The sequence below is a fragment of the SAR324 cluster bacterium genome, from assembly GCA_015232315.1.
GTDB lineage: Bacteria > SAR324 > SAR324 > SAR324 > NAC60-12 > JADFZZ01.
Map to the genome: position 1 here is coordinate 115344 of JADFZZ010000007.1, position 47599 is coordinate 162942.

The following is a 47599-nucleotide window of genomic DNA, read 5'->3' on the forward strand; positions in this document are numbered from 1 at the left end:
TTAGCTTTGACCTCTTTAACCTCCGTTTTCACCTGAATGGTTTTTACACCATTAGGTGCTTCCATGCTTTCCTTCCGCAAATAGGCGGAGTAGATCCCCATCATAGCCCCATCCTCCAGTTCTCGTAAAATACTCAAGTAATAAGTAGCCATTGCAGAGACTTCTTTAGGCAGATCGGGATTCCTGGACAATCTTGTCAAGTCGGAGGTAAGCTCTAACGCTGCGTTTATTTTGGCCATTGATGCGGAATCTCTGCCTTTACTTAAAGTTTCCATTGCGGCAGAGATGGTCGGCCAGAAAACATCTTCTTCCAATAGTGTTTTAGGGTCATACGGCTTGTTTCTCTGAGCCTCAACAAAGTCTGACACACGCTCCGCACCTTTCTTGGTCAACTTGAGCTTAATCTTCGTTACAACTTTATTGTCCATCGTCTTTTCTTCCCACCAAAGAGTATTGGTGTCCTCAACCAAATCAAGGTCACTGCGCACGTTCTTACCCACAATACGGGCCTTCTTTACTTCGGCAACAATACCCTTGATGTCAGACGACTCGATTTTCTGCATCACATCGCTTGGGGTGGCTTGTTTCATCACCACATACGAGCCTAGCATTGCAATCAGTTTGTGTTTACGGGCAATCAGGTTATTTATGAGTTCAGTATCCGTCCCGAAACCGGCTTCTTTGCATAATGCTTTCAGTTTGGTGTCTGTCAATTTGGTGAGTTGATTGACATACTGCTTGGCGTTTTTTTTGGTGAATTCGTTGAACACCGGCCCAAACACACTCGCAGACTGGTGGTTCATTGAGAGGTTCAGTAAGGTATCAAACGCCGAAGGATCAGGCCCATACGCTTTGGGGCCACCCTGCGCTCTGAACCGGAACGAACCGCCTGAATCAATCACAATAAATTTGCCATCTTTGTTCTGAAGCAGGTTATCCATCGACAACCCGACTACATCCCAGTTTTCCACCAGTCCTGCAACAATGTGGTGCTTGGCCAGCTCATTGTTCTGGTTCCATGTCTTCTTTCCACGGAGGTCAATGGAGGTCAGCCCCTCCTCATAATCCGTCAGCAATAACATCCGTCTTCCTGTCCCTGCGTTATGGATCAGTCCTGGCGGTGGCATGACTGAGATAATCCTGGATTTCGGAGCTTCCAATCCAAATGCGGACGCAATGTTCTGGGCCAGTATTTCCGATTTTGCCTGCATGGTGTTGGCGTAAAATTTTCCGTAATAGACTTTCCCAGTGTATTTGTTGATGAATTTCCCGCCTGGATTGCTGCCTCCCTGGGAGCCTGGCACAAATTCCAGAGAATCTGCCAGGTGGTAACGTTCAATATAATCGTTGAGCAATTTGTGATCTATTTCCATGTTCAGAAAGTCCTTGAGTCTTTCCTTGGGAACAAGTTTCACCCTGGCTGCTTCCCAGTGGGCATCGGCGGGGTCGCCTCCTGTACGAACCGCCTTGTAATACCTGGTTTTGGTTGTTCCACGTTCATAATCACCCACAAATCCCGTGATTTTGACATTGAGACCAGACTCTTCATACGCCTCTTTCATAGCGTTTTGCTGCATCGTCAGATTAGGCTCCAGTTGCCCCTTGGGGAAGGTATGCTCAATGCCGCCATAATGATCTTTTGGCTCAAAAATCCATATCCGTCCATCCGGTTCCTCAATAATAACCCCTGTGGAGGTTTTCTTTTCGGGATGTGGCACAAATTTCGGTTCGTCAATCTTGTCCAGGATATTGCGAAAGTCTTGAGGCTCTTCATGCCCAAACGGGATACCATTGAGACTGATGGAGGAATGCTCCTGAAGCTTGCTGAACGACACAAACACAGTGGGGTCATTCAGACGTTCCTGCATGGAGTTCTTGTATTGCAAATCTTTCTCGATTTTTTCTTCGGCCTGCGTTTTTAAGCGTTCCTTGATTACCTCGTCCGGTCTGTCGGTGACAGTGCTTCCTCCCGACTTTGGCATTTTGGGAGGTTTGTTCGCAGCCATATCTCTGACGGCCTTATTCCTGTCCTGGATGATCTCTTTTGTCATACCAATAGAGTGATGACAGTTCGGGTGAAAAATCTCGTTACTGGGCAATGCGTTGAACATGGGCAACCCGAATTGTTTGGCTGCGTCTTCTGTTAGTGCCACCCTTTTGCCCTCCCAGAACTGGCATTCATCCTTGGCCCCTGTGAAGGTAATCTGTCCTACATCAAACCCACGCTCCAAAAACCGTTGTGTTTTTGCTTCCCGATTGATCCTGGCATGATACGTATTGACCGCCATCTTGGTATAAGTTTTAAGATCCCACCGCTTGCCGTTTCGGTCTACAAACTCAAACCCATCCTGGCTTTTAAGCTTCTTGTATAACTCCTGGATGATTTTTTGCTGAGGTTGGCCCAGTGCTGTTCCTTCCCGAATCGCCTTGGCGAATTCTTCACGCAGAAATTTGACGGCACTCTCTTTCATCTGCATGGTTCGCCCTGCTATGTCAGTAAACACTTCCTCCGATATGAGCTTGAGCTGGCGCACCATCACTTGCGTCATGGGGATAGGTTTCCCTTCTCCCAATTCCTGCAAATTCATGTCAGCCCACTCCACACCCATGTTGAAGCTTTCTGGAACGAAGGAATGTACCCAACGTGTCAATTCTGGATAGGTCTTGGTAAGGGCTTGCTCCAGGTACTTGAATTTCCCGAAGGCAATGCCTTTTTGGTACGAGGTGAGTTTTTCCTGGGTGAGAGCGATACTCAACCGCTCATAGGCTTTCTGGAGGATTGCTTGCAGGCTTTCGGTATGCGCTTGAATCGAGGCCATGCCCTGCGACCAAGACTCTTTTTTCCATTTTTTCCAAACTGGAGACTCGTTGATCTGTTGTTCAGCCATTATCCAGTCCTTTCATTATTCCGTTGCAGGTTCATTTGCTCAATACGCACATTCGATCTTGTATCCAATGATACGCTCCCCATTACTGACAGGGGTCACGGAGTTGACTTGATAAGTTTTTGTGTTATGGATGACCTGATATTTTTTTTCAATATCCAGCTCGCTGATCAACTTCTCGGTAATGAACAGAACCACACCTTGCGAATGCAGAAACACGCATTTCACATTGGATTGGACGACTGCAAATGTTTCATCCCCCTCATAAAACGACTTCACACGCTCTTGTATTTCCAGTTTTGAATTCAACTGGAATCCGTTTTTAATATCGGAAATCATACTCGGCTCAAGCGGTTTGACGTGGTAAATACTGCCAGTGAAAACACTTCACTGCTCCTCTCCAGAATTTTGACGGCAAAGGGGCTGGTATTGTCCATTTCATCTATCAGACTTTCCACGTCCACCGTGGTAGACAGATCGCCTATGGTCTGAGTTCTGGTGTGTTTTTGCGATCCGTAAAACTGACTATACTCCAATATATGCAATGCCTGGATAAACACAGCTTCTTTCACCGCTTCGGGATAGGCGCCATTCCTCGGATATTCCAGGGGTTGGTTGTAAACGTCTTTGTAAGATTGGAGGGATTGCCGTTTAAGGTAGCTATTGATGGTCGCTGAGGCTCGTATCAGCATATAAGACTTCTGATAGGTAGTGGATGGATCGTCCTCAATCAACTCCTCATACGCAGTGACACCTGGCATGTTGAAATACTGACTGACGTACTCACTCACCTCATCGACAGTGGCTAAAGAATTCACTCCTAAAATCAACGGGGATGGCATACGCTCTCATAAGCAAATGTTACACGATGACTGCCTCAAATTCTCCAGAGAATTGAACCAGTTTATAATCTTCAGGATGCAGTTTAATTCGGGTTGTACCCAATGGCAGATCCAGTTTGTCAAATACAACCGTCCCTTCTCCGGCCACCATGTTGATATACGTTCCAAATATGTCCATTCCAGACCTGTTCCGAACTATGACATAAAACTCGCCCTCAAATGCTGGGACGATGGGGTCTGTATCAACTGGCCCTGTGCGGATTTTTAACGAAAACGTGACTGGGGTCTCTCCAATCCACCATGTGCCATCCGGCTTTATGTGTTCCGCAGGCACAGTGATGTGCAAATAGGGTCTGGAATCTACAGGAATTGTTTTCAGAATATAGTTATTGCCCTGCCCGTCCACCGCAATGCTGTCGTATGGTTCTTTGGGGACACTCCTGATCGTGGCACCGTCTACAATACTGAAATAATCTTTACCGTTTTCCTGGTACTCTGTGATGGTGATTCCCATTACACGCTCCATTCGGCATACATCAACGCCCAATCCGTTTTATTTTTTGAACCCATGACCTCTAATTTACAGTAAAACTTAAAATGGGCTGGCAAGGTTATTTTACATAACCCGCAATCCATCATATGACTGTCTGCTTTCATAATAACGGTTACAGGACTCAGCCCGTCAATCGTGACACGGTATTCGATGTCTCCTGATCGTGACGCCACGGTTAATTCAACCAGATCCCCTGTCACGTTGTTCAATTCAATAAGTGTCACCCAGACATCTTTGTCTACGTCTGACAGACTGACGACTTTTGGTATTTTTGCCGGATAAATTTTTGCCATAAGCTGCTCTGGATTCCCATAATTCAACCAATCCGTGTTATTCGCTCCTGTCTTGAACCAAATTCCTGTACTGCACAGGATAATGGACGGAAACGGGAGGTCTAATTCCTCTGTTTCGGGATCTATAACATCTTCCAGAAAATGCAACAGGTTGTTTTCTGATCGCCCTAACGCGATTCCTCTCTCAAATTGACTGGCACGGGTAGTTAAACTCATGAGGCAAACCGTTGCATCGTTTCATTGATCCATGCGGAAGGATCACTACCGCCATACGGACTTATTCCATACTGTTGCAGTCCATAGCCGTATATACCTCCAGCCCAGGATTCTTCTGTGCGTGAGTGTTCCACTTTATAATCGCTTTTGTGGATCCGTTTAATGATCCAGACTCCGGTATCTCTGACACCCACCAGGAAATAATTCAGATTGCCGAAAATGATTCCGAACCGGACAACCCAATTATTATTTTTGACTTCGATCACATCCACTGGACTCACCTTCGTCCACTCCGTGTTTCCGCTCCCTGTTTTGACATAAATGCCTGTGGCATTCATCAACACGGACGGAATAAGAGCTGAATAACCCAAGCCATCTCTGGGATCGCCTGGGGCTTCAGTATAGTGCATCTTCGGGTTAATATACTCATTGTTCAGCGCAAATGAATCTGCTACAAGGATTGTTTCCATAAAAGTCCCATCGTAAAGCCCTCCCGAAAGAGGGCTGATAAGGATTTACAGCAATTTAACCGCCGTAACGGAAACATCAGTGCCCGTTTCAGCCGCAGTAATGCTCAGATTGACCGCCTGGGCGTCACCTGTTCCTGACAAAGCACACGATACCGCAGACAATAGCTTTGTCCCAGCGCTGAAAACAGTCGCATACAACGTGTCATCAATGACGGTAGCAATGGTCGTACCCGCACGGTTATGGGACACCAGAATTTTGGTGGCATAAAATTTACCGGAGGTTGAGTTATGCGCTGCAAGGGTGAACTCCATGGCCCTGTAGTCCTTTGTCAAAAAGGAGAACACGGTGGTTGGAGTGTCCGCAGCAATTCCGGTCACATTGTCCCGTTCCAAGCGGTCTTTGATACCTGCATCCAATGCGCTCAAATTCTGGTTCACGCTATTGGATGTTGAAACGAACTCCGTAGAACCAATATGGGCATTGGTACCGATAGCTCTATCCAATGCTTCCAGGTTTGCCCCTACATCATTGGCTGCGACTAACGCACCAACGGTTCTGGTGGTTGGAACAACATCGTCACCCAGGTAGGTATCCAGTTTGCCCAACTTCGCAGAAACGGAGGAGTTGACAACCATTACACCAGTTGTTCGTCCCTTGGGGGTGCCCAGTTCGGTGTTTGTCCCGATTGCAGCATCCAGTTTCTCGATATTGGAGTTCACATCCTGGTCACTGATCGGGTTATTGGTACGGGTTACAGGAACTACTGCATCCCCAATCTCATCACCCAACTTAATCAATGCCGATTTGACGGTTTCTGTGTCGGAAAGAATATCATCCGCACCAGCAGTCCCGCCAATGGTGCCAAGACTTGTAGCACCTTGAGCGGTTCCCAAAGATGTGTTCACAGCATCAATGTTGCCGTCCAATTTTTCAATGGCTGATTCTACGTCGTCTGTATCAGCAACATCTCCTGAAGCAGCAGCGTAGACAGAAGACAGACCAATCTCATCAGCAACCCTTGGATTGAATGGAACAGCTTTTACAGTTCCAGCAGCCACATTCGTGACGACCACTTGATAAGTATCTTCACCCTGATCTGGACTTGCAGGAAGATAATTATTGATTACAAAAACATCTCCAGATCCCAATGCATCTACAGCAAGTTCATACTCACTGGAACTGTTGATTTGCCACAGTTTCAGACCTGCTGCATTGCCAATACCAGACAACACATATTCCCCAATTTGAGGAGCCGTGACGGTTGTATTGTCATCATCGGAAAATTCAATCGTGCTTACCGCTGTTCCTTCAACTGAATCAGAAGCGGCGGGTTCCGCACTCAAAGCAGAGGACAGAGTGATGAAAGACGTTCCTGAGTTAATGGATTCGATGATTTTGGCTGCTTCCACTCCAACCACCACACTCATACCCACTTTCAAATCACTTACATCAGCAACTTTGAAAGTGGTGTCGGTGTTCGCCGCATCATCAACAACTGTTGTACTTGGAGAAGCAACAATATCATCTCCAGTTCCGATAACTACAATTTCAGCTCGCCAACGTGTTCCTGAAGAAAGGTTTGCTACCGCACTGTCAACATAGTCCTCTGTCGCTTCTCTACGCCATGCGGTATCACCAGCAGCATATTTTATCCAAATTTCCCCATTTGTGCCTTGCCGATGGTACACGGAACCGATTGGAGCTGCGAGACCTGCGCCCTGACTTGGATCAACCGATCCAACAAGGGATTGCGTGTATAACAGACCATTTTCAATTTCCAGTCCATATCTTATTCTGAATGGTGCGCCCATAATATCCCCTTATCCATAAGGTGTTGTTAAAAAAACGCCAATCCTTGCGTTAAAACAATTCTGCCAACCTTATTTCATTGCATGGTTAATATTCTAGCAAACTTTACGACCAAAGGCCAACTGGAATAATTTCTGAAATACACATTCGTCATGCTCCCTTCCAACTCAGCATATACCTCATATTCCATGATCTCACCAAGGATTCCATACTCGCTAATGAGGATAGAATCCATGTTTTTGAAGCTTCTTACCGAAGTGAACCTGTTATAAACGGTCTCGCCGGTTTCATCGGTCACAGTCTGTTGCAGGACAGCATTCCACTCGACCAGCAAAAAACGGGATTCAATTGAATCTACGAGGGCAATTAGTCCAGGCAACACATAAGAATTATAGGTCAGTAACCCCTGAACTACTATATCCTCTGTTGGTATCTCACCTGGAGTAAAAACCTCAGAACGGTACGCTTTACCGCCAACACCAAACGACCTGACCATTCCCACCAATCTTAAAAAGTGTGCCTCTGTCGGTACAGTGGGACGCAAAGATTGGCAGAAGCAATCCCACCGAACCTAAGAGGCAGCTATTGTATATAATTTTCATCGGGAACCCATGCGCCAATGCCTTTGGCCACAAACAGGCCACCACCGACTGACATGATTTCGAGGTGGAAAAATAAAGCTGTGGCGTCTGTGGAGTAGGTACCACCAGGCTGCGTTTCATTGATTTTGTCCGTTCCCACTGTTTTTATCGTAATGAATTTGGAACTTGTTTTGACAATTGTGATCTTTTTACCCGTCACCAAATTTGCGCTGGGTAGAGTAAACGCAATATGGTTCTCAGCCCCCGTGGTTGTCAATATTTTGTGGTCAAAATCTTCGGGCAATATGGTATAATCTGTGACGAGATTATCCACAATCAATGGCTTACGCACGTCCTGGAGTAATATTCCTGAAACACTTGCGGGAATGCGACCTGACCCGTCAAGAACCACGATTCCATTTGGGTTATTTGCCACGGCATTTGTTCCTGTCCCACCCTGGTCTTGAGAGAGCGGAACCAAGAGACCGAGTAAAGAGGTAATGTCTGAGTTTATGCCACTCTTTGCTCTGGAATAATCTGTGGGGAGGTTTTGTAATTGGCTGCCATCGCCATCAGGTTCCAGGAAAACGGAACCGGCATCTGTGGTTTTTAACACTCCCACCAGGTTTTCACCGGATAATATCGGCAATTTACCTGCTCCATCGGTTTTTACCAGTTGGGAGATGCCGTTGAATTGCTCTAGCAATGCACCTATGGTATCCAGACTGATCGGAATGGTGATGGTGATATGGGTTAGTTTCTGACGTTCTGAGGCAGTGATACCAATGCCACCAGCAGGCGGTTGAATCATGTCGGAATGCGCTGTAACCAAGCCTGTGCCATGTCCGGCTCCCGCACTCTCATCAATATTGGCTTTATCGCCTTCTATGGACGTGATTGCGCCATCTTGAAACCGCAATTCAGTAACGAGCGTCTTGCCAGTTTGGGTTTGGTCGGAAATATATATTCCTGCACGTCTAGTCCCCATGAGTGCTGTCTCAGTAAATGATTAACTGTAAAGTTCTGGAAGGCTCAATAGACCTGGCATAAAACATGGTTTCGCCTTTGCTGACGAGGGGCTTTTTGTCAAAACCACGATACTCGAACGCACCCACCACCACATAAGGATCTGAACCTGCATTCGCTTTCAATTCCCAGGACGTGTTATCCTGTAATCCTGCTTCAAACCCCAGTGCGTAGTCAACTCCCTCCGGCAAAACAATCGGATAAAATTGGTCATTGCTCACTGCATAGGTTTTCGTTTGTCTGAATACATACATTTTTATCCTTTGATAAATGCCTTATACTGAATGCCAACAAGTACAGCAAAACTTCACCAAAAAACACACCAACAATGACGATTAAAATGTTCACTGTTCACTGTTTGATTGGGAAGATGGCAGGATTTGTTCAGACTCGTCCTTTTTCTTCTTTTTATTCTGCTGTTCCCGCTCCTTTTCGGCAATTTCCTTTTCTCTGCGAGCAACTTCCAACTCTCTCGCCTTCAGTCTGTCATCCCATAAAATATGCTTTCCTGGGATAAAATCCCTCTCATTGATAACACTGAACTCATCAGGGTTTCTGGGATTGACAATTTTCAATACACTCATGGATGCCATTGTAACTCCTGCATGAAAAAGGGGCATTTAGCCCCATTTTGTTAAACGTCTCGGCGCAGCAAACATGCCAGATTTGGCTCAACACACTTTGTCCCAAACAGGACATCGAGGGTCACAACCACTTTGGCACTTGAGTCATTATAACTCAAACGTGAGCGGATAGAGAGGTTGGTTTGTGGGTCGGTAATGACACTCATGCGAGCGCCAGCACCGTCACCGATTTCGGGAAGGGGTGCCATTGCCAAAGCAAAAGCGTTGCGGTGGAACATCATATTTGCATAAAAGCTGTCCGCATTAGTGGATGCACCTGGGTCAAATGTCACCACAGCATTGTCCAGATGATTTTGCACCAGATTGGGGAAGATACCGATTGTTCCAGCACCACCCGTCAAGGTCACATTGGATGTCACAACATAGCGTTGTGAATTCCCTGCGATCACGAAGGAATCACCGGCTTTCAGCGTTTCACCACCCACAGCGAATCCGTCCACGGCAATGGAAGAAGCACCTTTGGTTGCAGCACCAACTAACGCACCCGTGTTGGTTCCTGAGATCACAGTACCAGAGGTGTGTTGCTTGATGTTCTGGTTGCGGAATAACTGAACGCCAAAGCGTTGCGCCAGGGTACCACGTAACAACGCATCCAGGTTCTGCCCGTTTCCGCTCACGCTGGCGTTCGACATCCAGCTTTGCGGTAAATATGCAGCCTCAAGAAACGAATCAATCGCAAAATGAACCATGTTTGTTTGTGCGTCAATCAACGCACCCGCATTGTCCACCAGGACTTTACGGCAATTCACAACATCTTGTTCGTCAGGAGATGCTTGCCCGTCAATTTGCCATGGTACGTCAATATAACGGCCCATCAATGCGGAATCGATATAGTTTGCCAGCGCATACGCAGCAGGGGCGATATGCTCCTGAATCACTTGATCAGTTGTGTAGGAAAGCTCAAGGTCAGTCAACCCGAATTTCACTTCTTTCCACTGGTCAAGGGTCACGTCAATCATGTCTGTTTCAAGATCCTGAATCGTTCCTGATCCACCCTCGTTTACATCGAAGCTTCCTGGTTTGCGGATCTGGATTGTTTTCCCTTTTTGCCCTGTAGCCTTGTCATAACCTCGGTACACACGGTTGGCCATGCCAAGCGATTTGTACAAAATCATCAATGCTTCTTGTGCGTAAAACGTGGGGTTGTATGCGTCAATCTGGTTCATATTGCCTCTATTGAAAGGAATTAATTAAATTGAATGTAATTTATCAAGTCCTCTCTCCGAGAGGAAGGAATCTCACTGAGAATCCGAATCAAGAGCCTAAGATGACTCTTGTGCCTGCTTTCTGGGCCTGCTCTTTGGCCGCCCAGTATTTTACTGGATTCTTAGCGTCTTCTTTAGTCAGGACAATCCCGTCCGTTGTACGCATGAAACCATTGGCCCCCTTTGCTCCGCCACCTGTGGAGGGGAGGAACAGATGCTTGGCATTCTGTGCGAGTTCAGTCATCCACTCTTCAGGCGAAAGCAAATCATTGCCATTGCGCCCGTACCGTTTGTTACCCGACTCATCAACCGCATAGAGTTGTCCTTCATCGGATACTTTCCAGGAGCGTTTTGCCCTGGCCATGATGTCATCAATAGCGTCCTTTTGCGGGACTGCCGTGTCATTAATGGCTTTTTGCAGTCGGGTCTCCAGCCTGGTTTCCGAAAGCTGGGACATGAACGCTTCACGTTCCTTTTCCGCCTTTTCCGCTCGTTCCAGCAATAGTCGTGTCTGATTCTCGTGGTCTTTTTTCATGATGGATGTGCGCTGATTGAACAACTCCTCAAATTTTCCCTGGTCAATCAATTGCTTTTCCGCAAACTCTTTTTCTCTGGACATCAATTCCTTGGCTTTCGCAGGGTCTTCAATCCCGTCATAACTTTTCAGCCGTTCTTCCAGTTCTTTCTGAGTTTTCAACAACTTTGTGTTGTTTTCCCTAAATTCATTGAGCTTTGTCTTTTCTACAAACCCAGGGGGTACGCCTTCGAGTTGCAGTGTGTATTTTTGGGCACCATCCACCTGTATTGGCGCATAGAGTTCCCGAAGTGCCTCAGGCACATTTTCTAAAGTTTCTACGATTGCTGGTACCGCCATAAGTCTCCTATGGGCCGTTAGTTATTAGTCCAAACCACATCCGCAGGCGTAGTCTGGTCGTTGAATTGTGATGATCCCTGTTTTGCCGTCTTCAAAAGGGCAGCCTCGGAATCCAGGTCAAAATCTTCAGGATATATCTCACCCTGATTCAAATTATACGTCAGGGTATCAAACGAAATAGCCCCGTTTTGCCATGCTTGCACCAATGCTGATATTTCCTGAGCAGTCAGTCTGTCGTTCAAAAAGTCTTTAGGAATCATCACCGATACTTCTGTGGCATCGCCTAATTCCCAAGCCACCACATCCTTCAATACGTTGGCCAGCCCTACCTCTGCTGTTTTCACGATATTGGCTAAAACACTGGTTTGTGAGCTGATCCGCAAGCGAGCGGTCTCGGCTGTTTCGACCTGGTTGCGTTGCTGTTCAATCAGTTTTGCCCCCAGGGAACTCATTGCGTCTTTTTTCTCTGCCATAGCCATGTGGAACAAATCACCGCCACTGGAAGAGTATTCCATGATCCCGAACTTTGCATCCGCATGTCTGGAAGACCATAACACTTCTGGCCCAACTTCGGTGGGCTTCTCGTCCATGTCAATTCCTACCGCCCAGGGTGTCCCTGCTGCGAGGATATGGAGTTTTTGTTCAAAATCCGCACTATTGCGGTAATGCGCCAGGTTGAGATAAGCCAAATCCAGCATCGGAGGCTTCCCAGGAACGCACCCGATGTCACTCACACCAAAAAACGTGAACGGAATATGATCCAGGGGATGTGCCATGCGGTTGGGCATGATCTCTTCACTAACCCACTCACTCTTACCGTTATTCACGACTTTAGTCCAGATTCTCTGCTTATAAATCCCGCCATCCAGGAATAATTCTCTGTACCTGGTCTGTATAGCAACCTCATACGGATCAGTGGCCGAATGTTCCCACGATCTTTCCTGGAGTACCACCAATTGCACAACTCCGTAATCCGCTCTCCAGTTGACAATATCCTCGGCAAGAAAACTTGCCAGATAGAGATTCTCACCATCCACGGAACGTTCCACAAGGACACCACACCGTCCTGTGATCAAGACCTCATGCAGTATTTGGCTGATATACCCTTCAAGGCTCACCCCTGTCAAGGTGACATCCTGTTTCCAGTCTTCCAGTTTGGCAGGCAGGGTAATTACGGGTGTTTTTCTGGTCACAAGCCCGACTTTCCCATGCACCGTATGGGCGAAGGTTCCATAAAACACTGCCCGATCTTTGTATCTGGTATAACGTTCTTCATCCTGGTTCGTCAATTTAGGCAAATAGTCTTCCCCCTTGGACTTGACAGCCCCTTCACCATCATAGCAGTCTCGGCAAATGCGGTATTCTTTTATCCGTCTTTGGTATTCTGGGTGAATGGAATCTATAGGCATAATTTTTTATTTCTCATGCTTGAATATTGGCTGATTGCGAAATCTGCACTTAATTTACTAAATAAATGCAGATAAAGCAAAAAAAATCTACAACCCTGATAAACGACCGACTGATAATGACCTCCCAGTTGAGGAAGCAACCATCTGATATGCACCTGAAACACAGTCGATCTGGTCATCATTTGCATCTCCTGCTCCGGTGAACACCTGACACTCATTCAAGAAATCATTGATCCACGTTCCACGCACCAGCTTCACCTTTCCCGCTTCCGCTCTAGTGATCCAGGGGAGCGACCTGGTGAGCTTGTCTTGATCCGGCCTGAATCCCTTGATGCTAATTCCTGCCAGCGTCCGGTCATCCAGCAAATCATCAATGAAGCCTTTCATCTGTCCCGCTTCTTCGATTCCCACATGGATCCGCTCATTGAGGGCGGTTTGCGTGATCGTCTTTCGGACTTTGGGCCATTCATCTCTCATCCGGATCATGTCTTTGATATAAATAGTGCTGTCTCGCCCTACCGCAAGAGCGCACGAAGCCGTAAAATCCGCAGTTTTTCTGGCTGAAACCGCCAAGTCCCAGAACCGTACCCATTGCAACCCGTCCGGCAGTTCGTTGGAGCTGATGATATTAAACCAGCCACGCTGTATTCGTGCCCCTCCTGCTGGGGCAGGTTTCTGTTGAAACAACGCAGTCCAATCGTAGATACCAAGCGTTGAACGGACGTGTGCCAGGTCGAATTCGTTCTTAAAATCCGGCCACAATGGTTCACCCTCGATTCTTGGGTCATCGGGGTGTTTTTCAGCTTCGCAAATTGCTGGGAAACTGAGAATTGTCCATTTTTCACTGTTAGCATCCTGCGTTTGTTGCTTGATCACTCTTCCGGCAAGGTCGTCTTCATGCCAACGTGTCATATTGATCAGGATGGAGGCTCCTTTTTGCTGTCTGGTGTAAAAGGTGGAGGTGTACCAGTCCCAAATACTCTCCCGAACCGTCTTGGATTCTGCCTCTTCTCGGTTTTTGATGGGGTCGTCAATAATTCCATGGGTGAATCCATGCCCAGTGATACCACCGCCCACACCGGCTGCCTTGAACACTCCCTCATCCTCAGTGAGCCATTCTTCCACTGCGGATCGTTCCTGGGAGAGCCTTGTCTTGAAAATTGCCTGATAAGTTTCGCTTTGCAAGATTCCACGAACCTTGCGACTCATCGCATTGGCCAATCCCTGTGAGTATGAGGCCATTATCACCTGGCTCTTTGGAAGTCTGCCTAAAATCCAGGCTGGGAGCCTCCTGGAGACTAGCTCACTGTTATGTGTTGGAAGCATACTCTCCCCACATAAAAACATCTGACTGGGTGAATCGACTTGGATACACACGGTGTCTGCCATCCCCGCAGGTTCAAAATCAAGAAAACGGTGTTCTCTTTGTGGATGAATACAGAGACTCTTTTTTCTTGGCAAACGGGCTGCATCCGGCATATAAAACAGTACCCGATATTTCAGGCTGATAAATCGCCCGTATAGCGTAGCGTCCCCTGTAATCAAGGATGCTTTGTATCCTAACGAATTTACAAGTTGCCTGACACACTGGGCCAAATTATGATTCACCGAAGTGAATTCGACTTGTCCTGTAGGTGACACATATCCATCGGTATCAATCAATCCCTGTAGAAGACTGAGCCTCTGTTCTTTACTCCCTCGCAGGTATTCAGCAGGGATGTGCTTGTTGCCTAATAAGCCCATTGCTCTTAATTGCTTTTGTAAGCCCAGAACCCCAAAGTTTTTCCGATCTTTATGACTCCTGATTGGATACCCTGATCTTTGTATCTCAGAACGTATGAATTCCTGATCTTCGTGTACTCCTGACGTAATAAACCCTGATGTGGTACGTCCATCTCCCAGCCAGACCCCTAAAACATACGGGGGAATGTTTAGTCTTTTTGGAGGAAGTTCTAAAGCTCCTTGCCGTTGCACAAGGGGCTTCCTGTAATCCTTCATGTTTAATGTTCGCTGATACAACTCTTGAGTATTATAAACCCGATACTTCTTATGCTTCCTGCAAAGACGAACCACCCAATCATGTTCTGAATCTGCAACAATAGAGTCTCCATCATCTGTTGTAACACGGTAAACAGTCCGACTGGTGAAAATCTCACTTCTGGCAACCACTGCACAAATTGCCCCTGTTTCATCAAATACCTTATCGCCTGGAACCAAATCAACAATTCGCTTATACCCGTCTGGGGTTGGAATGGGCGTATTCACCTCAAGAGCCTTCCCATGTCGTGGGGGCATGAAAACCATAAGCCGTTTAATCTCCCCATTTGCCCAGCGTTCCAGGTACCGGCACAGCACTTTATGGTGCCAGTTTGCCTGGTACTCAGGGAACGTATATTTCACGAACTCAATCAGCTCCCGTTGAGACATCTCCTGGTTGATTTGGGCCTTCAGTTTCTCTGGCATTGTCTTCAATGCTGCTTCTAAGAGCTGCCAGGAATTCTGAGGGGACGTTGGCGAAGTCAAATTTAATCCCTGCGGCCTCATTCTTCTCTCCTACAAAGTTCAATTCTTTCAATAATGCCATTTTAAGGGACTCAGGGATACTGTACCCATGTTTTTCAAACTCTCTGGCCGTCTCCAAAGCGGTCATCTGCTTTTCGTACACATGATCCATGAATGTTTCAGGAATGTCCGTTACGTTTTTTCCGAAATTGAGGATCTCAATTGCGGCTCGGAGTTTCACAGAATCGTTCTCACTGCCCAGCAGATTGAACAAGGTCAAGCCTGCCAGGTGTTTTTTCCCTTGCAGGGTACGGATCGCTTGTCTTCTGCACTGTGAGGCGAACTCCGCAACGCCTTGGTTGTACCAGGTCGTTAACTTCCATTGACTCAAGGTGGTGGTGGAAATGCCAAGCTTTTCTGCTGTTTTGCGATGGGAATCAACACCGAAGAAACCCAGTTCAATCGCCTTCAACTGGTTCTCTGTGAGGACTTTTTTGATTTTTTTCTTTGGTGTTACGTTTTTTTTCATATTATTACGCCCATTTTCGGATTATCCCAACCCAATAAAAAACTTTCTTATCAGTGGCTTTCGGTCTTTTATTCTGCCAGTCTTTGTTCTTCTTCCTGTTTTGCTCTGGAAATGATCTCTTCCGACACCTTTCTGCCCAGTTCCGCCCACTCCATCAATTGCAGAAAAGAGACTGCCGTATTTTTGATATTGAACTCCTTTTTTATGCCTACCAGCATCTTGAAAACCTGGTCATAGGCACCCATGGCGCATAAATAGTGTTGGTTACAGGCTAGATTGAACCTGGCATCCTCTAAAAGCCCATCAAAGCGTTGCAATTCTTCTGGGAGGAATAGGAGTTGCACCGTCTCGAATGCCACTCTAGCGTTGTTCAGCGCAGAGAAATTGATCTTTTCCAATTCTTCCACCAGGGAAGAGTCCAACCCAGCCCTGATCTTGGAATCGAGGTCTGTGATCTGATCCCACAAGGATTTGAGAATCTGATTGTCGTCCTGTCCAACAAGTGCGTTGTGGGCGAGCTGTTCCGCAATCTTTTTTGATTTGCTCAGGTCGGAGCGGTACAAAATCAGTATTTTCTCAATCCCAGCGTCTTTCGCCGCCTGAACTCTGTGGTTCCCTGACAATACAACCAGTCTGCCATCTTTTTCCAGATGGCATAATGGCACGGAAGACAAAAACCCGTCCTCCCGAATGTTGTTCAGCAAACCCTGGTACTGAAACTGGTTCATATACCGGGCATTCTCATCGAGCAGGGTGAGGTTCCGTGGATTGGCCACCGCAAGTTTGATTTTGCCGCCGAGGGTTTGATTGATAACATCAATCGCCTGATTGAGGTTCGGATTTCCCATGTCAATTTGCATTATTTACTCCTGTGATGTTTACACCATTTCTGCAATGCCTGTTTCAAGGTCATTTGCCCCATAACGCCATAGTAGTTCAACACATACGGATGATCCTCGTCCTGCTGTTCCTTTCTGGTAATCAACTTGTAAATCCCCCGATATTTCATGGAAACCGGATTTTTGGAGAATGCTGTTGTGACAGTATAATCGAACTTGTTCACCGCCTTGCGCTCCATCATAGTCTGGAACTCTTTGGACAAAGATGCCAGTAGCACCAGTTTTGACAACCGCTTATACACGGTATGATTCACCGCCATGTCACAAAGCAAATACAAGCTGTTTTCAAGTGGTTCTCCATCCTCATTGTTCATCGTCAGTGTCGGGAGTTCAGCACAAATGACTCCAATAATCTTACTGTTGACCGTGACCAGGAAATTGAACGTACCCCCTGAAAACTTGATTGTTTTTTTGAGGTAAAGGGTGCGGATATAATCCACAACCATGGAGTTGCTGAGAATTACTTGCAGATCATCATCAGGGTTGATTTCATCGGAGATGTGCATCTCATACGGGCATTTCCCCTTGTGGGTATGGAACCCCAGGTAAAAACTCTTTTTGGCGATGTTGCTATACAGGTGGATGGTCAGAGACCGCTTATCCAATGCTGATATGGGATCTCCCAGAAAATCATATTTACCATGCAGTTCATTTTCGGAATAAATAAACCACCGCAGGTCGTCCCGTTCAACTATCTTCCGGTAAAACGGCTCTGGAGAATCAAGGGAGGTGTAGGTTGGAGGATCCCATTTCAGGATCGTATTGAGCCACTTATACATCCGCTCGTATCCACCGCTATAGGTCGGAGCGTAGGTCGTGACTGTGGCACCTGTCGGCAAGTCATCCAACATTGCCATGGCATCTCGCCCATGAAATTTGGTGAGCTTCATCTGGCTTTTTCTGGTCTCAAGCTTCTGGATGGTTTGCTCCACAAGCGAATCCCACGATTTGACGTAGGCGTTCCACATTCGCTGTTTGTAGGAATTATTCAGGGCATGATAATCGGCCATATCAAGCAGCAGCATGACCGTTGCGGCCATCCGTGCAGGAGTATTGAGGTAGTCCTGAATGAACGGGACTTTGCACTCGGCATCCACATATTCCAGGCTGAACGGCTGATCGTTGAAGTACCAACCCAGGACACAGGAATAAATTGAGACATCACAGGAATGAATTTCCCCCTTGTAACCATTGAGGGATAGAACGGTTTCTGTGGTAAAGTTACCACAGCATAAAACATACAATTGTTCACTGAACAGAGGTATGTATTTTGTGAGGATTTTCCGGAATCCCTCTGGGACTACACCTTGAAACATATTGCCTTCCACAAAAAACTCTGATACTTTTCTACTTCATGCGAAGGTAGGGTCAATGCAGACCGCCATGCTTCCAGCATGGAAGTCCAAGTGCAAATCTTGGCCTTCGCTCCACCCTGTCACAGTTGTATCATAGTCCGATCTGGATTTCAACCCACCTTTCAGTTCAGGTTAATCGTTTAACTGCAATCTCAAACACCGGCTTGTCATCCTCAAAAATTTTGATTGAGTTTCCCTGTTTGACGATATGCTCTGCTACGGCAACCAGCGCATGGATTGTGACCTCCTGCTTATCCGCTCCAAACGAACCTGTTTTCAGGATTGATCCGGCATAAATCTTACCCGTCATCGGGCTGGTGGCAATGTGTATTTTTTTCATAGAACTGTCTCCTAAAATAAACTCATTTGTTCCGCTTTTTTTGACCACCCACTATCAAAAGAAAATTTTATTTCCTTTGGTGGTGGTGGAGTGTCCCTAATTTGTACCTCTACGACCCTCTGCACAGGCGTAGCGGTTCCTATTTCAGGAATCTGTTTATTGAGATGTAGAGCCAAAAATTCTGCCAATACGCTCCGGTGGCAATCTTTCGGATCTTTCTCGCAACAGTACAGTACAGCTTTCTCTCCATACTCCCTGACGTATTCCATCACATCCACCTTACTGATCTCATCCAAATACGCCTCTCGCCAAGGTTTCCCTTTTGAATTGCCTTTCAATAACGCATAGGAAGGCGCACCCACAGGGGTTTTCAGACCTCTCCACCAGTGCTGAGGGGAGCGCATGACCGCAATCTGCGAAAACCCTCGGTACTGTCGGGCGTCTTCCGCACTCTTTCCTTGATAGTGAGTGACATACTCACATTTCTCTAGCAGAGAAAATTCCTCATCAGTCAATTCTCTGCTTTTCAAGTTCTCTCTGGCAACGATCTCTAAAAAAGCACTACCACCTACAATCTGGCCTTTGTAGGTCAGCAGTCCCCGACACCAACATTTTTCGATGTATTCTCTAGCCGTATTCATATCGACCTCCTTTAATTGTGATAAATCATGATTTACCTTAGCATGATTTATCATGTTTTGCCAGTTTTTTCAGGGTTGCCAAACGCCAGATTCAATTTTTTTCAAGGCTCTGTCTTTATTGCCAATCACGTAAATCCAACAGGTTTCAATCCCTCCTGTCTCCGTGACACACTGGGTCAACACTCGCTCATAATGACTCGCACCGTCGTAACGGTAGCCTTCCAGCATGTCCAAACTTTCTAGCTGATCCCAATCATCGAACGTGACCAGTTCCCCAAAAATTCTCGGGTTCCCATATACCGGCAACTTGCAGGCGGCTTGCAGGAGTTTAAGATCAGCCTCCCGCACTGATCCCTGGCCTATCACCATCTTCCATGGGATAGAGGCATAAGGCAATGACCAACTCCTGAACAGACTCCCATGCACTGAAGCCTTCTCAATCTTTGATGCCGACTCGCAAAAACGGTGGTTTCCATGCCCTCGCTTCAATGTTCCATACACAAACACTTTCAGTTTATCACTCATTTTCCTCTCCATTAAATTTTTGGTTATTATTTAAAACGCCACTCCATCATAACGTTTCTTTTTCCACCAAAGTCCCGCCTGCTCATACCGGCCATGATTCCGGTCATGATCCCAACCGACTTTCAGGGTGGGGGTTTGTTTCAGCCATGAGTAATATTCCTGACTTAAAAACGGTTCTCCTGCCAAGAGGTGTTCCAGATACTCGCGACTCGGCTTGAGGCCATACTCGGTAAAGTTGGCGATATATGTTGTCAGTTTGCCCTTGGCAAATGTCACTCGACTATAGTGACCACCTGCAACGCCTTCATACCCGTCCAGAATCTCAAAGTCTTCCGGCCCTATTTCATAGACAACCCCTTCCACCACATTTTTTCCAGAGGGGATGATGTTGGCATACCCCTCTCCAGTGAGGGATCCTACCTTGTTGAACACCAACCTGTACCCGTTGAGGGTAAGCGGGGACGCTCCCCCTATTTTGATGCCTCGGCTCCTCATACGAGCCATGTCCATATTGGAGCCATACGCAAAATACAACATATCACCTCTCCTTCAGAATTGTTAACAGCCCAAGACTTTCAATGTCTTCCAAAAAGTCTAAAAAAGATGAGTTTCTGATGATCCGCTCCTTGGTTATCAGCACTCGATGCCTCACGGCATCCATGTATTCGATCTTGGACGGTTCCACCATCCAAGCAGTTTTTCTCAATCCGTTCACTACCTCCGCTGGCGTCCCTTCCAGTTCAAAGGGACGCCTGTCATTCACTATCACCTTCATGCGACCCTCCTTACTTCTTGAACTCGGTTTTTGTAATAACCTTTGATCTCGTCTGACAGATTCAAAGCTTTGAAAAACTCGCCGAAGGTTCCGGCTTTCGTGTTGCGTACTGATGACCCATACCCATAATCTTTATGTGGATTATGGCTCATTTCTACCATGGCCTGAGTGACTTTGATCCAGTTTGCTATTTTATCAAAATCCATTGTGCCACTATGATGTCGGAACTCTACCGTTCCGTGCCTCAGGAAGGATTCCACGTTCAGTTTAACATATCTGGTACCGATCATGGATTTGATGCCCACATAATTCGTTTGCTGATTCACTTTTTCACAAAGCCCACCCAAAGTCCCTATCACTGCGGAGCGACAATAGGTATTGTTATTTTTCCTTCTGGACTCCGGCATGAATGAATCAAGAACGTCTTCAAATTTTGCATACGCCTTAACCAACCTCTTCCAGTTGCCAAATTTGAAGTCTCTTGCATCGTGGTGAACATGCAGGCCGCATGAGCGGTTGATAGTGCATCCAGCCTCACCAAGCACCCTACAGACAATCTCGATCTGTCGGAGACCTTCTTCACCGCTCAGAACTGGACTCACTACTTCAGTGGAGTATCCAGAACCCATCACTGAGCCGTCATTTACGATCTTCCAACAAGTTGTTGTATTGTGGTTGTACCCTTGCTGCTGACAAGGAACACCTGCCTCTGTGATCAGTGCTGCTAATGCTTGGTGGGATAATGTACTCAGGCACTCAATCTCGATTCCGTAGGTTCTTGAAGTTTCCATACCGCCCTCTTTCATTTAGGGGTTCATCAGATGCTCTTTTTTTTGACCGGAGGCGCAACCGGCTGTTTTGTTGTTGTTGATCTTGAATATATCCTGACATGATATGTCACGGATGTCAACTAAAAAAAGACAAACATATCAATTATTTATTAAACATGGATCCCAGCGGTTTCTTAGGCGTAGGTTACGTGATGTCTGGCGGGAAAAGCCCTGCATGAAAAAAAATTGCGATAACTGTTCACAGTGTCAAAAATTCAACGAAATTCAATCGTTTTCTCTGTGTTTTGATACAAGAACCGCTTCGTTGAAGAGAGAATTCACGGCGTCCGAATCATCCAGCTCTTTATCTTTGGACATAAGCCTCCACATTTGCTCTATATTTATGCCTTAGACTCATCAAGTATTCCTGCCTGTGGCGTATTCTTGCGATGATAGGCTACACATCCAGGTGTGCCATACTCGCACACACGGGATATATGCCACATCACGAGGCAGGTTCTACGTTTTTTCTTCATATGGTTCCTGTTCCATTCACTTAGTCGATCTTTCCCAAGAAAAGACCGTAAAATTTATACAGAAACAAAGCCAATGAAAGCTTATATCAGTATTTTCATATGATCGAAAACGACCACCATTTGAATGAAAACTTGGTTTCCAGTACCACCAATTTCTTCCGAACCTCGGTCTAGCAGGTGCTTCAAGTTCCCACTGTTCAAAGACCTCATTTGTCGTCTTTCCAGCAACAACAACACTAAAATAAATGTTATTTGTTACACTAATTGAACATAGGGTCATAATTTTCTTCCTTCTTCTCGAATAACAAGACCACATTTAGGACACCATACTTTTGCGAAAGGATGTCTATATGTAGATGTGCGAGTGTTACAGTATGGGCAAAATTTTGAATCAATTTCCTTGATTGTAATGCGTTCAAAACGTCCATCGTTGAACTCTGATGCAAGACGGACCCATCTCTCACCAGTCACTGTGTTACGGTACACAACTACTAATTCGTGAGTGTCGTCAAATGTAGCTTCGATGTAAGCATTACAAATGACCTCATAGATCCCATCAGTTTTCTTATGCCTATATAATTCCTGCTGTGTTTCGTTCATACTAGCCATAAATTCTCCTTTTCAAAACAAAAAGTTCAATTTAATATATCCAAAGGAAGCCACCCTTCAATATTATTATCATAGCCGTCCAACGTAAACATATCATCAAAACAGACCCATTCATATACACACGAAATACCATCAGTAGGTTGTTCTTCACGGCATAACCAAGCAGTTACAATTCCTGTGTCTGTCTTTATTAGAATTTCAGTCCCATCAATCGGGATTGTTTCTACAGGATTCCATTTCATATATTCTCCTTTAGTTGTTTCAAAGCATCATCACACAGTTTAATTAACTCCTCAGGGATAAGCCTATGGCCATCATCACCTGCCGCCCATTCAGCCCATGCTCTGATAGCAGTTAATGTTGATTGTAATCTCTCAGTTTTAGCAATGAGAGAGTTTTTGAGCTTCTTGTCTGTATTATAACAGGGATAGCATATATCAACAAAATCCACTTCGTCGGATTCGTTAGTTAAGTGGCATATATCACAGTACAACATATTTATCCTCACCGCCCAATGCCTTTATGCTGGATATTGTCAGTTGCTTAATCATAACCCCTCATTTACAGTTGGCTTCAGTATAGTCCTGGTTTTGCTTCTTTTGCAGGAATCTTTCTTTGGGAAGAAAAGCCCTTTTGCGCAAAAATAAACACTTGGCGAATATTCATCTTGATAATCATAATCCAGTAACTTACAGGATTTGCAGACATTTGGGACTTCATAACGATGTATATATTTTTTCATATATTCCTTTCATTCCTCATGCCGGCAGTCAATACAGATTTTCCCAGATTTCTTGAAAATTTGAAAAACTTCAGCCCCGCAATCGCAAACGTTTTTGTAGGCAGTCTCACAATCTTCCATAATCCCCCCGCAAGGGGCTAAATCAGCCAGTGTACAACCGCATTCCCCATCTGAATTGCAGAGGCCGTCAAATCCGCAACGTTCAATTTCGCTTCTGACTATATACTCGACATTCATATTCCCCCTCATTTGCTATTTCCAGCAAAACGTCCGCATGACATGGCTGATCCAGTGCACACCAGCACGCAAGATCCTTCCCTTGCAGTTCCTTTTTTATCTCATCAACGGTAATATCAAGTCGATCATCTTGCAGTAAGCTTTCAAAGCTTTGGACAGCATGACGAGCAATCACCGCATTTGGAAGGTTTGATTCATTTGTAAAGTCACTGATTATGACTGGGTTGCCCCATTTTGTAGGACGCCCCACATAAACCGTATTGGCTGGCATCTTCCAGCCCTTAGTCCTTTTTCTTTGAACTCTTTTCATAAATTCCTTTCAATAGGTGGAAAGTTTCCACCTATTGCGCTGTTGGGCAACGTAGCCAGCAGCGCGTGAATCGCGTTCAGGCTGGCAATCTTGTCCGCTTCCGGTGCGGGAATCACCCGCACGGCCATTTCCATCTGTTCCAGCTCGGCCTTGTCGCTCACGCCGACCATACCGGCAAGCGCATTGCGCAGCAGCGCTATGTCGGACTCGGCCTTCCGCATCGGGTGTTTCGGGCACACACGGATGTGATCCGTCAGAACTTCATTGCCCCATGCCGGGTTTTCCTGCGGGTATTCGTGGCCGCAGTACACGCACGTCAACACTCTGCCTTCCATCGTCTGTCTCCTTTCATTCGGATGCCCAACAAGAGCATCCACGTTACTCCGCTTCGCTCCGAGCGGGATGCTCGGAGTTAGCAAGGGTATTTTTCCTGCAATAAATAGCCTTCCAATTGCCATATTTTATTTCTGGCATTTTCAAATGAAATTTTATTTCCTATTTAATGTTGATCCAGTGTGCAACCGCACTCCCCATCGGAATTGCAGAGGCCATCATATCCGCCCCGTGCAATTTCACTCCTGACTATAAACTCAACATCCATATTTTCCCTCATTTGCTATTTTTAGCAAAACGTCCGCTGTATCTTTGCAAAGGGAAACTCTCTATAGGCTCTTGCTCCGTATAGTGCCCTTAACGCACTCTGTCTAGTCTTGAAAACGGATGCGTTTGCGATTGTTAATGTTCTTGATGGATCGCCTTCACCTTCGGCTATCCAGACGCCGATTTCCAGTTCCACGACATAACCAATATTCATAGTTTCCTCGCTGTTATTTCATACACAGGTTTACCGTTTCCGTATGTGATGGTCATGTGATGGTCACTGGATCACCTCCATAATCCCTACTGATTCAAGCTTGTTCTGTCATACCTACACCACGCTGTCAGGAATCAAAAAATCATCAACATGTTGAGACTGATACTCAGCCACTTCAGCTTGGTACTCAGCTTCAGAGACAATATAGGTTATTCCCTCCATTTGTGTTGGCGAATAACCGTTTTTTATCCCTTGTCCCGCAACTTCCTCAAGTGCGTCCTCAAAACTGCTGTAAGCTTTGGGTTCTGTGTCATCTCCTTCATAATGGACACGAACATGACCATCAAAACCACAGAAAATCCCTTCTAATTCGCCGATATAGTATTCCATAAAACAAACTCGCAAAGATTCGTCGTCTGCATCGACAGCAAACGAATCGGCCATTATTTCATGTTCCTCACTTCCAGAGGGTGACAGAATCAGCAATTCTATCCCATGACCCTCAATATAGTATTCTCCATTCAGCATAAATGCTGTGTAATTTTCTGTTTCATTGATTATTGTTCTGTTCATACTATCCCTCTTTGTTCAGGTTTTCCTGTCATCCCCACAACATGCGGAGATGATCGGAAGGCCGCCTTTTTACAGGGAAGGCTAACCCCCTTATTGTGTTTATATATGATAGGCTATTTCATATCCTCACTCTCCTCAAATCAATACCATATTTTGCGGCCTCCATTTCTTGATAGAAGGCGTACTCCTCATCAGGGTCATAATCGACCCCATAACACTTCTCTATATACTCATTGATATCCACATCGCAAACATCTTCTTCATAATTTTCCGGCTTATCGTTCATGTTTCCTCCCTCTCAACAGTCGCAGTTCTCTTTCGTGGAACGTCTCCATGATTACCTCCTTTTTTCAGTATTATTATTTCCCTTCTGTATAATGGTCATTAATCGTTAACGAAAATACATTTCCGGACACATTATGTATAATAGCCATTGCCTGATGTTCTTGCAAATTTACGAAAAATTGTGAGAATCCAACTCTGATTTCAAGAGTCCAGCAGTTTTTAGAAAATCGCAAAAACTGCGCATTTTCAGCGACACCGATAGGTGTCGCATCATTATAGTAAACCTTGTCTGAAGGTGTATCCAACAGGTCTATTAGCTTTTCTGTTATATCAATAAACATGTTTCCCTCTTTTAACAAAGTTGATTTGTTCGTTTTTGGCAGGAACGCTATCCCGATATTATTTACCTTTGACCGCTTGCCAAAGGGCATGTTCAAGAACCGTTAAAATCCTTTGTTTCGCTCTCTTGTTTACCACTACCATCCTGTCACCATCTTCCCAAAAATAATCAAAGGCATGGAATGCTTCCATAAATGCCTCTGAAACATTGACCATAATTTCTGGCTCCACCATTTCACTTATCTCATTGAAGATCATTGTGATCTCCTCCATCGTTACCTTTTTCATATTCCTCCATTTAACAAAAATCCGGCCCAAGATGGACAAACGGGCCATCGCCCGAAATTTCCTCAGGCAAATAAATTTCCCCATCGCAACCTACGATCTGTAGGCAGTCGGGGCACTCTTCTTCACCGGCTGGGCCTGTAATATATAGCAACTTCCCGCATGAACACTTAACCATGCCATCAGTCCAGTAATAATACCCTGTCGTGGGTTCTCTGAGCCTTTTGCTCGCTCTTATCACGTTGCTTCTCATAGTCCCTCTTGATAAATTGTTTCAAAATCAAAACCAGTCAACGTCATAACCATTGTCATCTGCTTCCCACTCACTACGAGGCCGGAATATCTCACCGTTGCTGGCAATCACCAACCCGCACTCGCAATCAGTTTCCCCGTATGGTCCGCCGATGTGGAGTACCTCACCACAGGAGCATTTTACAATTGCACAGTCCCAACCGGACCATTCAATCTTACGAATACCAACGAACTTTGTGCCGTTGGTTCCTTCAAGACAAGCTTGATAATTTTTTAAGCCTGCGGGTTGCAACCGGCGTACTTCAACACTCCCTGCCTTATCGCAGTCGAAGGAATAACCTCCCCCATCACCGTTAAGATTGATATATTCTCTGACGTGTGCGACGTTCAAAATTTTCTCTGCCCGTTTAATCACATTGTCTCTCATAACCCTCCTTTATCTCTGTATTTCCTTGAAACATACCAACATTTCGAGATCCTGGTCTTTTTCAGGAGACAATGCCAAATACCCGTATTTGGCACCTTCTGAATGGAACCCGTAGTGTCCTTCATATCCAATATACGCCAACTTAACGGCTTGGTCTCTTTTTATTCGTCTGCATAGCCAATCGAATGGTCTTGTCCTCACAAATTCATTTACTTTCTTCAAAGTGGAAAACATAATGACTTCTTTCGACTCCATTGACCCTTTTCCTGGTTTGTTCTCTTCAACTGTTCTATCAAACATAACATAATACATACTTTCCCTTTTCAGCCTTCATAAACGGTTGCGATGCCTGCTCTTCCATGCTCCTCTAGTGCATAGAGGCACCTGTATTTTGCCTTCTCAGGCAACTGATCGACCTGTTCATAGGTCAGTAGGTGCGGGAAGCCTTCATAGTCCAACCCCCACACCTGTTTCTCAACGATCACACGCTCCAACGCCAGAACTTCATAAAACACGCCCTCAGTAGGGGCGTTGCCGTTAAATAACGAATAATTCATAAACCCTCCTTTGCCCTTGCCTGGAATATCAAACATCTCAGAGTATTTCTGCTCGGAGCGTATTCAGCGCATCTCCCACGCCCTATATCGTCAAGTCCATCTATCAGACCGCTACAATCCCGAAAGACTTTGTAGACAGTCGTCTCTGAGCATCCCAGTTTCTTACTGATGTCTTTTACTGAGGAAGGTTCCCATTCCTCAATAAATCTCTCGGTTACTGCTTCAAGTATCGTAAAAGGTGTCATCTTGCCTCCTCTGTATCGCCCATGATCGCCCAGATTTTATGGTAAGCGATTTCCTTATGCCTTTGATCCGGTATCCTGCCAACCTCTGATTTGAAGTTCGAGTATTCAACCTCGGCCATCAATGCCTGCATGATCTGCTCATACTGGCTCTTCTGTACACAAATCCGATGGGGGTAATCGGAGTTTCTGAAAACCAAAATGTCCTCATTCACCTTTGACAGTTTCAACAGGTTCTCCAGATCCTTTTTGCTTCTGGATCGCACATGATACCGAATCTCGTCATGTGCTTTTGAATACTTCCTTACTATTGAAAAAAATCCGCTCGTTGTCATCAACCACATAATCCCTCTTCTATAAGAATTTTCTTTGCCCAGAAACGGCTGATTTGCCGTTTCCATTCAAAAAATATTATACATAATCCATTATCTTTGTTCTGCTCGGAGCGTATTCTACAAAACCACGCCCTCTGCATATATTATCCAGCCCAGGAATCATCCAGCAGTTAGCCTTAAACACTTTGTTCAACTCCCTCACGGAGCATCCAAGTTTCTTACTGATGTCTTTTACTGAGGACGGTTCCCATTCATTATTGAACTTTTCGGTTACTGCTTCAACTATCGCTTCAAGTGTCATATTGTCTCCTCTTCTAAGAATTTTCTTTTTTCGGAAACGGCTGAATTGCCGTCTCCGTCTTGTTTGTTGTTGATCTTGAATATATCATGACATGATATGTCATGGATGTCAAGTAAAAAAGCTTAACATATCAATTATTTATTTATTGATAGTCATTTTAACCCCACAACTTCTTTAGCGTGTTCACACCGTGGAGCAATAATTGCTGAGGATCCATTCCAAGCTGGGAATAGAACCCAGGGAAATTCAGAACCTCATGCGCCCTTACCAGTGCGGTTCGGTCTTCCTTTTCGACCCTTCTAAACGTGTGGGCTATTTGAAGAGCCTGTTTCCAATCTTCAGCCTTTACCAGTTGTTTCAGCCTTTCTGTTTTTGTCCCTTTTCCCGCATCCATTACTTGTTCATACATACGCCTCCTGTTTCAGGAATCCCTGTTCTTTAATGTTACTCATCCACATCCCAGCAAACACAGCTAATTCAGACTGAAGCTTTTCCCGTAGCAAAAGCTTTCCGTTGTCATTAATGATGGCCTCTTGGTATAATCCAATGGCCGGTTGATAATAACTCATCGGGTACCATTCCCCATGCCTCAATAAGAACGTCATATCTGGATCGGCAATCAAATCGCCGTTCTGCTCATAATAGTGAGCAACAGAGAACACTGTTCCATGTTCCATCGTTTCTAATTTTTCCACCACCAGCGGCTCGAAGCATCGGCTCTGATATTTCTTGTGACGTAGCTGACCGTTATTTGTCAGCACATCCAAAACAGCTTTCGCTTTGCGATTTATCTTTCTCATATATCCTCCATAGTCATTTCTTCTGTGCATAATCGCACAATATCTTGATTGATGGTGGAGATACATTCATCCACCATACCCTCGTAATACCCACTTGCCTTAAATTCATCTTTATCCTTGTAACTACAGCAACCCAAGGTTGCCGACCTTGTAAGAACATCAAACTTCACCGTAACCTGGACTGTACACCATGCCCAATCGTTCCACTCCATTTCCTCCATCACACGGTCTTCGCACTCTTTGTCATAGGATTCATCCCCAGACTTAATATAATTGCCCCTGACGGGAACGTGTTCAGGATAATTTAAGATGTCCACTCGTACCCAGTCTCTATGCGCCCATTTCATACAACCTCCCTATTTCCTTTGAATTTTACTACGGTACCATCAAAACAATACGCTGTAGCAATCACTGGAGTGGTTCCATGAACCTCGTTCAGGCGACTCATTTCTCTCAAAAAGTCCTCCTTTGTGGCAAACTCCTGCAATATGGTGTCGCCTTCAGCGTAGGTGAAAATCAACCTCTCTTCAGGATGAATCCACATTCCAAAATACCACGCATCCTGATAAGTGTCGTATTGTCTCCACCCCTCAGATCGAAGGCACACATGGTAATCAAAAAAGTACCTGTTGCCTTCATAAAACCCGTAGTAGTTCTTACATCCTTCACGGTCTACAGGGGTTGATTCCACAAATTTTCTAACTTTCATACATCCCTCTTTTGCAGGGGTTATTCAGACGCTCTTTTGGTAAGCCGGAGGCGCAACCGGCTACTTCCACACTATTACCAGTTTGCCATGAACGTGGCCCATTTCTTTTCGCCCTCTTTCTGGAGGATTTTCAAAACCTTCCGTGTTTCAGGCTTGAGCTGTGACCAGAACCTTGACAACCTGTTATCGGCGCCCTCAGCCAAGAACTGCCATAAATCTGCATGGATGCCCCAAGGTGAAATGCCTAAGCTCCTGGCCAGATTGTGATATTCCCAGCACTCGGCCACTTCATCCAAATCATACAACTTTGTCCACTCTGGTACGCTCATAAGTCCTCGCTAATATTTGTTTGTTCGACTATGTAAAAGTGAGGCCGTTTCAGCCTCACTTTTACTTCACAAAACGGGGTTCCCCCCCACTCGTATTGGAACACTGCTGGCCAATCCACATCCACGGGCGCACCATTGATCGCTACAACGGTGCTGGGTGTCCTGACTTGCCACGTCCATCGCTTTCTCATTCGCCTGATAAAGACAGTGTATTGAAACCCCCCACTGTCATGAACTTTTGCAGTTTCATACATAACCGCTCCTACGCTATTTGTGCATTCGATTCTACATCTCTCACGACTCTTGAACCGTATGTTGACCGGATGTAATCCATCCCCACGGTCTTACGGTTTCTCGACTTATACTCCTGTGGTCTGAAATACCACATCGACTTTCCTGATGCCCATTTGAACTGGGCCTTTTTCAATTCTTCTTTCCAGACTTTAGTCTCACCGGAAACCCAGACCCATGCCCCGCAAACCTCAACTCTGAGATTGAATTTCAGTATGGCATTGAGTGCTTCACTCAACTTCTCACTGTAGTCCGTTTCATGGACTTTGTGAGCCTCGTCAAATGATGTCTCGTCTTTCAGTACATCATATGCCTGATTGATCATCTTCATCATTTCCTCACCGGCTTGGTTCACGTCCGGATGATACATCCGGCACATCCGCCGATATGCCTGCTTCACATCTTCCACTGTCACTTGCCCAGACAGTCCCAAAACTCGAAACGCATCATATTTGTTCATGGTGTTCATACCGCCCTCTTTTTCAGGAGTTATTCAGACGCTCTTTTGGTAAGCCGGAGGCGCAACCGGTTACAAAACTCCTCGATCAAATGCCGCTCTTGTCTGCTCTCGATTGGATAACAGCACTTCCAGAATTTCTCGGCCTGTTCTCTTGGCCAGCTTCCGGAAGATCCTTGCCTGAGTTTTTAAGAATCGTTCTTCTCGTTCCATACCGCCCTCTTTTGCAGGGGTTCATCAGATGCACTTTTTTTGACCGGAGGCGCAACCGGCTGTTGTCTTACACTCTCAAGTGTCTACGGGAGCAATTTGATTGAATAGGCTCCTTCCCGTTTGGCACACTTCATTGCCACTTTTTTGCATTCACCATAATTACCAGAAATGTGACCATTTCGACCGTTGCATTCAAACACCCAGTTTCCAAAACCTTTTGGTTTTTTCCCGTATGCATTTTCCCAAGCCATTGTATCTACGCTAATCATGACACCCTCTTTAGTTAATGTTTTTCAGATGCTCTTTTTTTGACCGGAGGCGCAACCGGTTGTTTTGTTGTTGATCTTGAATGTATCCTGACATGATATGTCACGGATGTCAACTAAAAAAACCCTTTAATATCATATATTTTTAATTTTATGTCATAGGCTGAAGCCCAGAAGACGCCTGGGCTTGTGGGCGAGGGGTCTTGCGGGTTCATTCGTTTTCGAGGGTACTGAAAAATAATTCAACCAACCGCTCCGCAATATAGTTTTTTGACCCTCTTGTTTGCCTGTTTCCGTCCCTGAAAACAGTACAATCATCCGCAAGTTTTTCCAGTTTTTGCATATCCTCATCGAAAAGCGTCAAATTGACCGGCCTCTTTTTCAAGACGTCCATATCCCTGGGAGCTGTGCGCACGATAATCCGCAGCAATTCCGATGGCGACATTTCTCTCCTGGCAGCTTCTGCTTTCAGAAGATTGACATTACGATGGTTAAACTCAAAGGTGGTTCGGTGTTTGTGTGGCATAATATCTCCTCTACAGGTTAATGAATACCTGCATTATATGTCATGCGCCACGACTTGTCAAATCTTCTCTACAACCTTCTTTGCTTTTAATGCCTGGTCAACATCCTCAATGCTCCTGACCACATAATACTCGCAACCCGCCCATTCGACTTTCCGCTGAAACTCTAGCTGGTGTTTGGACTGCTTCCCTGTTGAGCTTTTTACCTCCAGACAGATCATGCGCCCCTGGTAACAGCAGATAATATCCGGCAGTCCCAAGTCTGGAGCGTGTCGGAATCGTTTCTCACCGTTTGTCCAGAGAGGAACACCCATATTATTCACCCGAAACGCAAACACGCCCCGATGACATCCCAGCCATTGGATGATGGCTTTCTGTGCGTTCGATTCACTCACTTTGACTTTAGCCTGCATGTTTTTTATCCTTGGTTGTAATGGGTTGGAGGAGAAGGTTTTCCACTGGTACGTCATCATCCAGCAACCCTGCTTCAGCAAGTACAAGCATGCGGGGTTTAGGTTTTTTTCTCTTATTCTTCACGGTCATTGGCCCCTTTCATGAACATAAGAATGAACAACACTGTGATCCACCAAATAATACCCAAAATCATGAATTTCATAGTTCCCCCTTCGGACTATCCTAAACAAAAATGCTGTTTGTTTTCAACAAGTCAAAGATTATCGTCATACGGATTCAGCAGTTCACTGAAAAAGTTGAACTCCGGCGAAGGTGGCAGAACAGTGATGGTTCTACCCTCCTCCAGATACAACCGAGTGTAATACTGAATTTCTTCACGCAAATGCTGATTAAAACTCACCCATTTCATCGTTTGATAATGTTTTTTTCTCCCCATAGTTTCCCCTATTGTCTGATAGAAGCCATGCCAAGCACATCGACAATAAACCAATGTGTGGAAGCAAAATAACCATATGTATCATTGTCATCTCCCCTGATGGTAACACCGTTTTCTATCCTTGAAATGTAAGCGTTTTTTTCTTTTTCTTTTTTCTTTCATGTATCCATAGCCCTCCGCATTATAGATGTTTACTGTTCGCATTATCCGGCTTTTTACCCCGACAATGCCCATCGAATGTTGATGGATACTATCCACCAACCACCTCCCCCCGTTGCTATCCAGCAACACTTGTCCAATTTTCATTGACTTTTTTTTCATATTTTTCCTATTTTTCCTAACGCATGGAATAAACATTCACTTCCCTGTCACGAACAATAGTGGCATACAGATTTGGCGGGAGTTTCCCATTGATAAAATCCCTACACAATTGAGCCTCTTCTGGACTTTCACATTGCATCAATCCAAATCCTTGCCGGAGTGCATCCCTGTATAACACTCGCAATTTTTCTAACTGTTCCTCGGTCATAGCTCCTTTCATTCAATTTTCCGTGCCGTGACTCGGCTTTCAGAAGACCGAATGTAAGCTCTCACAAGTTGTTCAACAGTCACACAGTTTCCTCCTCAATAATTTTTACCCAGTTCTTCATTTTTTGAAGTTGTCGCTGGTCAAGGTACCGATACACTAATTTCCTGGCCCGCTGATATTGGCCAGCACCAACACAGATAAAATACTTTTCACCAATCGTGACGTGATCTATGATTTGACTCATAGCCCGCTCAAAATCTTCATATGTGTCTACATTTTCAATGACCAGGGTACGGCCATCGTCACCCAATGCTTCAAAATTTTCCCTGTCAGTCATAAATAGCTCCCTTCTCAAAATTATTGCTATTCAATTTACGGTACCGTGGCTCGTTTTTTTTTACTTGGTCTAGGTGGATGTATAGGCAACCCATCTATTTTATCGCCTACAGCCTTCCTGATAACCTACATATCGAATTGCCCTGTTTGTTTATGATGGGATTTTGTTCCTCCAGGATGCTCTGCCAAATTTGAATTCTCATTCAACACGAACAACCTTTTTACAAGCTCTTTATGAGCCTGTTTTTCTGCTGTGATCTGGTCAAGGTTCATCTTTTGCGTTTGTTCAAACATCTCTTTTTCAAGTTCAGTCCATTTGCCTATGAGCTTCAAACACTTTGGATCATAGGCATGATGGGAAAGCCTCCTGTTTTGCTCCATAATCCCCATGCAAGACCGTGGCTCATCTTCCGGCACATAAACTGCCATGAACTCCCACCGTTTATCTGCAAGCTCGTTATAATCCATTTGACAAAGGGCGACCCATCCCCCTATCCCTGAGATAGCCGAAGCAATCCCACCGTCCTTGAAAACAGGCGAATGATAAGGCCCACAGGAAGCAATTGACAAAAGCACCTGCCCCCAACTTGCCTCGTTCTGTTTTCTTTCGTCTGCGTAACCAGATTTTAAGTTGAGGAGCTTAATGAACTCACCCGTTGACGGGAAGAAGCCATCAGGCTTTTCTGATAAACACTTGTTGCAGCCTTTCTTGATCTGCTCGTCAGTATAACCCTCAAGCATCATATGCCATAATTGTACTGTGTCTTGATCAATCTTGATTTGCTGGTTTCCGTGCCGGTAATTCGCACGGAAGAGCTGAAGTGTTTTGATGATTACATCACGCATTTCCATGTTCCACCTCCAAAACTTGGGTTTTAGCCATTCTTTCCATAGCCTCATCCAGTGCGTCTCTCGGTGTTTCTCTCGTTCTCCCTGCTTTTTGCTTCGGCTTTTCGTGAAAACCTATCGCCGCAATAAGCCCCCTGAACGTTTCAAAGCCTTCAACCGCCTGGCAGTGTTCGCCCCATGCCTCAACAGCAAAATCAATCCCGTGCTGGTCGAGTTGAACTGACAGTTGCCCACACATTGAGTTACTCAGACGCTCCGGATGAAGGCCGTCTGGATGGATCTGGTCTTTCAGAATGATCCTCCTCACCATCTCTGGTATTTTTGGGTTCAATGGGACTGCCTTGAATATTCTGAACGAGTCAAACCACTCAAAAAACGAATCTTTGTCATGGACATCAAAAACTTTTTCCTGAAAAACTACATTTGCAGGGTGGGGGGTGGTAGTGGTGGTGGTTTTTTCCTCATGCGCACGTGGAATGTTTCCACTACTACTACTACTACTACTGTTCTGTTCTGTTCTGTTCTGTTCTGTTCTGTTCTGTTCTGTTCTGTTCTGTTCTTGAGGAAATGAGCAGAAATTTTCAGAAATTCCCAGAAATTCGGATTTCTGCTGGTTTCTGCTGGTTTCTGCGTCAGAAATTCTGGTTTCTGACGGTTTCTGCTGATTTCTGCTGGTTTCTGCGTCAGAAACTCCTGAATCGGGTTTCTGCTTAAAATCATACCTTTCCCGCATCATCTGCCTTTTTTGAAAAAGGCCATTCAACCTTTTCTTCAAACCTTCAGAAAATAAATAGCCATCTTTGATAGTGAAAAGTTTCACCTTGACAGCATGTTGGATAAAAGAATTGAATTCCTCTTCAGAGAAACTGAATTCTTCCGCTAAAATACAAGCCTGGACATCATTCCATTCGAGTTCAGCATTGGCAGAGCTTCCAATAAACTCCAGCAGTGTCCAATAAGTTCCAACACCTGCCATCCCAAATTTGTTTTTGATATACTTCAACTTCAAATCAGCGTTTGCGTCCGTATCATGATAAAAAAATTCAGCATCGTCTCTTCTTGGTCTACCCATATACCCCTCTTTGTCAAAGAGCCACCGGCAACGGTGGCATTATTTATCAATATGTGATTTTAACATGCGGGACTATTCCCGACAAAATCATGTCCAGTATTTTTTTTGCGGTGGGGCTTTTGACACCACCGTCCACCAGGGCTTTCAAAATTTCTTCGTCCACCTCTTTACGGTGCTGTGCGTCTTTGGCTCTGGCTTCCACCAAATCTTTCTGCCGCTGTGCTTCAGCAGCAATCGCCTCCGCTTCTTTACGGGCAATCGCCTCCGCTTCCTTAATTTTCCGCTCAAGTTCTTGAGCTGCCACGGCTTTAGCACGTTCCTCAGCTTCCTCACGTATCAGCTTCTCACGTTGCTCTTGAGCTGTCTTTTCTCTCTCAGCCTGTTCTCTAGCTAACGCCTCCAGTTCCTTTTTCCTGAGTTCACGTTCCCTAGCTAACGCCTCCAGTTCCTTTTTCCTGAGTTCACGTTCCCTATCAAACAGAATATTTTCCGAGATCGCCAATTCCCAAACCGCATCAATCTCCGCCATAATGCGTTCGGCCACGAGCCTCTTTTCTTCCTCCACTTCCCAGTCTGTCAATGGCTGGCGTATTTCAACCTTCAACTGATCCAGAAAATCTCTGGCGATTTTACGTTCCGCATCAATCTTTGAGATGCGTGCCTTTTCATCTTCAACCAGCTTTTTTCCAAGGGAATCAATCACAGTCTTACTTTGTGCGACCTTGTACGCTAACGAGGCGATTGCTTTACGCCCCTTGGGGGTTGAGGTATCAGGCACCTCCCTTTTTGCTTCTTGCTCGATCTTGCGCAAGATGTCAGTCAATCCCCCGTTGGAAAAAATCACTTCAGGGTCAATGTCAACGCTTATAAGTGCCAAATCTTGTGTCATAGCTGTCTCCAATAAAAAAGCCCTACTGTGCAGGGCTTAGGTGGTTAAATTAATCCGGTTAATATCTCTCTGATCTGGCTTATTGTTTCAGCCTCAGCTAACTGAGCGATGGCTTTACTGTGTTTCTTCCAGTAGGCTGTCACGGCTTCGGCGCCATCCAGACCTGAGTCAATCAACTCCAGCGCAAACTCCATGGCCTTTTCCTCCAAACTATCGGGGATAATGGCAAACAACCGTTCCAGCAGTGCCAATCGTTCTTCTTTTGCTCCCCTCAAGAGCATGTAATCCTCATTCATCTGATGATTGATGAAATACGCTTTTATCTCATCCACCACCACCGCCAATTGCTCAAGATTACGAGATTCATTAATCTTTTTAAGGAACCAGTCAACCTTGTCCTTTTCAGGGAGAGCCTTCTCTGGAATTCCATTGCCACTGCCGTTACCGTTTTTCTTTGGCTGGGCCTGATGCTGGGCCTCCTCTGCTTTATCTTTTTTTACGTGTGAATCCAGTAACTCTTCCATCTCCTCAACGTCCTGGGTGAAAATATCCGAACAGGCTGTTGCTGTAATGATCCCATCCACAAAAGACCTTTTCTTTGCCATTTTCAACACTGTGTTGAAATAGTCTGCGGGGTTATCATGATCCATTTTTTCCCCTTTGATTACAATTTCCCAGCGACCATCATTTTTTTTTGCTTCAAAACCTTTTCCTCCGATCAACTCTTGCGCTTTGGCAGGATTCGATTGCCGATAATCCCAATACTCTTTAGGAACTTGTCTGCCTGTGCTTTCCACAGGGCCGGTACGATACCGATATTTGCCCTCCATCGTATTACAACTGCCCAATCCTGTAGCCAACTCGTCCCCGTTGGGGGAACAAACGTGGCAATATATTTCATACTCCCTGTGACCACCGCCCAAATCACGCAGGATAATGTCATTCGGCTCGATCTTGATCCGAAACTGAAAGGTGGCGGAGATCACTTCCGCACCCGATTTAAGGAGTACGTTCTTTTTTGTTCCTGGGATCTTCCCATAGTGTTCGCCTTCCTTCAGAATTTCCTTTACTACGGTCTGGATTAAGACCTTGCGTTCCAGAATGTCTTTGATCCGTGGCATTTCCGTGACTGCTGTTGATGCTGCTGTAACTTCCATTGAAACTGTCATACGACCTCTATAAGTGATGATTATACCCCACCGATATGATGGGGTAATGGATTATTTTAAGCGAAATGACCTGGCACCTGATGGCACTACAAACCGTTTGTAGATGTCAGGGCATGATGTCTGAAACGCCTTCTGGTTAAAAGAGTTCTCCAAAAACCGCTCGTAAACTTCCGGCTCTTTACTTTTTAACGAATCAGAACTGAACCGATTTCCGATTTTCCACGTGGCCAAGGTTTCGCCACTTGCGGTCACCAGTGTATCGGCTTCCGCCATGAACGCCTTGATGCCAGTTTCCAGCGTTTCTTCCTGAGCCTTCAACTCTTTCATTCTGGCCTTGATGTCAGCCAGTAACTTCACATTGCTCACTGTCTGAATATCTGCCACAATCGGCCACGATTCTGCCCGTGAATACCGACTCTCGACATCTGCCTTGTTGATCGGAGGCGGTGGAATATCCTCCTGAACCCGCATCCAGAAATCCAACTCTTGGGCCTGCAACATCTCGATCAGTTCAGCATCCCTGTTGAGGGTGTACTGTTTCAAGCTTCGCCCGCCCACCAGTACCAGAAAATCAACCCCCGAATAGGTTGGCAGACATGCCAATTCATGCCAGCCCTGCGCTTTATAATAGAGAGGAAGGTCATCGGTACCCTGCTGGCCATATTTATCAGCCATCCACTCTGAGGTGTTCTTGATCTCGATGATACGCTTGTTGCCCTGATCCAGACGGTCGAGGTGAGCAAACATAAAGGAATGTTGACCCTCGCCCCAGTACGTTTTATTCGTCCGTCTCAGATTCATGCCCAATTTTTTCTTTGCGAAATCCGCAATTGTGTGTTCCATGAAGGATCCCCACATCACCGACTCGTTATCACTCAAATCAACGGGATCCCGCCTGCGGGTTTTTTCTTCCCACAACATGAAGGGAGTTTTCCACGGGTTCACTCCCGTGGCTGCACCAGCCTCGCTTGCGCCAATCCCTTGTAATCGGCCCTCTTTATCATCGACTGAAAAATTCACTTGCATAGTTTTCTCCTTGGTTTAACGTTTAATAAAAAAAGGCTAACCCGCCTTTTGGACATGATTCATGTCCCCCTCTTGTGCCGTGGACTCCTCTCCAGAAATCACGGCACATCCTTCAGCTTCGTAACGAAGCCGCCTGTTGCCTTATCTTTTTCAATAAGGCTTCTTTCTCCTGCATGACTGCTGTTTTGGCCATCTCAGGTCGTAACACAGCAATCAATTCCGCTATCTCCAGTCTCAACTTGTCCTGGCTCTCTCTCGTCTTGATCTGTTCCTCAAATTGCCGGTGCAAGTTTCTTTCGATACTGTCACCGATTCTCTTGATTTCACTCACTAAGAGTTCTCGGCTCATGTTCCTCCTGTTTTCCTCTTGACTATTAGTGATCTGAATATACAATTCATCAATACACTACCACATTTTTACCGGAAGTAAACTGTTTTTTGTATATACAACTCTTTTTTATGGGGGTGGAATGTCGAAAAGCTATAATGTCCCGGATCGGACAATGATTTCTATGCGCATCGAAACTGAATTCCTGCAAACACTTGATGAATTTTGCGAACAAAAAGGACTAACCCGAACAAAACTGCTGGTGTCGTTAGCGAAAAAATACATCAAAGAGCATCAGTTCACTGTTTCTAATTCAACAGTGGCGGTCGATCCTGATGGATACGACCTTGGCGCATGAATTCAGTGAACTCATCCATGGGATGCTGTTTCTGGATCAACGGAAGGGAGGGGCCAAAATATTGTTTACTCTCAAAATTGAGCCGTTCTTGCTCATACGCATTGGGGAATTGTTGATTGGTCATTTTCATTTCTACCTTTAGCGGCTTAGGGGTTATCTCTACTTTAGTGTGGGGGTTCTGTGGTGCCTAGTTTGCCGACCTGTCACCATGCTCTAAACCGCTACCTTTTCAGGACTAGCGGTATGAATAACTTTCAACTCTGGATACAGCACATTGATCACGCCTGTATGCAACGAATACCGCAAAATACGCTCGATCAACATCGTCTTTGAACAGCGTGTCACACTACAAATATCCTCAAGTTTCTCGTCCAGTTCTGATGTCAATCTCAGCAATTGTTGTTTTTTCTCTCTTGCCATTCGTATTCTCCGTGATATCATTGTGATATAAGAACGTTATCAAATTGATAAACAATTTGTTTACAACGATTTCGGTTTACAGATGAAAGACGACAAATGCAACATGAAAAACGCACCGCACTCGAAATTTATGATTTCATACGCACTGTAAGTGGAGTTCAAACCCTTGCGGAAGTAGCTAAGGTGTTAGGGTTGAGCCCTCAAAACCTGAATAATACCATCAAGCGCAATTCGATACCTTATGAAAAATTGTTTGATTACTCTCTTGAGGAAAGAATACCTATGGAAGCCATTTTGTTGAAGTCTTTTGGGAAGACAGAGAAACCTGTGGAGATGAGTTATGAACAATTCTTTTCCACAGAACCTGTTTTTGAATATGTAACTTTTTTCCCCTCTAATATTGGTGAATATTTGCATAGTGTAAAACATTCAGGAAAACCTGTTCCGGCTAAACTTACCACCATTTATACACTTACATCCATTTTAGCCCTTCTGAGTTTTTATAACTCAAACACCTCAATGTTGATTGAATCCTTTCTTTCCCATATTGATAATAACAACTGTGACATACGAATTTATGATGATATTGGGGACCGTCCTCTCTTCCCGATGAATCTGGCCGTTACACACAATAGAATCTGTACATTTAGTTCTCATTACGGTGGTTTAATGTTTTTTAATCACTTTGAAGCAGCACAAGCCATACAAACTCGAATGGACACTTTAACCATAGCTGGCATAGATTACTTAAAGTTCTTTCAGCACATGAGCGACTATATCGCAACTGCTACTGACCAAATATCATTCGTAAGATTTATGCTTGAGTATAACCAATCGCACGAACCTGAATGGATACAAGCATACACAATATTATTGTTGGAAAACACATCAGTCAACCCAAGCAAATCCGAACTAGTAAAGTTTTTTGAGACACAACGCGTTTTAAAGGTTTACGATATACCTTTTAAGGATGAATTAGGTATACCAGATTGGTGGGTATTTAAGGGTAAGGAAGGGCTTAAAAATAAAATTTCTATTGCCTGATCCCACGTTTTTCTTAATTGTTTCAAGGTACCATATGGTGCGTTTTCTGTTTATCGTTTTATTTGTGGGAGGCTTCGCTATTCCATCATTTTCAGCCGATTCAGGCGGTTCCCGTAAAGAATACCCACTCCAGATACAAGCTATTCTACCTTGGGGCGGGGCATTTTTGGGCTATCATGTGAATGAAAATGTTATGTTCGGAATTTCCACTCAAGCGGGTGCGGGTATTAGATCCACTGATGAGAATAACGATGGAAAACCCGATAATGACAAAGAATCACGGATATTGGATGAGCAACCCGAAGGTATCTCGGATTCCAGTTATAATCAGGGACGTTCTAGTACATATCAACTGCGTTGGAGTCCATCGAACAATAGTGGCTTTTTTGTCGCATTTGGCGGTTATAATGATAATGGAGAGACAGAAAGACTTCAATTGGACTCAAGAACCAGAGTAATTGGTAATAACACTTACGAAAATACCGACTTAAAAATTATATTGAAAAGATATCCTATTTGGGCGCCTCTTTTAGGTATCGGTTGGAATTGGATATTAGACAGTGGCTATTCGTTTGGATTTGATGCCACTACTGGACTCTATAATGAATATTCAACCCGTTTAGAGGTTGTTACCAGTACGAGCAATACGGCAGTAACGGAGGAAGATCTTCGGTTGGAGGAAGAAAAAATGATAAGTGGTTCCAACTTTGGAGCTGGCCATATCAACTTGATAATAGGGATAAATTTTTAGTTGTACCCTTTGGCTATACTGTCCACTTTTATGAGCGTTTCTATGAATTTTATGAACCGTAATATGCTTTTCATTATCTTACCATTGGTCGTTTTTTTATCCACATGCGCCAACGATTCGTCCAAGTCCTCCACTTCTGCAACTTCCGAATCATCTTCAACAACTTCCTGTGATAATTATACCCCATACTCCCGTGACCTTTATATGTCCTCGTGGTTGGATGCCGATTCCGATTGTCAAAATACAAGAACAGAGGTGTTGATCGGAAGCAACAAATCAACAATCTCTTATACTTCTTCCTCCAACTGTAATGTCTCATCAGGAACATGGCTCGACCCCTATACCAACCATAGCTATACAGATTCCGCCGATCTGGATATTGACCACCTGGTTCCACTTGCTGAGGCTCACCGTTCTGGTGGATGGAGTTGGGACAGTGCAAAAAAATCGGAATATGCCAACGATCTGACCCATACTGAAACGCTGATTGCTGTATCGGCTTCTGCCAATCGGTCAAAAGGCGACAAGGATCCTTCTGACTGGCTACCTTCAAATACCTCCTATCATATAACTTACGCAAAAAACTGGATAGCGGTCAAAAACACATGGGGCTTGAAATCAAACAAATCTGAACTCGAAGCCCTCAAAGACATCCTGAAAACCGAAACGGGGATTACTTATCCAGAAGAGGCTGAGGAATGCACGTCATCCTCCGACAATACATCCACAGAGTCTCAAGGTGATGACACAAGTGCCGAAACGTCAACGACCACCACCACGGAAACCACGACTACACCAACCACCACCACGGAAACCACGACTACACCAACCACCACCACGGAAACCACGACTACACCAACCACCACCACGGAAACCACGACCACCACACCACAGTTCACATGCGCTGGGAAAAAAACCTGTTCCCAGATGACTTCATGTGATGAGGCTAAATTCTATCTGAACTCTTGCGGCGTTTCTTCTTTAGATAGCGACAAAGACGGGACACCTTGTGAATCTCTATGCAAATAGGCTCATCCGATGCCCAAACTAAGAAAGCTTTTCACCAAAGACGAAAAACGGGGAAAGTATCAAGCACGATTCCATGAACTAGCCCCCCCAGGGGGAGAATCCCCAAAAATTGATCTCTGCGATATAGAAGAGGCTGAGTATAAAACCCTTTCTGATGGCCAGAAACGAAAACGCACTGACACTGAGTTCTCCCAATATCTCACCAATCTCTACAATCTCAAACTGATCGAAGTCAAAGAGCAACGTCACCGGCAAACAAAAATTGATGACAGGATAACAGTCAAGGATGCCATCCAGCTCTGGCTGGATAATGATGTCTCCGACAAAACCAAAAAATCCAATACCAACAAGGAATACACGTTAAGCTCCAATTATTACATGGAGGCCGTTGGAGATCACCCTCTTGAAGACTTCAAACCAGAATACTCGCTGCGGTTTCTCTCCTTTCTGAATAAACGCTGTAACTCGTCTCATACTATCCTAAAGCATGTCCGGCAAATGCAGCGATTTTATACCTGGGCTTTTGAAGAAGGCCGGTTGATCGAACGGCCTGTCAAATTGACCAGGCCGAAAACCACCTTGTCCGATCCCCAGGTGTATTCGCAGGAGCAACTCGACCAACAAAAAACGTATTTCCAGAAACTCGCTGAGGAATCGAAACGCTACCGTCAAGAGTATCTCAATCTCGTTCGGGCATTCATGGTTGGGCATTATGGACTCATGCGTTCAGGAGAGATGTGCTATTTACCATTGACCCACATCTCCCTCGAAACACGTTCCATTGAAATCAAGGAAATCCACAAGGACGAACTCTCCTGGTCTCCTAAAACCACATCGTCTTATCGAGTTGTTCCTATTTGTGATGAGTTGCTGGAATTTCTGGCGCAGGATTTGGTTTCCCGTTCGCAATTTGAATACTGGTACCTGGATGATGGCAAGGGCGGGCGGGCCTATGCTGGCCCCTCTCAATTGACTCATGCGGTGCAACGCAAGAACGATAAGCTTGGATTCCCCAAAGGAGTTGATCCGATCCATGGATGGCGCAAATCCGGCATTACCAGGCTCTTATCAGATGGATTGCCTCTTCAACTGGTGCAGGCCATAGCGGGACATTCAAACCCACAAACAACCATGAACCACTATGCCTCGAAAAAGGAACTGCTCCAGACTGCCTTATCAGCCATGAACAAATTTCGGAGACTGGACAAATGACTTCTGAGATGCCTCAAGGATTTTTTCATTCCGGATTCATTCCGGATTCACCGGATAAATTCCGGTTTCTCTATTCAATTTCATTATTCATTCCGGCTTTATTCCGGATAATTTCCGAAAAAATTCTGGAGTCGCAATTCAAATTCCATTCCGGATTCATTCCGGATTCAGGGAAAGCATCAATTTTCGGAAAAAAACCGCTAGGCCAGAAACAGTCAAATCTAGCGGTTTTTTTTCATTCCGGATTATTCCGGATTCGTTTTGCTGTTCTTCTTTCGAGAGTGAAAACCCTGCAAGCTAGTATTTATCAGGGTTTGAAGTGGTGCGTCCGGAAGGACTCGAACCTTCGACCAACGGATTAGAAATCCGTTGCTCTATCCACCTGAGCTACGGACGCATTTGAGGCGCGATTTGCCGGGAAGCAAACCAAAATCAGATCGGGAATCTTATTGAACAAGAGAATTTTTGCAAGAAGAAAGTTAGATCGTTCTTGAAGCCGCACAAAATTTTATAAAATCATGATTTCTGGGCAAACCATTTTAGCCAATAACGTTGCAGTGGCAATTTGGAGCGTTGGAGAATTTCAATGTTTTCTCTGGAAATCGGTTTGAGCCAGACCAGACAGAATCCATAAACCAGCATGCCCACAACAATAAGTCCTGAGAACCTAAGCATCAGCAGTGGAAATACACACAAACCACTACCATAAACAGCGGCACCCATCAGAAACGATGCCGACAGAACTTTGATGCTGAATTTCAGCGAATAATCAGGATGAATCAACTGGTGCAAGCGCCAGGATTCATAGGCTGAAGCAAAAAGTCCTGTGACTAAAGTTCCCCAGACAACCCCCATTGCCTGATATTGCTGAACCAGCAACAGGTTGACCACCACATTCACCACCCCCCAAAACAGACGGGACTGAATCAGAACTTTTTGCTGATCCATCGCCAGCATGAAAGAGGCATTCATCACCCCCACCTTGATGATGGCAAAATGCAGAAAAAACAGCATCAACAACGGAACTGTTTCCAGATTTTCAGCGCCATAAAACAATTCCACAATTTCACTGGATAATACGATGCCACCGACGGTCATGGGAATGGTGAACAGATAGATGAACTCGAATAAGCCATTATAAATCTGTTTCAACTTTTTTGTGTTTTTCTGATGATAAACTTCTGTGATGAAGGGTAATAAAAAGCCCCCTTGCAGTGCCAGTTCAAAAAAACTGCCGGCAAAAAAAGCAAAATTATAGGCAATCGTATAAAAGGTCACTTGCCGGGCATCCGGCGCATAGGCGCCAATGATAAAAATATCAGCACCTTTTCCCAAAGCATACAACATCAGATGGTAGATATAAAAATACACTGCATACTGCCTGATAGACGTTTGCTGGTCTGGAAGAATGGGTTGGGAATTTCCAAGTTTTCGGTAATGAGGAATCATCCTGAAGCTGAAAAAGATCAGCAATCCGGCCTTGGCCAGAATGTTGGCATATAACACGCCCAGCACGCCCCATCCCTGTGCCACCGCAATCCAGGCGCCAGTGAGATAGGCAACATAACAGATCAGGTCTACCAGGTTGATCCAGCGTTGTTCATAATAGGTAACCAGAATCCTGCGGACCAGTTCCTGGAAACTGCCCAACCCCAAAGTGGCAAGGATGATCAACAGGTATAAAGCGACATTGTGGGACTGTAACACTTGTTCATCCCCGATCAGCCATTGATTGAGCGGTTGCGTCACCAGGAGTCCTGCCAGAATTACCAGAAAAACACCTGCGCCTCTGAAGCGGAAGGCAAGTCGAATCAAGGATTTGATGGTGCCGGACTGCTGTTCCACCCGAAATGCCGGAACAAATTTCCCAATGACCCCTTCCATACCAAATGAGCATAGAAACAGCAGGGTCGCGAGCAGGTTGAGATAAACAGACAGGACACCATAATCCAGATTCCCCATTAATCGTACAAGCACTATGGATTCGGCAAACCGGACCATTGTGAGGATTCCCTTACCCAGAAAATCCCAGATCATTGCGGAAACAGCTTTGGGCGAATTGGACATGGTGGTGGTGAGTCGTTAGGAAAGGAGATCAGGAGGAACGGAGTTTTTTGAGACTTTCATAGCGAAGACGGTGCCAGGGGATACGAAATTGTTCCTGAAACGTTTCCAACAATTGTTCATTGAGTTCTTGCATCAGGGCATTGAACATTTCAGGGTCTTCTTCATTGGGGGTGAGTTGCCTGTGCAAACGACCACGCCAGATGATCTGGTTGCTTGCCGTATCCCACAGAATCAGGCGCAACAATACCTGACTTGGGGCTGGACAGTCTTCAGTGCATGGATATTCCTCGGCCTGAACAATCAGAAATTGATCAGCCGCCAGTATTGGTGCCAATTCATGGACGAGATCTTTGTCTGAAATCATGGTCAATGCCGCAGTTGTGGTGTAGCGATGGATTTGTTGCCTGAGAAGCGGATTTTCACGGGTCAACTCATTTTGTTCCTGCTCTGTCAGAACATGGCTGAAACTGCTGAATTGAGACAATGCGCTGTCATATCTGGCGGCCAACGGTTTCCAGACTGATTCAGGCAAATGCCCCTGGGGTTTTACTGGAAAGATGGCGACACGCTTGCCGATGTGAGGGAAAAGATCACTTTTGGAAAAAACATTCACCTCACTGCATCCGCCAAGGAGGCCGAGCGCAAGGAAAATCAGGCAAAAATATTTCACAGAAACTCACATGAAAGAGATAGGAATTTGAAGAGTGAAGGTGCTACCCTGGCCTTCGCCGGCTGATTGAACCGTGATCTCACCATTCAGCATGTGGACCAGTTCATGGCACAGCGCGAGTCCAATGCCAAGTCCTTCTTCTTTGCGGATATTGCTTCCCCGTTCAAAAAAAGAAAAAATAAACTGCTGATCCTTTAAGGAAATGCCGCGCCCGGTATCAACAATCTGAAACATCAATCTGTTTTTTTCTGACAGAAAGACATGCAGGCGGATCACCCCTTCATCGGTGTATTTCACAGCATTGCCGAGCAGATTGGTGAGAATACTGTTCAATTTGAAGCGATCTGTCTGGATGGCTTCCGGTACATTTCCAGCAACATCGACCGCAAGTTCCAGTCCTTTTTTCTGAGCAAGGATCTGGATATTCCCTCGAACTTCGTCGATCACTTGACGTAATGGAATTGTTTCATATTTCAGATTGGCCACACTCACCTGATTGAGCATCCGGTCCAATACCTCCAACTGCCGATTGCCAGCGGCCAGAATGCGTTGCAGGATTTCCATCTGTGATTTGTCAGACTCTTTAACGTTTTTCAGCAGCAGTTCGGAAAATCCAATGATAGAGGTCAATGGCGTTTTGACTTCATGCATGGCAATCTGAAAGGTTTGTTTGCGTTGCTGGGCTTTCAAATATTCTTCCTCCAGCATGGAATATGCGGAATTTTTATTTTTAAGCTCTTGTTGCAGGGCCACAAGTTCCTGGCGCAATGCCATATTTTCCGCAGTGGGAGAGACATCCGAAAATATAATATCCCGGATCGCGTCGATTTTTTCCAGAAACACCTGGAGTAAATTTCTGATTTTAACCAGAAAATAGGTTTCCAGCAGGCTTAAATTGCTTTCATGCAGTGCCTGAAGGGCCGAGGTGAGCGTGTTGTATGGAGAAAAAATTGGATTCAAAGCCATCTAAAATATCCTCAAGGGAAAATCCTTTGCCTTTTTTGTTGAGACACAATAGTAAGGCAAGCTAGCATAATTTATTAAAAAAAACTATTCATCCTGATGAAATTTTTAAGGATGAATTCCTTGCCCCGGAGGCAATTGTGTCCAAGCTGATGCTTAAGAAAGCAGGTCTCTTTTTTGATCCGTCTCATGATAACGTCCCGGTCCAGACTATTCAGGACTGGTTTAAGCGGCATCATATCGAGTTAATTGTTCTTGACTGGAATAGTTCCAAACGTCAAGACCTGGATGTGATTATTGTTATGGGAGGTGATGGAACTGTTTTGTATGTTTTGAGAACATTCAAAGGATGTCCGGTTTTGGCCATCAATCATGGGAATGTAGGGTTTTTGACGGCCGCGGATCAACAGGACTGGGAATTGGTGATTTCCCGTCTGCTGGAACAAAATTATGTCCTCAG

General features: G+C 45.2%; 64 protein-coding genes, 1 tRNA gene and 1 pseudogene (1 of these 66 running past the window's edge). 6 read left to right on the forward strand and 60 right to left on the reverse strand.

Features of this window, described 5'->3' with window-relative positions; all coding sequences use genetic code 11:
* The 55 genes and pseudogenes from HQM11_07675 to HQM11_07945 all read right to left on the reverse strand — a co-directional run.
* Positions 1–2888, reverse strand: partial view of an NUDIX domain-containing protein gene (locus HQM11_07675; GenBank protein MBF0350897.1) — the 5' portion only. 1108 nt of this gene lie to the left of the window's left edge; 2888 of the gene's 3996 nt are visible here — the first part of the coding sequence; it begins with the start codon at positions 2886–2888; its stop codon lies off the left edge, out of view.
* A 39-nt stretch (positions 2889–2927) separates the two neighbouring features.
* Positions 2928–3224, reverse strand: coding sequence for a hypothetical protein (locus HQM11_07680; protein ID MBF0350898.1), 297 nt, complete (start codon positions 3222–3224; stop codon positions 2928–2930).
* Complete coding sequence (locus HQM11_07685) at positions 3221–3727, reverse strand: hypothetical protein (GenBank protein ID MBF0350899.1); 507 nt, start codon at positions 3725–3727, stop codon at positions 3221–3223. The genes HQM11_07680 and HQM11_07685 overlap by 4 nt, the downstream gene beginning before the upstream one ends.
* Before the next feature lie 19 nt (positions 3728–3746).
* Complete coding sequence (locus HQM11_07690; GenBank protein ID MBF0350900.1) at positions 3747–4241, reverse strand: hypothetical protein; 495 nt, start codon at positions 4239–4241, stop codon at positions 3747–3749.
* Positions 4241–4573: a hypothetical protein gene (locus HQM11_07695; GenBank protein MBF0350901.1), complete on the reverse strand. Its 333-nt coding sequence runs from the start codon at positions 4571–4573 to the stop codon at positions 4241–4243. The genes HQM11_07690 and HQM11_07695 overlap by 1 nt, the downstream gene beginning before the upstream one ends.
* Before the next feature lie 212 nt (positions 4574–4785).
* Positions 4786–5259 (reverse strand): hypothetical protein, encoded by a 474-nt coding sequence (locus HQM11_07700; protein MBF0350902.1) that lies wholly within the window; start codon positions 5257–5259, stop codon positions 4786–4788.
* A 45-nt stretch (positions 5260–5304) separates the two neighbouring features.
* Positions 5305–7071, reverse strand: a complete 1767-nt coding sequence (locus HQM11_07705) for a hypothetical protein (protein ID MBF0350903.1) — start codon at positions 7069–7071, stop codon at positions 5305–5307.
* Positions 7072–7145: 74 nt separating this feature from the next.
* Positions 7146–7565, reverse strand: a complete 420-nt coding sequence (locus tag HQM11_07710) for a hypothetical protein (GenBank protein MBF0350904.1) — start codon at positions 7563–7565, stop codon at positions 7146–7148.
* Positions 7566–7651: 86 nt separating this feature from the next.
* A complete protein-coding gene (locus HQM11_07715) occupies positions 7652–8638 on the reverse strand; it encodes a hypothetical protein (GenBank protein ID MBF0350905.1) in 987 nt (328 codons plus the stop codon).
* A gap of 10 nt (positions 8639–8648) precedes the next feature.
* The gene (locus HQM11_07720) at positions 8649–8930 is read right to left on the reverse strand and encodes a hypothetical protein (GenBank protein ID MBF0350906.1); all 282 of its coding nucleotides are present in this window, start codon (positions 8928–8930) and stop codon (positions 8649–8651) included.
* A gap of 90 nt (positions 8931–9020) precedes the next feature.
* Positions 9021–9269, reverse strand: coding sequence for a hypothetical protein (locus tag HQM11_07725; GenBank protein MBF0350907.1), 249 nt, complete (start codon positions 9267–9269; stop codon positions 9021–9023).
* Positions 9270–9310: 41 nt separating this feature from the next.
* A complete protein-coding gene (locus HQM11_07730) occupies positions 9311–10486 on the reverse strand; it encodes a hypothetical protein (GenBank protein ID MBF0350908.1) in 1176 nt (391 codons plus the stop codon).
* A gap of 88 nt (positions 10487–10574) precedes the next feature.
* Complete coding sequence (locus HQM11_07735; protein MBF0350909.1) at positions 10575–11399, reverse strand: hypothetical protein; 825 nt, start codon at positions 11397–11399, stop codon at positions 10575–10577.
* A gap of 17 nt (positions 11400–11416) precedes the next feature.
* A complete protein-coding gene (locus HQM11_07740) occupies positions 11417–12697 on the reverse strand; it encodes a DUF4055 domain-containing protein (GenBank protein MBF0350910.1) in 1281 nt (426 codons plus the stop codon).
* A gap of 198 nt (positions 12698–12895) precedes the next feature.
* Positions 12896–15352 (reverse strand): phage terminase large subunit, encoded by a 2457-nt coding sequence (terL, locus tag HQM11_07745; protein MBF0350911.1) that lies wholly within the window; start codon positions 15350–15352, stop codon positions 12896–12898.
* Positions 15353–15907: 555 nt separating this feature from the next.
* Complete coding sequence (locus tag HQM11_07750; protein ID MBF0350912.1) at positions 15908–16699, reverse strand: ParB N-terminal domain-containing protein; 792 nt, start codon at positions 16697–16699, stop codon at positions 15908–15910.
* The gene (locus HQM11_07755; protein MBF0350913.1) at positions 16699–18054 is read right to left on the reverse strand and encodes a hypothetical protein; all 1356 of its coding nucleotides are present in this window, start codon (positions 18052–18054) and stop codon (positions 16699–16701) included. The genes HQM11_07750 and HQM11_07755 overlap by 1 nt, the downstream gene beginning before the upstream one ends.
* 166 nt (positions 18055–18220) lie before the next feature.
* Positions 18221–18433 carry a hypothetical protein gene (locus HQM11_07760; GenBank protein ID MBF0350914.1) on the reverse strand — a complete coding sequence of 71 codons (213 nt, stop codon included), beginning with the start codon at positions 18431–18433 and terminating at the stop codon, positions 18221–18223.
* A gap of 11 nt (positions 18434–18444) precedes the next feature.
* Positions 18445–19074, reverse strand: a complete 630-nt coding sequence (locus HQM11_07765) for a DUF488 family protein (GenBank protein MBF0350915.1) — start codon at positions 19072–19074, stop codon at positions 18445–18447.
* Between the two features lie 69 nt (positions 19075–19143).
* Positions 19144–19599 (reverse strand): gamma-glutamylcyclotransferase, encoded by a 456-nt coding sequence (locus tag HQM11_07770; GenBank protein ID MBF0350916.1) that lies wholly within the window; start codon positions 19597–19599, stop codon positions 19144–19146.
* 30 nt (positions 19600–19629) lie between these two features.
* On the reverse strand, positions 19630–20136 hold the full coding sequence (locus tag HQM11_07775; GenBank protein ID MBF0350917.1) for a gamma-glutamylcyclotransferase: 507 nt from the start codon (positions 20134–20136) through the stop codon (positions 19630–19632).
* Between the two features lies 1 nt (position 20137).
* The gene (locus HQM11_07780) at positions 20138–20374 is read right to left on the reverse strand and encodes a hypothetical protein (protein MBF0350918.1); all 237 of its coding nucleotides are present in this window, start codon (positions 20372–20374) and stop codon (positions 20138–20140) included.
* Entirely contained in the window at positions 20371–21165 is a 795-nt protein-coding gene (locus tag HQM11_07785) for an amidoligase family protein (GenBank protein ID MBF0350919.1), read from the reverse strand. The genes HQM11_07780 and HQM11_07785 overlap by 4 nt, the downstream gene beginning before the upstream one ends.
* A gap of 791 nt (positions 21166–21956) precedes the next feature.
* Positions 21957–22289, reverse strand: a complete 333-nt coding sequence (locus tag HQM11_07790; protein ID MBF0350920.1) for a hypothetical protein — start codon at positions 22287–22289, stop codon at positions 21957–21959.
* A 26-nt stretch (positions 22290–22315) separates the two neighbouring features.
* Positions 22316–22531, reverse strand: coding sequence for a hypothetical protein (locus HQM11_07795; protein ID MBF0350921.1), 216 nt, complete (start codon positions 22529–22531; stop codon positions 22316–22318).
* 702 nt (positions 22532–23233) lie between these two features.
* On the reverse strand, positions 23234–23578 hold the full coding sequence (locus tag HQM11_07800) for a DUF4326 domain-containing protein (GenBank protein ID MBF0350922.1): 345 nt from the start codon (positions 23576–23578) through the stop codon (positions 23234–23236).
* Positions 23575–23913 (reverse strand): hypothetical protein, encoded by a 339-nt coding sequence (locus HQM11_07805; GenBank protein MBF0350923.1) that lies wholly within the window; start codon positions 23911–23913, stop codon positions 23575–23577. The genes HQM11_07800 and HQM11_07805 overlap by 4 nt, the downstream gene beginning before the upstream one ends.
* Positions 23914–23990: 77 nt before the next feature.
* Positions 23991–24077 (reverse strand): annotated as a pseudogene (locus tag HQM11_07810) (hypothetical protein).
* A 429-nt stretch (positions 24078–24506) separates the two neighbouring features.
* Entirely contained in the window at positions 24507–24965 is a 459-nt protein-coding gene (locus HQM11_07815) for a hypothetical protein (GenBank protein MBF0350924.1), read from the reverse strand.
* 118 nt (positions 24966–25083) lie between these two features.
* Complete coding sequence (locus HQM11_07820; GenBank protein ID MBF0350925.1) at positions 25084–25251, reverse strand: hypothetical protein; 168 nt, start codon at positions 25249–25251, stop codon at positions 25084–25086.
* Positions 25252–25324: 73 nt separating this feature from the next.
* Positions 25325–25591, reverse strand: a complete 267-nt coding sequence (locus HQM11_07825) for a hypothetical protein (protein MBF0350926.1) — start codon at positions 25589–25591, stop codon at positions 25325–25327.
* Positions 25592–25649: 58 nt separating this feature from the next.
* Positions 25650–25877, reverse strand: coding sequence for a hypothetical protein (locus tag HQM11_07830; GenBank protein MBF0350927.1), 228 nt, complete (start codon positions 25875–25877; stop codon positions 25650–25652).
* Positions 25878–26154: 277 nt separating this feature from the next.
* Positions 26155–26553 (reverse strand): hypothetical protein, encoded by a 399-nt coding sequence (locus HQM11_07835; protein MBF0350928.1) that lies wholly within the window; start codon positions 26551–26553, stop codon positions 26155–26157.
* A gap of 323 nt (positions 26554–26876) precedes the next feature.
* Positions 26877–27110, reverse strand: coding sequence for a hypothetical protein (locus HQM11_07840; protein ID MBF0350929.1), 234 nt, complete (start codon positions 27108–27110; stop codon positions 26877–26879).
* A gap of 241 nt (positions 27111–27351) precedes the next feature.
* The gene (locus HQM11_07845; protein ID MBF0350930.1) at positions 27352–27696 is read right to left on the reverse strand and encodes a hypothetical protein; all 345 of its coding nucleotides are present in this window, start codon (positions 27694–27696) and stop codon (positions 27352–27354) included.
* 67 nt (positions 27697–27763) lie between these two features.
* Positions 27764–27988 (reverse strand): hypothetical protein, encoded by a 225-nt coding sequence (locus HQM11_07850; protein ID MBF0350931.1) that lies wholly within the window; start codon positions 27986–27988, stop codon positions 27764–27766.
* Between the two features lie 157 nt (positions 27989–28145).
* Complete coding sequence (locus tag HQM11_07855; protein ID MBF0350932.1) at positions 28146–28397, reverse strand: hypothetical protein; 252 nt, start codon at positions 28395–28397, stop codon at positions 28146–28148.
* A complete protein-coding gene (locus HQM11_07860) occupies positions 28390–28788 on the reverse strand; it encodes a hypothetical protein (protein ID MBF0350933.1) in 399 nt (132 codons plus the stop codon). The genes HQM11_07855 and HQM11_07860 overlap by 8 nt, the downstream gene beginning before the upstream one ends.
* Positions 28785–29135 carry a hypothetical protein gene (locus HQM11_07865; GenBank protein ID MBF0350934.1) on the reverse strand — a complete coding sequence of 117 codons (351 nt, stop codon included), beginning with the start codon at positions 29133–29135 and terminating at the stop codon, positions 28785–28787. The genes HQM11_07860 and HQM11_07865 overlap by 4 nt, the downstream gene beginning before the upstream one ends.
* Positions 29132–29497: a hypothetical protein gene (locus HQM11_07870; protein MBF0350935.1), complete on the reverse strand. Its 366-nt coding sequence runs from the start codon at positions 29495–29497 to the stop codon at positions 29132–29134. Before HQM11_07870 ends, HQM11_07865 begins: the two co-directional genes overlap by 4 nt.
* Positions 29498–29571: 74 nt before the next feature.
* Entirely contained in the window at positions 29572–29826 is a 255-nt protein-coding gene (locus tag HQM11_07875) for a hypothetical protein (protein MBF0350936.1), read from the reverse strand.
* A gap of 262 nt (positions 29827–30088) precedes the next feature.
* On the reverse strand, positions 30089–30577 hold the full coding sequence (locus HQM11_07880; protein ID MBF0350937.1) for a DnaJ domain-containing protein: 489 nt from the start codon (positions 30575–30577) through the stop codon (positions 30089–30091).
* A 69-nt stretch (positions 30578–30646) separates the two neighbouring features.
* Positions 30647–30787: a hypothetical protein gene (locus HQM11_07885; protein ID MBF0350938.1), complete on the reverse strand. Its 141-nt coding sequence runs from the start codon at positions 30785–30787 to the stop codon at positions 30647–30649.
* 477 nt (positions 30788–31264) lie between these two features.
* Positions 31265–31579, reverse strand: a complete 315-nt coding sequence (locus tag HQM11_07890) for a hypothetical protein (protein MBF0350939.1) — start codon at positions 31577–31579, stop codon at positions 31265–31267.
* 57 nt (positions 31580–31636) lie between these two features.
* On the reverse strand, positions 31637–31990 hold the full coding sequence (locus HQM11_07895; protein MBF0350940.1) for a VRR-NUC domain-containing protein: 354 nt from the start codon (positions 31988–31990) through the stop codon (positions 31637–31639).
* Between the two features lie 254 nt (positions 31991–32244).
* Positions 32245–32427: a hypothetical protein gene (locus HQM11_07900; GenBank protein ID MBF0350941.1), complete on the reverse strand. Its 183-nt coding sequence runs from the start codon at positions 32425–32427 to the stop codon at positions 32245–32247.
* Between the two features lie 87 nt (positions 32428–32514).
* Positions 32515–32748, reverse strand: coding sequence for a hypothetical protein (locus HQM11_07905; protein ID MBF0350942.1), 234 nt, complete (start codon positions 32746–32748; stop codon positions 32515–32517).
* 16 nt (positions 32749–32764) lie between these two features.
* A complete protein-coding gene (locus tag HQM11_07910; protein ID MBF0350943.1) occupies positions 32765–32968 on the reverse strand; it encodes a hypothetical protein in 204 nt (67 codons plus the stop codon).
* Between the two features lie 67 nt (positions 32969–33035).
* Positions 33036–33293, reverse strand: coding sequence for a hypothetical protein (locus HQM11_07915; protein ID MBF0350944.1), 258 nt, complete (start codon positions 33291–33293; stop codon positions 33036–33038).
* Positions 33294–33418: 125 nt separating this feature from the next.
* Positions 33419–34144, reverse strand: coding sequence for a hypothetical protein (locus HQM11_07920; protein ID MBF0350945.1), 726 nt, complete (start codon positions 34142–34144; stop codon positions 33419–33421).
* On the reverse strand, positions 34131–35213 hold the full coding sequence (locus HQM11_07925; protein MBF0350946.1) for a DUF4373 domain-containing protein: 1083 nt from the start codon (positions 35211–35213) through the stop codon (positions 34131–34133). Before HQM11_07925 ends, HQM11_07920 begins: the two co-directional genes overlap by 14 nt.
* Positions 35214–35259: 46 nt before the next feature.
* The gene (locus tag HQM11_07930; protein ID MBF0350947.1) at positions 35260–36102 is read right to left on the reverse strand and encodes a cell envelope biogenesis protein TolA; all 843 of its coding nucleotides are present in this window, start codon (positions 36100–36102) and stop codon (positions 35260–35262) included.
* Positions 36103–36146: 44 nt separating this feature from the next.
* Positions 36147–37271 (reverse strand): hypothetical protein, encoded by a 1125-nt coding sequence (locus HQM11_07935; GenBank protein MBF0350948.1) that lies wholly within the window; start codon positions 37269–37271, stop codon positions 36147–36149.
* Between the two features lie 51 nt (positions 37272–37322).
* Complete coding sequence (locus tag HQM11_07940; GenBank protein MBF0350949.1) at positions 37323–38297, reverse strand: YqaJ viral recombinase family protein; 975 nt, start codon at positions 38295–38297, stop codon at positions 37323–37325.
* 112 nt (positions 38298–38409) lie between these two features.
* Positions 38410–38646, reverse strand: a complete 237-nt coding sequence (locus tag HQM11_07945) for a hypothetical protein (protein MBF0350950.1) — start codon at positions 38644–38646, stop codon at positions 38410–38412.
* A gap of 121 nt (positions 38647–38767) precedes the next feature.
* On the opposite strand from HQM11_07945, the gene HQM11_07950 reads away from it, so the two are divergent.
* Entirely contained in the window at positions 38768–38983 is a 216-nt protein-coding gene (locus HQM11_07950) for a hypothetical protein (protein ID MBF0350951.1), read from the forward strand.
* Between the two features lie 213 nt (positions 38984–39196).
* Here HQM11_07950 and HQM11_07955 read toward each other — a convergent pair whose 3' ends face one another.
* Positions 39197–39403: a hypothetical protein gene (locus tag HQM11_07955; GenBank protein MBF0350952.1), complete on the reverse strand. Its 207-nt coding sequence runs from the start codon at positions 39401–39403 to the stop codon at positions 39197–39199.
* Positions 39404–39499: 96 nt separating this feature from the next.
* Here HQM11_07955 and HQM11_07960 point away from each other — a divergent pair, with 96 nt between their 5' ends.
* From HQM11_07960 to HQM11_07975, 4 genes are all read left to right on the forward strand, one after another.
* Entirely contained in the window at positions 39500–40447 is a 948-nt protein-coding gene (locus tag HQM11_07960; protein ID MBF0350953.1) for a hypothetical protein, read from the forward strand.
* 34 nt (positions 40448–40481) lie between these two features.
* Complete coding sequence (locus HQM11_07965; GenBank protein ID MBF0350954.1) at positions 40482–41198, forward strand: hypothetical protein; 717 nt, start codon at positions 40482–40484, stop codon at positions 41196–41198.
* A 927-nt stretch (positions 41199–42125) separates the two neighbouring features.
* Positions 42126–42227 carry an excalibur calcium-binding domain-containing protein gene (locus HQM11_07970; GenBank protein ID MBF0350955.1) on the forward strand — a complete coding sequence of 34 codons (102 nt, stop codon included), beginning with the start codon at positions 42126–42128 and terminating at the stop codon, positions 42225–42227.
* Positions 42228–42236: 9 nt separating this feature from the next.
* The gene (locus HQM11_07975; GenBank protein ID MBF0350956.1) at positions 42237–43439 is read left to right on the forward strand and encodes a site-specific integrase; all 1203 of its coding nucleotides are present in this window, start codon (positions 42237–42239) and stop codon (positions 43437–43439) included.
* 320 nt (positions 43440–43759) lie between these two features.
* Here the strand turns inward: HQM11_07975 and HQM11_07980 are convergent.
* From HQM11_07980 to HQM11_07995, 4 genes are all read right to left on the reverse strand, one after another.
* Positions 43760–43836, reverse strand: a tRNA-Arg gene (locus HQM11_07980).
* Positions 43837–43955: 119 nt separating this feature from the next.
* Positions 43956–45506, reverse strand: a complete 1551-nt coding sequence (locus HQM11_07985; GenBank protein ID MBF0350957.1) for a polysaccharide biosynthesis C-terminal domain-containing protein — start codon at positions 45504–45506, stop codon at positions 43956–43958.
* 28 nt (positions 45507–45534) lie between these two features.
* Positions 45535–46176, reverse strand: coding sequence for a hypothetical protein (locus HQM11_07990; protein MBF0350958.1), 642 nt, complete (start codon positions 46174–46176; stop codon positions 45535–45537).
* Positions 46177–46182: 6 nt separating this feature from the next.
* Positions 46183–47142 (reverse strand): HAMP domain-containing histidine kinase, encoded by a 960-nt coding sequence (locus HQM11_07995; GenBank protein ID MBF0350959.1) that lies wholly within the window; start codon positions 47140–47142, stop codon positions 46183–46185.
* A gap of 137 nt (positions 47143–47279) precedes the next feature.
* Between HQM11_07995 and HQM11_08000 the strand changes: the two genes are divergently transcribed.
* On the forward strand, positions 47280–47599 hold a 320-nt coding region (locus HQM11_08000), incomplete at its 3' end, for an NAD(+)/NADH kinase (GenBank protein ID MBF0350960.1).

Excerpts from the sequence above, each read along its gene's own strand:
- HQM11_07795 (MBF0350921.1), bottom strand. The coding sequence starts at position 22,531 with ATGAAATGGAATCCTGTAGAAACAATCCCGATTGATGGGACTGAAATT.
- terL (MBF0350911.1), bottom strand. The coding sequence starts at position 15,352 with ATGAGGCCGCAGGGATTAAATTTGACTTCGCCAACGTCCCCTCAGAAT.
- HQM11_07960 (MBF0350953.1), top strand. The coding sequence starts at position 39,500 with ATGCAACATGAAAAACGCACCGCACTCGAAATTTATGATTTCATACGC.
- HQM11_07815 (MBF0350924.1), bottom strand. The coding sequence starts at position 24,965 with ATGAACAGAACAATAATCAATGAAACAGAAAATTACACAGCATTTATG.
- HQM11_07850 (MBF0350931.1), bottom strand. The coding sequence starts at position 27,988 with ATGACACTTGAAGCGATAGTTGAAGCAGTAACCGAAAAGTTCAATAAT.
- HQM11_07855 (MBF0350932.1), bottom strand. The coding sequence starts at position 28,397 with ATGTATGAACAAGTAATGGATGCGGGAAAAGGGACAAAAACAGAAAGG.
- HQM11_07935 (MBF0350948.1), bottom strand. The coding sequence starts at position 37,271 with ATGACAGTTTCAATGGAAGTTACAGCAGCATCAACAGCAGTCACGGAA.
- HQM11_07735 (MBF0350909.1), bottom strand. The coding sequence starts at position 11,399 with ATGGCGGTACCAGCAATCGTAGAAACTTTAGAAAATGTGCCTGAGGCA.
- HQM11_07800 (MBF0350922.1), bottom strand. The coding sequence starts at position 23,578 with ATGAAAAGAGTTCAAAGAAAAAGGACTAAGGGCTGGAAGATGCCAGCC.
- HQM11_07920 (MBF0350945.1), bottom strand. The coding sequence starts at position 34,144 with ATGGAAATGCGTGATGTAATCATCAAAACACTTCAGCTCTTCCGTGCG.
- HQM11_07885 (MBF0350938.1), bottom strand. The coding sequence starts at position 30,787 with ATGGAACGAGAAGAACGATTCTTAAAAACTCAGGCAAGGATCTTCCGG.
- HQM11_07870 (MBF0350935.1), bottom strand. The coding sequence starts at position 29,497 with ATGAAAGTTAGAAAATTTGTGGAATCAACCCCTGTAGACCGTGAAGGA.
- HQM11_07840 (MBF0350929.1), bottom strand. The coding sequence starts at position 27,110 with ATGAATTATTCGTTATTTAACGGCAACGCCCCTACTGAGGGCGTGTTT.
- HQM11_07845 (MBF0350930.1), bottom strand. The coding sequence starts at position 27,696 with ATGTGGTTGATGACAACGAGCGGATTTTTTTCAATAGTAAGGAAGTAT.
- HQM11_07970 (MBF0350955.1), top strand. The coding sequence starts at position 42,126 with ATGACTTCATGTGATGAGGCTAAATTCTATCTGAACTCTTGCGGCGTT.
- HQM11_07685 (MBF0350899.1), bottom strand. The coding sequence starts at position 3,727 with ATGCCATCCCCGTTGATTTTAGGAGTGAATTCTTTAGCCACTGTCGAT.
- HQM11_07865 (MBF0350934.1), bottom strand. The coding sequence starts at position 29,135 with ATGAAATGGGCGCATAGAGACTGGGTACGAGTGGACATCTTAAATTAT.
- HQM11_07680 (MBF0350898.1), bottom strand. The coding sequence starts at position 3,224 with ATGATTTCCGATATTAAAAACGGATTCCAGTTGAATTCAAAACTGGAA.
- HQM11_07995 (MBF0350959.1), bottom strand. The coding sequence starts at position 47,142 with ATGGCTTTGAATCCAATTTTTTCTCCATACAACACGCTCACCTCGGCC.
- HQM11_07755 (MBF0350913.1), bottom strand. The coding sequence starts at position 18,054 with ATGTTTCAAGGTGTAGTCCCAGAGGGATTCCGGAAAATCCTCACAAAA.
- HQM11_07975 (MBF0350956.1), top strand. The coding sequence starts at position 42,237 with ATGCCCAAACTAAGAAAGCTTTTCACCAAAGACGAAAAACGGGGAAAG.
- HQM11_07965 (MBF0350954.1), top strand. The coding sequence starts at position 40,482 with ATGGTGCGTTTTCTGTTTATCGTTTTATTTGTGGGAGGCTTCGCTATT.
- HQM11_07925 (MBF0350946.1), bottom strand. The coding sequence starts at position 35,213 with ATGGGTAGACCAAGAAGAGACGATGCTGAATTTTTTTATCATGATACG.
- HQM11_07930 (MBF0350947.1), bottom strand. The coding sequence starts at position 36,102 with ATGACACAAGATTTGGCACTTATAAGCGTTGACATTGACCCTGAAGTG.
- HQM11_07710 (MBF0350904.1), bottom strand. The coding sequence starts at position 7,565 with ATGGTCAGGTCGTTTGGTGTTGGCGGTAAAGCGTACCGTTCTGAGGTT.
- HQM11_07895 (MBF0350940.1), bottom strand. The coding sequence starts at position 31,990 with ATGCAGGCTAAAGTCAAAGTGAGTGAATCGAACGCACAGAAAGCCATC.
- HQM11_07770 (MBF0350916.1), bottom strand. The coding sequence starts at position 19,599 with ATGAGTGATAAACTGAAAGTGTTTGTGTATGGAACATTGAAGCGAGGG.
- HQM11_07805 (MBF0350923.1), bottom strand. The coding sequence starts at position 23,913 with ATGGAAGGCAGAGTGTTGACGTGCGTGTACTGCGGCCACGAATACCCG.
- HQM11_07790 (MBF0350920.1), bottom strand. The coding sequence starts at position 22,289 with ATGGCTAGTATGAACGAAACACAGCAGGAATTATATAGGCATAAGAAA.
- HQM11_07780 (MBF0350918.1), bottom strand. The coding sequence starts at position 20,374 with ATGAAGGTGATAGTGAATGACAGGCGTCCCTTTGAACTGGAAGGGACG.
- HQM11_07820 (MBF0350925.1), bottom strand. The coding sequence starts at position 25,251 with ATGAACGATAAGCCGGAAAATTATGAAGAAGATGTTTGCGATGTGGAT.
- HQM11_07835 (MBF0350928.1), bottom strand. The coding sequence starts at position 26,553 with ATGAGAGACAATGTGATTAAACGGGCAGAGAAAATTTTGAACGTCGCA.
- HQM11_07705 (MBF0350903.1), bottom strand. The coding sequence starts at position 7,071 with ATGGGCGCACCATTCAGAATAAGATATGGACTGGAAATTGAAAATGGT.
- HQM11_07760 (MBF0350914.1), bottom strand. The coding sequence starts at position 18,433 with ATGAAAAAAATACACATTGCCACCAGCCCGATGACGGGTAAGATTTAT.
- HQM11_07765 (MBF0350915.1), bottom strand. The coding sequence starts at position 19,074 with ATGAATACGGCTAGAGAATACATCGAAAAATGTTGGTGTCGGGGACTG.
- HQM11_07750 (MBF0350912.1), bottom strand. The coding sequence starts at position 16,699 with ATGCAAATTGACATGGGAAATCCGAACCTCAATCAGGCGATTGATGTT.
- HQM11_07880 (MBF0350937.1), bottom strand. The coding sequence starts at position 30,577 with ATGAACAAATATGATGCGTTTCGAGTTTTGGGACTGTCTGGGCAAGTG.
- HQM11_07830 (MBF0350927.1), bottom strand. The coding sequence starts at position 25,877 with ATGAAAAAGGTAACGATGGAGGAGATCACAATGATCTTCAATGAGATA.
- HQM11_07730 (MBF0350908.1), bottom strand. The coding sequence starts at position 10,486 with ATGAACCAGATTGACGCATACAACCCCACGTTTTACGCACAAGAAGCA.
- HQM11_07875 (MBF0350936.1), bottom strand. The coding sequence starts at position 29,826 with ATGAGCGTACCAGAGTGGACAAAGTTGTATGATTTGGATGAAGTGGCC.
- HQM11_07695 (MBF0350901.1), bottom strand. The coding sequence starts at position 4,573 with ATGGCAAAAATTTATCCGGCAAAAATACCAAAAGTCGTCAGTCTGTCA.
- HQM11_07945 (MBF0350950.1), bottom strand. The coding sequence starts at position 38,646 with ATGAGCCGAGAACTCTTAGTGAGTGAAATCAAGAGAATCGGTGACAGT.
- HQM11_07910 (MBF0350943.1), bottom strand. The coding sequence starts at position 32,968 with ATGAAAGGAGCTATGACCGAGGAACAGTTAGAAAAATTGCGAGTGTTA.
- HQM11_07700 (MBF0350902.1), bottom strand. The coding sequence starts at position 5,259 with ATGGAAACAATCCTTGTAGCAGATTCATTTGCGCTGAACAATGAGTAT.
- HQM11_07900 (MBF0350941.1), bottom strand. The coding sequence starts at position 32,427 with ATGGGGAGAAAAAAACATTATCAAACGATGAAATGGGTGAGTTTTAAT.
- HQM11_07940 (MBF0350949.1), bottom strand. The coding sequence starts at position 38,297 with ATGCAAGTGAATTTTTCAGTCGATGATAAAGAGGGCCGATTACAAGGG.
- HQM11_07860 (MBF0350933.1), bottom strand. The coding sequence starts at position 28,788 with ATGAGAAAGATAAATCGCAAAGCGAAAGCTGTTTTGGATGTGCTGACA.
- HQM11_07915 (MBF0350944.1), bottom strand. The coding sequence starts at position 33,293 with ATGACTGACAGGGAAAATTTTGAAGCATTGGGTGACGATGGCCGTACC.
- HQM11_07985 (MBF0350957.1), bottom strand. The coding sequence starts at position 45,506 with ATGTCCAATTCGCCCAAAGCTGTTTCCGCAATGATCTGGGATTTTCTG.
- HQM11_07955 (MBF0350952.1), bottom strand. The coding sequence starts at position 39,403 with ATGGCAAGAGAGAAAAAACAACAATTGCTGAGATTGACATCAGAACTG.
- HQM11_07775 (MBF0350917.1), bottom strand. The coding sequence starts at position 20,136 with ATGTTGTATTTTGCGTATGGCTCCAATATGGACATGGCTCGTATGAGG.
- HQM11_07825 (MBF0350926.1), bottom strand. The coding sequence starts at position 25,591 with ATGTTTATTGATATAACAGAAAAGCTAATAGACCTGTTGGATACACCT.
- HQM11_07715 (MBF0350905.1), bottom strand. The coding sequence starts at position 8,638 with ATGGGGACTAGACGTGCAGGAATATATATTTCCGACCAAACCCAAACT.
- HQM11_07905 (MBF0350942.1), bottom strand. The coding sequence starts at position 32,748 with ATGAAAAAAAAGTCAATGAAAATTGGACAAGTGTTGCTGGATAGCAAC.
- HQM11_07725 (MBF0350907.1), bottom strand. The coding sequence starts at position 9,269 with ATGGCATCCATGAGTGTATTGAAAATTGTCAATCCCAGAAACCCTGAT.
- HQM11_07690 (MBF0350900.1), bottom strand. The coding sequence starts at position 4,241 with ATGGGAATCACCATCACAGAGTACCAGGAAAACGGTAAAGATTATTTC.
- HQM11_07720 (MBF0350906.1), bottom strand. The coding sequence starts at position 8,930 with ATGTATGTATTCAGACAAACGAAAACCTATGCAGTGAGCAATGACCAA.
- HQM11_07890 (MBF0350939.1), bottom strand. The coding sequence starts at position 31,579 with ATGCCACACAAACACCGAACCACCTTTGAGTTTAACCATCGTAATGTC.
- HQM11_07785 (MBF0350919.1), bottom strand. The coding sequence starts at position 21,165 with ATGGAAACTTCAAGAACCTACGGAATCGAGATTGAGTGCCTGAGTACA.
- HQM11_07950 (MBF0350951.1), top strand. The coding sequence starts at position 38,768 with ATGTCGAAAAGCTATAATGTCCCGGATCGGACAATGATTTCTATGCGC.